Annotated in this window: 57 protein-coding genes and 1 pseudogene (2 of these 58 running past the window's edge); 38 read left to right on the top strand and 20 right to left on the bottom strand. The window is 70.0% G+C overall.

The features are described from left to right. A protein-coding gene (locus KBC94_RS05900) for a LysR family transcriptional regulator (RefSeq protein ID WP_294367384.1) crosses the window boundary here: on the bottom strand, positions 1-593 show its 5' portion. It extends 346 nt beyond the left edge of the window; only the first 593 of its 939 coding nucleotides appear in the window; its start codon is at positions 591-593; its stop codon lies beyond the left edge, outside the window. Positions 594-678: 85 nt separating this feature from the next. On the opposite strand from KBC94_RS05900, the gene KBC94_RS05895 reads away from it, so the two are divergent. Both KBC94_RS05895 and KBC94_RS05890 read left to right on the top strand, forming a co-directional pair. Then, on the top strand, positions 679-1,470 hold the full coding sequence (locus KBC94_RS05895) for a substrate-binding domain-containing protein (RefSeq protein WP_294367382.1): 792 nt from the start codon (positions 679-681) through the stop codon (positions 1,468-1,470). Positions 1,471-1,579: 109 nt separating this feature from the next. Then, the gene (locus tag KBC94_RS05890) at positions 1,580-2,560 is read left to right on the top strand and encodes a tripartite tricarboxylate transporter substrate binding protein (protein WP_294367380.1); all 981 of its coding nucleotides are present in this window, start codon (positions 1,580-1,582) and stop codon (positions 2,558-2,560) included. A gap of 58 nt (positions 2,561-2,618) precedes the next feature. On the opposite strand, the gene KBC94_RS05885 is transcribed toward KBC94_RS05890, so the two are convergent. Continuing rightward, positions 2,619-3,518, bottom strand: a complete 900-nt coding sequence (locus KBC94_RS05885) for a LysR family transcriptional regulator (RefSeq protein ID WP_294367628.1) — start codon at positions 3,516-3,518, stop codon at positions 2,619-2,621. Positions 3,519-3,760: 242 nt separating this feature from the next. On the opposite strand from KBC94_RS05885, the gene KBC94_RS05880 reads away from it, so the two are divergent. Further along, positions 3,761-5,119: an aspartate aminotransferase family protein gene (locus KBC94_RS05880; RefSeq protein ID WP_294367379.1), complete on the top strand. Its 1,359-nt coding sequence runs from the start codon at positions 3,761-3,763 to the stop codon at positions 5,117-5,119. A gap of 29 nt (positions 5,120-5,148) precedes the next feature. After that, positions 5,149-5,493: a hypothetical protein gene (locus tag KBC94_RS05875; RefSeq protein WP_294367377.1), complete on the top strand. Its 345-nt coding sequence runs from the start codon at positions 5,149-5,151 to the stop codon at positions 5,491-5,493. A 46-nt stretch (positions 5,494-5,539) separates the two neighbouring features. Here KBC94_RS05875 and KBC94_RS05870 read toward each other — a convergent pair whose 3' ends face one another. From KBC94_RS05870 to KBC94_RS05860, 3 genes are all read right to left on the bottom strand, one after another. Then, positions 5,540-5,785, bottom strand: coding sequence for a hypothetical protein (locus KBC94_RS05870; RefSeq protein ID WP_294367375.1), 246 nt, complete (start codon positions 5,783-5,785; stop codon positions 5,540-5,542). Positions 5,786-5,911: 126 nt separating this feature from the next. Continuing rightward, a complete protein-coding gene (locus tag KBC94_RS05865) occupies positions 5,912-8,293 on the bottom strand; it encodes a PAS domain S-box protein (RefSeq protein ID WP_294367373.1) in 2,382 nt (793 codons plus the stop codon). Positions 8,294-8,349: 56 nt separating this feature from the next. Beyond that, on the bottom strand, positions 8,350-9,762 hold the full coding sequence (locus tag KBC94_RS05860) for a sigma-54 dependent transcriptional regulator (protein ID WP_294367371.1): 1,413 nt from the start codon (positions 9,760-9,762) through the stop codon (positions 8,350-8,352). Between the two features lie 345 nt (positions 9,763-10,107). On the opposite strand from KBC94_RS05860, the gene KBC94_RS05855 reads away from it, so the two are divergent. Together KBC94_RS05855 and KBC94_RS05850 are read left to right on the top strand one after the other, a co-directional pair. After that, the gene (locus KBC94_RS05855) at positions 10,108-10,743 is read left to right on the top strand and encodes a response regulator transcription factor (protein ID WP_294367369.1); all 636 of its coding nucleotides are present in this window, start codon (positions 10,108-10,110) and stop codon (positions 10,741-10,743) included. Positions 10,744-11,008: 265 nt separating this feature from the next. Then, the gene (locus KBC94_RS05850) at positions 11,009-11,278 is read left to right on the top strand and encodes a hypothetical protein (protein ID WP_294367367.1); all 270 of its coding nucleotides are present in this window, start codon (positions 11,009-11,011) and stop codon (positions 11,276-11,278) included. 51 nt (positions 11,279-11,329) lie between these two features. Here KBC94_RS05850 and KBC94_RS05845 read toward each other — a convergent pair whose 3' ends face one another. Beyond that, positions 11,330-11,965, bottom strand: coding sequence for a response regulator transcription factor (locus tag KBC94_RS05845; protein ID WP_294367366.1), 636 nt, complete (start codon positions 11,963-11,965; stop codon positions 11,330-11,332). Between the two features lie 378 nt (positions 11,966-12,343). Between KBC94_RS05845 and KBC94_RS05840 the strand changes: the two genes are divergently transcribed. Next, positions 12,344-12,523, top strand: coding sequence for a hypothetical protein (locus tag KBC94_RS05840; RefSeq protein ID WP_294367364.1), 180 nt, complete (start codon positions 12,344-12,346; stop codon positions 12,521-12,523). A 425-nt stretch (positions 12,524-12,948) separates the two neighbouring features. On the opposite strand, the gene KBC94_RS05835 is transcribed toward KBC94_RS05840, so the two are convergent. Continuing rightward, positions 12,949-13,212, bottom strand: coding sequence for a hypothetical protein (locus KBC94_RS05835; protein WP_294367362.1), 264 nt, complete (start codon positions 13,210-13,212; stop codon positions 12,949-12,951). A 320-nt stretch (positions 13,213-13,532) separates the two neighbouring features. On the opposite strand from KBC94_RS05835, the gene KBC94_RS05830 reads away from it, so the two are divergent. Next, positions 13,533-13,814 (top strand): hypothetical protein, encoded by a 282-nt coding sequence (locus tag KBC94_RS05830; protein ID WP_294367360.1) that lies wholly within the window; start codon positions 13,533-13,535, stop codon positions 13,812-13,814. A 142-nt stretch (positions 13,815-13,956) separates the two neighbouring features. Here the strand turns inward: KBC94_RS05830 and KBC94_RS28850 are convergent. Continuing rightward, positions 13,957-14,376: pseudogene (locus KBC94_RS28850) on the bottom strand (ferritin-like domain-containing protein); the annotation flags it as partial. 446 nt (positions 14,377-14,822) lie between these two features. On the opposite strand from KBC94_RS28850, the gene KBC94_RS05825 reads away from it, so the two are divergent. The 3 genes from KBC94_RS05825 to KBC94_RS05815 are packed head-to-tail and all read left to right on the top strand — an operon-like array spanning position 14,823 to position 17,204. Continuing rightward, a complete protein-coding gene (locus KBC94_RS05825) occupies positions 14,823-15,722 on the top strand; it encodes a manganese catalase family protein (RefSeq protein ID WP_294367358.1) in 900 nt (299 codons plus the stop codon). Further along, entirely contained in the window at positions 15,719-16,354 is a 636-nt protein-coding gene (locus tag KBC94_RS05820) for an isochorismatase family cysteine hydrolase (protein WP_294367356.1), read from the top strand. Before KBC94_RS05825 ends, KBC94_RS05820 begins: the two co-directional genes overlap by 4 nt. Beyond that, positions 16,347-17,204 carry an SDR family oxidoreductase gene (locus tag KBC94_RS05815; protein WP_294367353.1) on the top strand — a complete coding sequence of 286 codons (858 nt, stop codon included), beginning with the start codon at positions 16,347-16,349 and terminating at the stop codon, positions 17,202-17,204. The genes KBC94_RS05820 and KBC94_RS05815 overlap by 8 nt, the downstream gene beginning before the upstream one ends. Before the next feature lie 24 nt (positions 17,205-17,228). Here the strand turns inward: KBC94_RS05815 and KBC94_RS05810 are convergent, their stop codons facing one another. Further along, positions 17,229-17,648 (bottom strand): BLUF domain-containing protein, encoded by a 420-nt coding sequence (locus tag KBC94_RS05810; RefSeq protein ID WP_294367351.1) that lies wholly within the window; start codon positions 17,646-17,648, stop codon positions 17,229-17,231. Between the two features lie 178 nt (positions 17,649-17,826). Here KBC94_RS05810 and KBC94_RS05805 point away from each other — a divergent pair, with 178 nt between their 5' ends. From KBC94_RS05805 to KBC94_RS05765, 9 genes are read left to right on the top strand one after another with little or no spacing between them, the layout of a single operon-like run. Next, a complete protein-coding gene (locus KBC94_RS05805) occupies positions 17,827-18,498 on the top strand; it encodes an amino acid ABC transporter permease (RefSeq protein WP_017761095.1) in 672 nt (223 codons plus the stop codon). Positions 18,499-18,522: 24 nt separating this feature from the next. Beyond that, the gene (locus KBC94_RS05800) at positions 18,523-19,176 is read left to right on the top strand and encodes an amino acid ABC transporter permease (RefSeq protein ID WP_294367348.1); all 654 of its coding nucleotides are present in this window, start codon (positions 18,523-18,525) and stop codon (positions 19,174-19,176) included. Between the two features lie 49 nt (positions 19,177-19,225). Beyond that, positions 19,226-20,023, top strand: a complete 798-nt coding sequence (locus KBC94_RS05795) for a transporter substrate-binding domain-containing protein (protein WP_294367346.1) — start codon at positions 19,226-19,228, stop codon at positions 20,021-20,023. A 40-nt stretch (positions 20,024-20,063) separates the two neighbouring features. Next, positions 20,064-20,840, top strand: coding sequence for an amino acid ABC transporter ATP-binding protein (locus KBC94_RS05790; RefSeq protein WP_294367343.1), 777 nt, complete (start codon positions 20,064-20,066; stop codon positions 20,838-20,840). Between the two features lie 4 nt (positions 20,841-20,844). Then, positions 20,845-21,594: a TIM barrel protein gene (locus KBC94_RS05785; RefSeq protein ID WP_294367342.1), complete on the top strand. Its 750-nt coding sequence runs from the start codon at positions 20,845-20,847 to the stop codon at positions 21,592-21,594. Positions 21,595-21,629: 35 nt separating this feature from the next. After that, complete coding sequence (locus KBC94_RS05780) at positions 21,630-22,583, top strand: sugar kinase (RefSeq protein ID WP_294367339.1); 954 nt, start codon at positions 21,630-21,632, stop codon at positions 22,581-22,583. After that, positions 22,580-23,566, top strand: coding sequence for a D-glycerate dehydrogenase (locus KBC94_RS05775; RefSeq protein WP_294367337.1), 987 nt, complete (start codon positions 22,580-22,582; stop codon positions 23,564-23,566). Before KBC94_RS05780 ends, KBC94_RS05775 begins: the two co-directional genes overlap by 4 nt. Then, entirely contained in the window at positions 23,563-24,612 is a 1,050-nt protein-coding gene (locus tag KBC94_RS05770) for a LacI family DNA-binding transcriptional regulator (RefSeq protein ID WP_294367334.1), read from the top strand. Before KBC94_RS05775 ends, KBC94_RS05770 begins: the two co-directional genes overlap by 4 nt. A 53-nt stretch (positions 24,613-24,665) precedes the next feature. Next, positions 24,666-25,214, top strand: coding sequence for an isoprenylcysteine carboxylmethyltransferase family protein (locus KBC94_RS05765; RefSeq protein ID WP_294367333.1), 549 nt, complete (start codon positions 24,666-24,668; stop codon positions 25,212-25,214). On the opposite strand, the gene KBC94_RS05760 is transcribed toward KBC94_RS05765, so the two are convergent. Beyond that, positions 25,195-25,884: an XRE family transcriptional regulator gene (locus tag KBC94_RS05760; RefSeq protein ID WP_294367331.1), complete on the bottom strand. Its 690-nt coding sequence runs from the start codon at positions 25,882-25,884 to the stop codon at positions 25,195-25,197. The two genes, KBC94_RS05765 and KBC94_RS05760, sit on opposite strands and share 20 nt — an antisense overlap. A gap of 158 nt (positions 25,885-26,042) precedes the next feature. Between KBC94_RS05760 and KBC94_RS05755 the strand changes: the two genes are divergently transcribed. From KBC94_RS05755 to KBC94_RS05715, 9 genes are all read left to right on the top strand, one after another. Beyond that, positions 26,043-27,215 carry an FAD-dependent oxidoreductase gene (locus KBC94_RS05755; protein WP_294367329.1) on the top strand — a complete coding sequence of 391 codons (1,173 nt, stop codon included), beginning with the start codon at positions 26,043-26,045 and terminating at the stop codon, positions 27,213-27,215. A gap of 21 nt (positions 27,216-27,236) precedes the next feature. Further along, on the top strand, positions 27,237-28,679 hold the full coding sequence (locus KBC94_RS05750; RefSeq protein ID WP_294367626.1) for a M81 family metallopeptidase: 1,443 nt from the start codon (positions 27,237-27,239) through the stop codon (positions 28,677-28,679). Positions 28,680-28,741: 62 nt separating this feature from the next. Continuing rightward, a complete protein-coding gene (locus KBC94_RS05745; RefSeq protein WP_294367327.1) occupies positions 28,742-30,328 on the top strand; it encodes an ABC transporter substrate-binding protein in 1,587 nt (528 codons plus the stop codon). 20 nt (positions 30,329-30,348) lie between these two features. Continuing rightward, on the top strand, positions 30,349-31,284 hold the full coding sequence (locus KBC94_RS05740; protein WP_294367325.1) for an ABC transporter permease: 936 nt from the start codon (positions 30,349-30,351) through the stop codon (positions 31,282-31,284). A 180-nt stretch (positions 31,285-31,464) separates the two neighbouring features. Continuing rightward, a complete protein-coding gene (locus KBC94_RS05735) occupies positions 31,465-32,361 on the top strand; it encodes an ABC transporter permease (protein WP_294367324.1) in 897 nt (298 codons plus the stop codon). Beyond that, positions 32,358-33,395, top strand: a complete 1,038-nt coding sequence (locus tag KBC94_RS05730) for an ABC transporter ATP-binding protein (RefSeq protein ID WP_294367322.1) — start codon at positions 32,358-32,360, stop codon at positions 33,393-33,395. The genes KBC94_RS05735 and KBC94_RS05730 overlap by 4 nt, the downstream gene beginning before the upstream one ends. Further along, positions 33,392-34,393: an oligopeptide/dipeptide ABC transporter ATP-binding protein gene (locus KBC94_RS05725; protein WP_294367320.1), complete on the top strand. Its 1,002-nt coding sequence runs from the start codon at positions 33,392-33,394 to the stop codon at positions 34,391-34,393. Before KBC94_RS05730 ends, KBC94_RS05725 begins: the two co-directional genes overlap by 4 nt. A gap of 25 nt (positions 34,394-34,418) precedes the next feature. Beyond that, positions 34,419-35,882, top strand: a complete 1,464-nt coding sequence (locus KBC94_RS05720) for an amidohydrolase family protein (protein WP_294367318.1) — start codon at positions 34,419-34,421, stop codon at positions 35,880-35,882. A 17-nt stretch (positions 35,883-35,899) separates the two neighbouring features. After that, positions 35,900-36,268 (top strand): RidA family protein, encoded by a 369-nt coding sequence (locus tag KBC94_RS05715; protein WP_294367316.1) that lies wholly within the window; start codon positions 35,900-35,902, stop codon positions 36,266-36,268. A 27-nt stretch (positions 36,269-36,295) separates the two neighbouring features. Here the strand turns inward: KBC94_RS05715 and KBC94_RS05710 are convergent, their stop codons facing one another. Then, a complete protein-coding gene (locus KBC94_RS05710; protein ID WP_294367315.1) occupies positions 36,296-37,267 on the bottom strand; it encodes a tripartite tricarboxylate transporter substrate binding protein in 972 nt (323 codons plus the stop codon). A 36-nt stretch (positions 37,268-37,303) separates the two neighbouring features. Next, complete coding sequence (locus KBC94_RS05705; RefSeq protein ID WP_294367312.1) at positions 37,304-38,638, bottom strand: arylsulfatase; 1,335 nt, start codon at positions 38,636-38,638, stop codon at positions 37,304-37,306. Positions 38,639-38,729: 91 nt separating this feature from the next. On the opposite strand from KBC94_RS05705, the gene KBC94_RS05700 reads away from it, so the two are divergent. Then, positions 38,730-39,635: a LysR family transcriptional regulator gene (locus KBC94_RS05700; protein WP_294367310.1), complete on the top strand. Its 906-nt coding sequence runs from the start codon at positions 38,730-38,732 to the stop codon at positions 39,633-39,635. A gap of 26 nt (positions 39,636-39,661) precedes the next feature. Here the strand turns inward: KBC94_RS05700 and KBC94_RS05695 are convergent, their stop codons facing one another. The 4 genes from KBC94_RS05695 to KBC94_RS05680 form a co-directional block, all read right to left on the bottom strand. Further along, complete coding sequence (locus KBC94_RS05695) at positions 39,662-40,057, bottom strand: type II toxin-antitoxin system HicB family antitoxin (protein ID WP_294367308.1); 396 nt, start codon at positions 40,055-40,057, stop codon at positions 39,662-39,664. 26 nt (positions 40,058-40,083) lie between these two features. Next, entirely contained in the window at positions 40,084-40,263 is a 180-nt protein-coding gene (locus KBC94_RS05690; protein WP_294367307.1) for a type II toxin-antitoxin system HicA family toxin, read from the bottom strand. Between the two features lie 151 nt (positions 40,264-40,414). After that, positions 40,415-41,179 carry a lipoprotein-releasing ABC transporter ATP-binding protein LolD gene (lolD, locus tag KBC94_RS05685; protein ID WP_294367305.1) on the bottom strand — a complete coding sequence of 255 codons (765 nt, stop codon included), beginning with the start codon at positions 41,177-41,179 and terminating at the stop codon, positions 40,415-40,417. Further along, entirely contained in the window at positions 41,172-42,428 is a 1,257-nt protein-coding gene (locus tag KBC94_RS05680; RefSeq protein WP_294367303.1) for a lipoprotein-releasing ABC transporter permease subunit, read from the bottom strand. The genes lolD and KBC94_RS05680 overlap by 8 nt, the downstream gene beginning before the upstream one ends. A 105-nt stretch (positions 42,429-42,533) precedes the next feature. Between KBC94_RS05680 and KBC94_RS05675 the strand changes: the two genes are divergently transcribed. The 8 genes from KBC94_RS05675 (at position 42,534) to KBC94_RS05640 (ending at position 50,254) form a co-directional block, all read left to right on the top strand. Further along, positions 42,534-43,511 carry a hypothetical protein gene (locus KBC94_RS05675; RefSeq protein ID WP_294367301.1) on the top strand — a complete coding sequence of 326 codons (978 nt, stop codon included), beginning with the start codon at positions 42,534-42,536 and terminating at the stop codon, positions 43,509-43,511. Beyond that, positions 43,508-45,259: a single-stranded-DNA-specific exonuclease RecJ gene (recJ, locus tag KBC94_RS05670; protein ID WP_294367299.1), complete on the top strand. Its 1,752-nt coding sequence runs from the start codon at positions 43,508-43,510 to the stop codon at positions 45,257-45,259. The genes KBC94_RS05675 and recJ overlap by 4 nt, the downstream gene beginning before the upstream one ends. Beyond that, positions 45,256-45,972: a response regulator transcription factor gene (locus KBC94_RS05665; RefSeq protein WP_294367297.1), complete on the top strand. Its 717-nt coding sequence runs from the start codon at positions 45,256-45,258 to the stop codon at positions 45,970-45,972. Before recJ ends, KBC94_RS05665 begins: the two co-directional genes overlap by 4 nt. Beyond that, on the top strand, positions 45,972-47,348 hold the full coding sequence (locus KBC94_RS05660) for a HAMP domain-containing sensor histidine kinase (protein ID WP_294367295.1): 1,377 nt from the start codon (positions 45,972-45,974) through the stop codon (positions 47,346-47,348). The genes KBC94_RS05665 and KBC94_RS05660 overlap by 1 nt, the downstream gene beginning before the upstream one ends. A 63-nt stretch (positions 47,349-47,411) precedes the next feature. Then, entirely contained in the window at positions 47,412-47,660 is a 249-nt protein-coding gene (locus KBC94_RS05655; protein ID WP_294367293.1) for a type II toxin-antitoxin system Phd/YefM family antitoxin, read from the top strand. Then, on the top strand, positions 47,657-48,043 hold the full coding sequence (locus KBC94_RS05650) for a type II toxin-antitoxin system VapC family toxin (protein ID WP_294367291.1): 387 nt from the start codon (positions 47,657-47,659) through the stop codon (positions 48,041-48,043). Before KBC94_RS05655 ends, KBC94_RS05650 begins: the two co-directional genes overlap by 4 nt. A gap of 176 nt (positions 48,044-48,219) precedes the next feature. After that, entirely contained in the window at positions 48,220-48,705 is a 486-nt protein-coding gene (locus KBC94_RS05645) for a tripartite tricarboxylate transporter TctB family protein (protein ID WP_017761087.1), read from the top strand. A gap of 37 nt (positions 48,706-48,742) precedes the next feature. Beyond that, positions 48,743-50,254: a tripartite tricarboxylate transporter permease gene (locus tag KBC94_RS05640; protein WP_294367287.1), complete on the top strand. Its 1,512-nt coding sequence runs from the start codon at positions 48,743-48,745 to the stop codon at positions 50,252-50,254. A gap of 100 nt (positions 50,255-50,354) precedes the next feature. Here the strand turns inward: KBC94_RS05640 and KBC94_RS05635 are convergent, their stop codons facing one another. The 4 genes in view from KBC94_RS05635 to KBC94_RS05620 are tightly spaced (at most 41 nt apart) and all read right to left on the bottom strand, a layout consistent with a single transcriptional unit that may run on beyond the window. Next, positions 50,355-51,323, bottom strand: coding sequence for a tripartite tricarboxylate transporter substrate binding protein (locus tag KBC94_RS05635; protein ID WP_294367286.1), 969 nt, complete (start codon positions 51,321-51,323; stop codon positions 50,355-50,357). 41 nt (positions 51,324-51,364) lie between these two features. After that, entirely contained in the window at positions 51,365-52,462 is a 1,098-nt protein-coding gene (locus tag KBC94_RS05630; protein ID WP_294367284.1) for an isocitrate/isopropylmalate dehydrogenase family protein, read from the bottom strand. 22 nt (positions 52,463-52,484) lie between these two features. Further along, the gene (locus KBC94_RS05625) at positions 52,485-53,372 is read right to left on the bottom strand and encodes an NAD(P)-dependent oxidoreductase (protein ID WP_294367282.1); all 888 of its coding nucleotides are present in this window, start codon (positions 53,370-53,372) and stop codon (positions 52,485-52,487) included. 40 nt (positions 53,373-53,412) lie between these two features. Next, positions 53,413-54,270: the 3' portion of an NAD-dependent succinate-semialdehyde dehydrogenase gene (locus tag KBC94_RS05620; protein ID WP_294367280.1), read on the bottom strand. Its footprint extends 612 nt past the window's final position; the window shows 858 of its 1,470 coding nt (coding positions 613-1,470); its start codon lies beyond the right edge, outside the window — the gene reads right to left on this strand; the stop codon is at positions 53,413-53,415.

Below are 54,270 nucleotides of genomic sequence, written 5' to 3'. Positions count from 1 at the left end.
GCCACCCATCGCTCGCCCGAGAACATCGCCAGGTTGGGCGAGCGCTTGCGCGCGAGCGGATGGTCGCGGCGCACGGCCAACACGTAGCGCTCTTCCAGCAGGGGCTCGAAGTTCAGCGCGGGGTCGGTCACGCCGCTGAAGCCCAGGCCGAAATCGGCCTCGCCGGTGCGCACGGCGGCCGCCACTTCGTCCATGCCGCCGTCCATCAGCCGCACCCTCACCTGCGGCAGCCGGCGGCTGAAGCCCTCGATCAGCTGCGGCATGCGCGCCGTCGCCACGGTGGGCACGCAGGCGATGGAGATCCGGCCCGCATGGCGCGCGGCGATCTCGTGCACGCCGAGCACGGCGGCTTCCAGGTCGTCGAGTGCCAGGCGTGCCCGCGACAGGAAGGATTCGCCCACCCGAGTCAAACGCACGTCGCGCGTGGTGCGCTCGAAGAGACGTGCGCCGAGCAGCTGCTCCAGCCGGTCCACGCGGCGGCTGAGCGCGGCGGGCGAGAGGTGAAGGTCTTCTGCTGCTGCCCGAAAGCCGCTTCGGTCGGCGACCGCCACGAAGGCCTGCAGCTGCTGGAGATCGAAATTGATGCGTGGCACGCAACAAGTGTATTGAACGTTGCACTTGTCGTAACAACGCGGGACGCCGACGATGCCGGCCGGTTTCAACCCATCCTCCAAGAACATGACCGAGACAAGCCTGAAGCGAAGCTTCGCCTGCGCCGCCCTCTTCCTCGCCTTCACCGGCACGGCCCTGGCCGAACCCCTGACCGTCGTCTCCTCCGGCGGCTTCGCGGCGGCCTACAAGAAGCTGGTGGCCGAGTGGCAGAAGCAGCCCGACCACGCGGTCGACTCGCAGTGGGGCCCGTCGATGGGCGCCACCAAGAACGCCATTCCCCAGCGCCTGGACCGCAAGGAACCCATCGACGTCGTCATCATGGTCGGCGATGCGCTCGACAAGCTGATGGCCACCGGCCAGCTGGTGCCGGGCTCCAAGGTCGTGCTGGCCGATTCCACCATCGCCTGCGCCGTGCCCCAGGGCGCACCGCGCCCCGACATCGGCACCGTCGACAAGCTGCGCCAGACGTTGCTCAACGCCCGCTCGGTGGCCTGGTCCGACAGTGCCAGCGGCGAATACATCGAGCGCGAGATGCTGCCCAAGCTGGGCATCGCCGAGCAAATGCGCGGCAAGGGCCGCAAGATCCCCGCCACGCCGGTGGGCGAGATCATCGCGTCCAAGGAGGCCGATTTCGGCTGCCAGCAGCGCAGCGAACTGCTGCCGGTGCATGGCATCGACATCGTGGGTGACCTGCCCGCCGACGTGCAGTACGTGACCGAGTTCTCCGCCGCCATCGTCGCCAGCAGCCCGCGCCGCGAGGAGGCCACGCGCTTCCTGCGCTTCCTCGCCACGCCCGAGAACGCCGAGGTCATCCGCTCCACCGGTCTGGTGCCGATGACCAAGGGCGGCGCGCGCTGAGCATCCCCAGGCTCGGCCGCCGCACGCGGTGGCCCGGCCCGCACCGTGCGTGTCTGCGCCGGCGCTTTTCCTTCTCTCTCCCTCTCTCTCCTTTCCGGACCCGCCGACCATGCGATCGATCTCCCGCCGCGCCGTGCTGAGCGCCCTGGCCTTTTCCACCCTGACCGGCGCTGCCGGCATTGCCGCGGCGGCCGACTGGCCCTCCAAGCCGATCACCCTCATCGTGCCCTTCGCGGCCGGCGGTACCAACGACATCCTGGCACGCATCGTGGGCCAGAAACTGTCGACGCAACTGGGCGTGCCGGTGGTGGTGGACAACCGCGGCGGTGCCGGCGGCACCCTGGGCGCCGGCATCGCCGCCCGCGCCACGCCGGACGGCAACACCTTCCTGATGGCCGCCATCGCCCACGCTGTGGCACCGGCGCTGTACAAGAGCCTGCCCTACGACTTCGGCCGCGACTTCGACCCCATCGGCCTGATCGGCACCACGCCGAACGTGCTGATCGTCAACCCGTCGGTGCCGGCCAAGACCGTGCCGGAACTGATCGCCTATGCCAAGGCGAACCCGGGCAAGCTCAACTACGGCTCGGCCGGCCCCGGCAGCACCGAGCACCTGGCCGGCGAACTGTTCCGTGCCATCACCAAGACCGACATCACGCATGTGCCCTACAAGGGCGGCGCGCCCATGATGGCCGACCTGCTGGCCGGCAACATCCAGATGGCGCTGGAGACCAGCCCCTCGGCCTCGCCCCACATCAAGGCCGACAAGGTGCGTGCCCTGGCCGTGACCTCGGCCGCCCGCTCGCCCATCTTCCCCAACCTGCCGCCCCTGGCCGAAGCCGGCGTGCCGGGCTACGAGATGACGACGTGGTTCGCGCTCATGGCCCCGCACAACACGCCAGCCGCCGTGCAGGAACGCATGCAGAAGGAACTGCGCACCGTGCTGGCCAACCCCGAGGTCAAGACCCGCTTTGCAGAACAGGGCGTGACGGCCGGCAACATGACGCCGGCTGAAGTCCGCAGCTTCGTGCAGCGCGAGACCCAGCGCTGGGGCGACAGCCTGCGCAGCGCGGGCGTCAAGCCCGAATAAGGGACGGCGCGGGCCCGTCCCGCACGGCTGAGCAAGCCGGCCCGCGTGGCCGGCTTTTTCATTGGGGCGAGCCCGCCGCCGCGTGCGCCTCCTGCAGGCATTGCGCGAAGAGCGCGGTGGCCCGCGCCGGCTGCGGCGAGCGGCGCCACACGCCGACGAAGCGGCAGTCGTAGACGAGACGCTGCGGCGCCAGGGCCCGCAGCCGGCCCTCGCGCTCGAAGCCGGCCGCATAGTGGTCCGGCAAAAAACCCAGGTAGCGCCCCGACAGCAGCAGCAGCGCGATCGCCTCTTGGTCGTAGCCCGTGGCCCGGCGCGTCAGGCGCGCGCGGTGGCTCAGCTCCATGTTGGGCGAGTGGTAGCCCAGGCCGGCGAAGGCATGGCGGCGCAGGTCGGACCAGTCCAGTGCATCGGTGTCGGCCTCGAAGAGCGGGTGGCCGAGGCCGGCGTAGAGCTGCATCGTCTCGCCGAACAGGTCGGCATAGGCCAGGCTCTGCGAGGCCCGGTGCGCCGGCACCACCCCCACATGGAAGCGGCCGTCGATCACGCCGCGCTCGATGGCGTTGAGCGAAGCCACGTGCACGTTCAGCGACACGCTGGGCGCGCGTTCCGCAAAGAGTGCCATCGCCTCGCCGATGCGAGCCTGCGGGTTGCTGGCCGTCTTGTCGAACAGCGCCACCTCCAGCTCGCCGCCCATGCGGCCGTGGATCTCGTCGATGCCGCCGCGGAAGGTGTCCACCGCCGCCAGCAGGCCCAGCGTCTGCTCGTAGACCTTCTGCCCTTCGGGCGTCAGCGCGAAGCCGGTGCGCCCGCGCCGGCACAGCGTCAGGCCCAGGCGCGTCTCCAGGTCCTTGACGTGGCGGCTGACGGTGGAGGTGCCGATGTTCAGTTCCAGCTCGGCCGCCGTCATGCCGCCGCAGTCGACCACCGCCTTGAACACGCGCAGCAGGCGCAGATCCATGTCGCTGACCTGGCCGAGCACGGCCCGGCCGCGCGGCCGGGCCTCGTCGGCGGCGGCAGCAGCCGGCGCGGCTGTCGGCCTCGGCTTGACCTTGCTCACGGGCGGCGGCGATGCAGCGGGAGCGGCGGCACGCGACTTTCTTGCTTGCATGGATCGTCAAGTGAACAGTGATGAATGTCCATTTTCGCCAGTATCGGCATCGCCACAATCACGCCCATCCCCGAACTTTTCCCACCGCCACCATGAGCTCCACCCTCGCCTCTCCCGCCCCGGCCCCCGCCGTACGCACCGACGCCGCCTGGCTCGAAGCCCACTGGATGCCCTTCACCGGCAACCGCCAGTTCAAGGCCGACCCGCGCATCATCGTGAGCGGCAAGGGCGCGTACTTCACCGACGCCGACGGCCGCAGGATCTTCGACGGCCTGTCGGGCCTGTGGTGCACGGGCCTGGGCCACTGCCGCAACGAGATCAGCGAGGCCGTGGCCCGCCAGGTGGCCACGCTGGACTACTCGCCGGCCTTCCAGTTCGGGCATCCGCTGTCCTTCGAGCTGGCCAACAAGGTCAAGGACCTGATGCCGAAGGGCCTGGACTACGTCTTCTTCACCGATTCGGGCTCCGAGTCGGCCGACACCTCGCTCAAGCTGGCCCGGGCCTACTGGCGCGCCAAGGGCCAGGGCACCAAGACCCGCCTGATCGGCCGCGAGAAGGGCTACCACGGCGTCAACTTCGGCGGCATTTCCGTCGGCGGCATCGGCGGCAACCGCAAGACCTTCGGCCAGGGCGTCGAGGCCGACCACCTGCCCCACACCCAGCCCGCCATGGGCACCTTCGCCAAGGGCATGCCCGAGGTGGGCGGCGTGGAGCTGGCCAACCGCCTGCTGGACGTGATCGCCCTGCACGACGCGTCGAACATCGCTGCCGTGATCGTCGAGCCCTTCTCCGGCTCGGCCGGCGTCGTGATCCCGCCGGTGGGCTACCTTCAGCGCCTGCGCGAGATCTGCACGCAGAACAACATCCTGCTGATCTTCGACGAGGTCATCACCGGCTTCGGCCGTGCCGGCGCCATGACCGGTGCCGAGGCCTTCGGCGTGACGCCCGACATCCTGAACTTCGCCAAGCAGGTGACCAACGGCGTGCAGCCGCTGGGCGGCGTGGTGGCCACCAAGGAGATCTACGACACCTTCATGGCGGCCGGCGGCCCCGACTACCTGGTGGAGTTCCCGCATGGCTACACCTACTCGGCCCACCCGGTGGCCTGCGCCGCCGGCATCGCCGCGCTGGACCTGCTGATCGCCGAGGACGGCCCCGGCCGCGTGAAGGCACTGGCACCCTATTTCGAGACCGCGGTGCACAGCCTTAAGGGCGCAAAGCATGTGGCCGATATCCGCAACTTCGGTCTGGCCGCGGGCATCACCATCGCGCCGGTGCCCGGTGAGCCGGCCAAGCGGCCCTATGAAATCGCCATGGCCTGCTGGAAGAAGGGCTTCTACGTGCGCTACGGCGCCGACACCATCCAGCTGGCGCCGCCCTTCATCACCGAGCGTGCAGAGATCGACCGCCTGATCAACGCCGTGGGCGAGGCGCTACAGGAAGTCGCCTGACGTTCAGCCGCTCGTGCTTCAATACGGGGATGGACGCCCGAAGCACCGCCGCCACCACCCGCCCCGCCGTGATGATGCAGGTCCTCGTGCCCGACGGCACGCTGGCCCAGCACAGCACGGCGTTGGAGGCCGCACATGACGTCTTTCGTGTGACACGGGTGGCGCCGCAGTTCGCCTGGCAGGCCATGGAAAAGCTGGCCGACTGGGAGCAGTCGGGCGCCACCGGCGACTGCCCGCTCAGCGAGGCCGAGGACCTGGCCATCGACGTCCTGCTCTGCGCGCAGGAGGCCGCCAACCAGTCGCTGGGCGTGCGGCCCGGCGAGCCGGCTGTCGAACTGCAGTTCATCGAGGCCTCCGCCGCGCCTTCGCGCTGAACGGGCCGGACGGGCCGGGCCACCACCGCCCTCGCCGCCCGGCCGCTCAATCGTCCTTGCCGCCCGTCTCGGTCTTGCGCAGGCCGCGCACGTTCATCACGGCCAGGCACAGCTGGAGCGCGATGAGGGCCCAGGCCTGCGTGTGCAGGCCCCAGGCTGCCCACATCACGTTGCTGGCCAGGAAGATCCAGAAGCCGGTGTTGCGCCGACGCTTGTCGTTCGAAGCCACGAGCCAGGCCGAGATCACCGAGGCCGCGAACGCGGGCCATTGAAGCAGACCGATCCAATCCATCCGAGTGTTTCCTTGCGGTCCGCAGCAAAGGCGGCCAGGACACCCATACTGCGTGCGCAGGCACGCGCACCGCGTCGGCGCGCAACAGCCGCCCTTGTCGGCCGCGCGCCGCAGGTGCCGCGCGGCTCAGGTGCCGGGGCACAGCCGCCGCAGCGCCGCCACGAGTTCGTCCAGGTCCAGCGGCTTGACCAGGTGGGCATCGAAGCCCGCGCGGCGCGTGCGCTCCACATCGTCGGGCTGCCCCCATCCCGTAGCGGCGATCAGCCGCACGTCCTGCGCGTCGGGCATGGCCTTGACCGCCCGCGCCACCTCGTAGCCGTCGGGCGAGGGCATGCCGATGTCCAGCACCAGCACGTCCGGCGGCGCATGGACCACCTGGGTCAGCGCCTCGCCGCCCGACAGCGCGACGTGCGCGTCGAAGCCCCGCAGCCCCAGCAGCCGCGCGATGGGCCAGACCGCGTCGGCGTTGTCGTCCACCAGCAGGACCCGCGGCAGGCGCGCCGCGGCGGCGGCGTCCGCGAGACTCGCGGGCGGTTGCGGATCGGGCCGCACCTCGCCGGGCAGCCCGTCGATGGGCACGGCCACGGTGAAGCGCGAGCCCTGGCCCGGGCCCGTGCTGTCGCCGTTGACGCGGCCGCCGTGCAGCTCCACGATGCTGCGCACCAGCGCAAGGCCGATGCCCAGCCCGCCGGCGCCGGGCCGCAGCTCCGAGGGCCGCTGCGCGAACATCTCGAACATCGACTCGACCACGCCGGCCTCCATGCCGATGCCGTTGTCGCTGACGCAGAAGACGAGCTCCCCACCGTGCCGCGCGACGTCGAGCGCGATGCGTCCGCCGTCGGGCGTGTACTTGACGGCATTGGTCAGCAGGTTCGACAGCACCTGGCTCATGCGCACGGGGTCGACGAAGAGCTGCAGCTCCGGCTCGGGAACCGACACCGCCAGCGCATGGGCCGCATCGTCCAGCCCGTGGCGCGTCGACTCCACCGCGGCCTCCACCAGCACGCGCACCGGCACCCAGCGCTTGCGCAGGTTCATACGGCCCAGGCGCAGGCTGGAGACATCCAGCAGGTCGTCGAGCAGCACCTTCATGGTCTGTGCCTGGCGCCGCACGATGTCGGTGGCACGGCCGCGCTCCGGAGCGGGCAGGTCCGGCTCGGCCAGTGCCGTGCCCGCCGCATGGATGGAGGCGAGCGGATTGCGCAGCTCGTGCGACAGCACCGCCAGGAAGCGGTCCTTGCTGCGGTTGGCCGCCTCCAGGGCCTGCTGCGCGGCGCGCTGCTGGCTCTGGTCGCGCAGGATCTTGACGAAACCCACCAGGCCATCGGGCCCGCGCATGGGCATGAGCGCGCCGCTGGCCCAGAAGCGCGAGCCGTCCTTGCGCACATGCCAGCGGTCGTCCATGGCATGGCCCTCGCGCACCGCGGCCTGCAGCTCCAGCCGCGGTGCGCCCGAGGCGCGGTCCTCCTCGGTGAAGACCAGGTCGGCGAAGCGACCCGCGACCTCGGGCTCCGAATAGCCCAGCAGACGCTCGGCGCCGGTGTTCCAGCCGGTGATGCGGCCCTGCAGGTCGGTGGAGAAGATGGCGTATTCGACCGCGTTCTCCACGATCAGGCGCAGCCGTTCCTCGCTGGCGCGCAAGGCGTCCTCGGCACGGCGGCGCTCGCCGATGTCGGTGCTGACGACCACCAGCGAGGGCGTGGCGTCGCCCTGGGCGTCAAGCAGGCCCACGCTGTTGTGCATCCACAGCACCGAGCCGTCCTTGCGCAGGCAGCGCTTCTCGATCTGGAAGGGCTGGTGGTCGCGCAGCAGCCGCTCGGTGCGCTCCATGCTGGCGGCACGGTCCTCGGGGTGGATCAGCTCCATCAGCAGGGTGCCGACGAGTTCGCCCTCGTCGTAGCCCAGCATGCGCGCGTAGTGGCGGTTGACGAAGAAGATGCGGCCCGCCTCGTCGGCCTGCAGCACGCCCACCGAGGCCTGGTTGACGATGGCGCCGAAACGCGCCTCGGACTCGCGCAGGGCCCGCTGCGCCAGCCGCAGCTCGCTGATGTCCACGAAGGTCAGCACCACGCCGGCCACCTGGCCCTCGCCGGTGCGGTGCGGCAGCACACGGGCCAGGTACCAGATGCCGGCGCCGGCCTCCACCTCGCGCTCCACGGGCGTCAGGTGCCGCAGCACGCGGCCGGCGTCGGCCATCAGGCCGGCATAGCGCAGCGGCGTGGCCAGGTCGGACAGCGGCCGGCCCAGGTCGCCGGGAATGAAGCGGAACAGGGCGCAGGCCGCCGGGGTGTAGCGCACCACGCGCAGCTCGCGGTCGAGGAAGACGGTCGCGATGGCGGTGGCGTCGAGCAGGTTGAGCAGTTCGCCATGGCTCTGCTGCAGGGCCTCGATCTCGCGCTCCAGCTCGCGCACGCGCTGGCCGGCCGCGGCCGCATCGGCTGAACCGGTGGCAGCGGGCGGGCCAGGAGGGCCGGGCGGAGGGGCGTGGGAGCGGGCAGGTTCGTCCATGCTGTTCCTCTCGGTGGATGGTGGGGCGGGCCCGCCAAGCCTGCCGCCATGCCGGCTCAGAGGCTGTAAGCCTTGAGGCGGTTGTAGAGCGTCTTCAGGCTGATCCCGAGGACCGCCGCCGCGCGCTCCTTGTGGCGGTCGCAATGCAGGTAGGTGGCCACGATGGCCTGGCGCTCGATCTCGGCCAGCGATGTGCCCACGGGCACGGATATCCAGCCCGGTGCAGCTGCCACCTGCACCTGCGCCTGGGCCTGCAGCGGCTCCAGCGGCATGGGCGCCGAGGCCGCCGCCAGCTCGGCCGACGAGTCGGCCGCGCCGGGTGGCATCCATTCGTCGGACAGCCAGCCGTCCACGCTCATCACCCAGGCGCGCTGCACGGCATTTCGCAGCTGGCGCACGTTGCCGGGCCAGTGGTAGGCGCGCAGCTTGCGCAGGGCCTCGGGGGTGAAGCGACGGCCCAGGCCCTCCTGCACGCGCAGTTGCTGCGCAAAGTGCAGGGCCAGCAGTTCCACATCGTCGCCGCGGGCACGCAGTGGCGGCAGGATGATGGGAAAGACATTGAGGCGGTAGAGCAGGTCCTCGCGCAGCACGCCGGCGCGCACGGCCGCATGCGGGTCGCGGTTGGTGGCCGCGATGATGCGCACGTCGGTCTGCTGCAGCTCGGTGGAGCCCACGCGCATGAAGGTGCCCGACTCCAGCACGCGCAGCAGCTTGACCTGCAGCTCGGCCGGCATCTCGGTCACTTCGTCGAGGAAGAGCGTGCCGCCGTGCGCCCGCTCGAAGAAGCCGCGGTGCTGGCGCTCGGCCCCGGTGAAGGCGCCGCGCTCGTGGCCGAAGATCTCGCTCTCGATCAGGTGGGGCGACAGCGCGCCGCAATTGACGGCCAGAAAGGGCTGCTCGCGGCGGCGGCTCAGGTCATGCACCGCGCGGGCCACCAGTTCCTTGCCGGTGCCGCTTTCGCCCTGGATGAACACCGTCGCCGCCGAGCCCGCGACACGCGCGATCTGCAGGTAGACGCTCTGCATGGGCTCGGAACGTCCGATCAGGGCGCCGAAGCGGCCGGTCTCTCGCCAGGTCTCGGTCAGTTCTGCCACCTCGGCCCGCAGCCGCGAGGGCCGCATCAGGCGCGACAGCAGGTGCCGCAGCTGCTGCGCCTGAACAGGCTTGACCAGGTAGTCGGCCGCACCCAGGCGCAGCGCCCGGATCGAGGTCTCCAGGCTGGCCTGCCCGGTGATCAGCACCACCTCGATGTCGTGCGTGCTGGCCTGGGCCGCTTCGAGCAACTCGAAGCCGCTGCCGTCGGGCAGGTGCACGTCCAGCAGCATGAGGTCGGGCGGCGAGACCACCAGCGCACGCCGCGCATCGGCGAGGGTGCCGCAGGTGGAGACGCGATGACCCTCGCGCGCCACCAGGGCGGCCAGCATGCGTGCCACGTCCTCATCGTCCTCGACGATCAGTGCTCGTCCCATTCCACTCCTCGGATGTGCTTTTCTGGCGGCGGCCCGCGGTCGGGCGCGGGCGATGCGACGCGGACTCCTGCGTGCAGGCCCGGACGCTATCGCAGCCCGCGTCCTCCCGCTGTCGGACGGATGCAGAAATTGCGGCAAGGACTGCCGATTCACCCCAAGAATCCCGCAGAAATTAACACTTATTTATTAAATAAGCGCCATTCAAGCGTGGCACATCCGTTGCGCTGTCTTGGGGGTGAGACTTTCCAGAACCACCGATTTCGGCACACCCCTTCCACCCTCTGCCTTTTCGCCCGGCACCCCCTGCGCACCTGCGCGGTGGCCGCGCCGCGCGGGAGCACCCACGTGATCCGGGTCGGCATCGCCGACGACCATCCGGTGGTGCGCTCGGGGTTGCGGGCCCTGCTCTCGTCCTGCGACGACATGAGCGTGGTGGGCGAGGCGAGCGATGGCCGCGAGACGCGCGCGCTGGCGCTGGACGTGCGCCCCCACGTGCTGATCATGGACCTGATGATGCCGGGCTACAGTGCGCTGGACCTCATGACCATCCTGCGCGAACGCGCCTCGGGGGTGGCCGTGATGGTCTACACCGGCTACCCGGCCGAGCACTACGGCCCCGCGCTGCTGCGCGACGGCGCCCGGGCCTACCTGGGCAAGGACTGCGACCCCTCCGAGGTGCTGGCCGCCATCCGCGCGCTATACGCCGGCCGGCGCTACATCACCTCGGACATGGCGGGCGTGCTGGCCCAGCGCTCCAGCATCCAGACCAGCGAGGCGGCGCCCCACCACGCGCTCACGCCGCGCGAGTTCCAGATCTTCCTGAAGCTCGCGCAGGGCGACAGCCCGGCCCACATCGCCGACGCCCTGTGCGTGTCGGCCAAGACGATCAGCACCCACAAGGCCCGCATCATGGCCAAGATGGACCTCCATTCGAACAGCGAGTTGACCTACTACGCGACCAAGCGTCGGCTGCTCAGGTGAGGACACCCGCCATGCCGCTTCAATGCTCGGGGCGGCCGCCGGAGGCGGCTGCTCTTCGGGCACCGTCCAAGCCTGCACTGGCAGGCTTGGAGCCGCGGCCCTCAGCCCCTCTCTGGTGCCTTCGGCTTGGAGGGGGCGCACCCAGAGGCCTGGCGAAGCCAGTTCCTCGGATGCCCTGGCTTGGCCCGCTCCGCGGCCGTCCAATTTGTGTCGCCGCGCCAATTTCATGCGAGGCGGGTGGCGCACAGCGCCATGGAAGACTGACATGACCACTCGCTCCCCGCCGTCCACCCCACCTGCACCGCCGGAGTCGCCGCAGCAGGCGCTGCTGCGCGAGTTCGACCACGACGCGCGTTCACCGCTGAGCGCCATGGCCGCCGCCACCGAACTGCTCGGGGCCACCGACGACCCGGTGCTGCAGGAAGAGGCCCGAGGCGTGATCGCGCGGCAGGTGCGCAAGCTCAACGAGCTGTTCGCGGCCTTCCGGGCCCGGCTGGCCGCCCTGGCCTCGGGACGCAACGATCCGCCCATCTGACTCGCCAGCGGCGCGCACGGCCCGGTGAAGCACGGCCGAGCGGCGCCGTTCTCACTCCATCAGCTGGTGGCGGATGGCATAGAGCGTCATCTCGCCGTTGGAGCGCAGGCCCAGCTTCTCCAGGACGCGGGTCCGGTAGCCGCCCACCGTCTTGACCGACAGGCACAGCGACGAAGCAGCCTGCTGCAGGTCGCAGCCCTGAGCCAGCTTGAGCAGCACCTGCAGCTCGCGGCGGGTGAGCGGCTCCTCGTGGCGGCCCTCGGCGGGCACACAGTGCTCCAGCAGCAGGTTGGCCATGGTGGGCGACATGTGGCGCTCGCCGCGCGCGACGGCACGCACGGCCCGCAGCAGTTCGTGCGGATCGCTTTCCTTGTCGACCAGGGCCCGCACGCCCTCGCGCACCAGCGTGCAGGCGTACTGCTCCGCCGCAAACCCGGTATACACCACCAGGCCCACATCGGGCGCCTGCATGCGCAAGCGGACGACCTCGTCGAGCACGTTCGAACCCGGGATCACCAGGTCGAGCACCAGCACATCGAGCTGCTGCGCGATCAGCTCGCGGGCCAGCCCGCGGGCCCGGTCACATTCCCACACCATCTGCAGGTCGTCCTCGGCGCCGAACAGCGCCTTGAGGCCGGTGCGCACGACCGGGTGGTCGTCGACCACGCCGACACGAATCGGCTGCAAGGCGCGCGGGAGGCGGGAAGACAGCGAAAAGGCGGAAGTGGGCGCGGAGGCCGCATGAAGGGTGCTCTGCATGACGGTGTACTGGCAACTCCCATGCCGCGCCATCCGCTTGAGGATGAAAGAAGAAGCTGCGTGTTGGCGACATGTAGGCCGGCTGGCTGGGCCCGCAGCCGACCGGGCCTCATCGCTTGCAGCAAGTGTTGCCGCAAGCCTTGCAGCCGCAAGGCGAAGCTCGCCCCGGCCCGCTGACGATGGGCCCGTCCTTGTCCGACATGGGGCCGTTGGCAGCTCCATAAGCTGAACGGACCCGCCCCCAGCCGCCGAGGTCGGCGGCGCCCGAGCCCCGGACGGCGGGCCCACGACCCAAGGAGCATTTCCATGTCGAATTCACAGAACGGACGTCCCGGCCACACCGAGCACAACGCCACTGGCAAGCAGCGCCCCACGCCGCGCAACGAAGGCCGGCGTACGCCCGAGAGCCGCCATGACCGCGAGGACCATGCAGGCAGTGGCAACCAGAAACAGCAGCGCCAGGGCGGTGGTCATGGCGTGCATTGAACGCTGGGCCGCAGCGGCAGTTGCGATGGGGGCGCTGGCGGCCGGCCTGCCAGCGGCGGCGCAGAGCTCCGGCAACCCGCGCGGCAATCCCCAGGGCAGCGCCACGCCGGGTTCGACGGGCCGCGCCGTGCCTCCGCCGGCCAGTCGCCCCCCGCAAAGCGCAGCGCCGACGAGCGGGACTGAAGGCCGGCGGACCAACCCGGATCAACCCGAGGCGAGCAGCGGCCATGGCCGTGAGATCGGGGTGGGACAGCCGGGTGGACTCGGCGGCCAGCGTGCGGCCGAATCGCGCAATCGCACCACCGAGACGAATCAGGCGCCGAAGCCGGCCCAGACGCGATGAAGCCCGCGTGACGGGAAGGCCTTTTGGGATGCTCACCGCCGCGACTTCGACAAGCTCAGCCCGAACGGAAGAGGTGTGACGCTCAGGCGTCCGGTACCCCGCTGACCTGACGCAGATCCTCGGCATGGCGATGTGCCCCGTCGCCGCGGTCGCCAGCGGGCGATGTGTCCTGGTCCAGCTGCGTGGTGGGCGGGTGCCGTGCGTCGCCAACGACCGGCGCAACCGGCATGGGGATCTGCTCTGGCGGCGTCTGTTCGTCGGGGCGCTTATGGCCGTCCAGCGTGCGGACGGGATCCTCACCCACACCCTGGGGCGGAGCACGGCGGCGGTCTTCGTTGGGATTCATGGCGTTGTCCTTGAACGGTGCGGGCCCGCTCCAGCGTCTGCCCGGCGTGAAGACGGGATGACGAGCGAAGCGGAGAGCCATGCAGGTTGTGCCACCCGGTCGACCCAGGCGGTAGGAATCGCCGCAAAGCGGTGTGCGCTCCAGGGTTGTGGTGTCCAGGCGCACGGCAGGCTCCTCCCGCGCCTACACGCCCGGAGGAGGCTGCGGGCCAACCTGAAGCTTCCTCAGGGCGCCGGATCTCCGAACGGTCAGGCGCTGCACATGCGCAGCGCTTCGCCTTCGCTGAGTCCTGCGCGCATTCACACCAGGAGCCTGCGACCATGAGTACCACACGCATCACCGACAACGGCGAGGGCACCCGACCGACCACCGACGGCGCCGCGGGCAATCTGGGCCCCGCCAAAGGCTATCCGGATGGAGACACCGTCAAGCCGGGACCGCATGAGCGCATGATGGACAAGCGTCAGGACGCCGAGGCCGCGGAACAAGACGGCTCAGCACCCTGGGGCGTGCGCGAATCCATGCGGCCCAATCCCAACACCGAACCACCGCCGTGGCCTGGCAAGACACGCAAGGGTCGCCAGGCGCCACCCGCGCGCTGAGCTGCTCCTCACACGGTGCGCTCCCGTGAACGCGCGCTGCGGCTGTGGACCTGGCCCACGCCACGACTGCCGGATTCACCGCTTGTCGTCGCCGCCGGCATTCTTCGACAGCGCAAGGAACTCCTGCGTGAGTACGCCCGAGGTGCTCGGCCAGCCATCCGGAAGTCGCTTCCTCCTGGCGCAGAATTTCCTCGCACACGTGACGGGTCTGGGGGTCCTGCGCCATCTCGGCCACGGCCACCATCACACGGTACGTGGCCACCTCGTAGTGCTCGAAGGCATAGCAGGTCATCGCCACGTTGATCACCTCGTCGCTGGCCGGCCGGGCACTCAGGCTCTGCACCATTGCACTCATCCTGCCTGCCACCTCCTTGCCCCCGGAAGTGCTGCCGCCGCGACGGTGGATGCACTCGCTCAGCATTCGCGCCTGCTCCCGGGTCTGCTGATGATGGGCCTGCAACCTGGCCTTGAGCACGGGGTGACTGCCCAGGCGGTCGCACGCCGTCTGGAGCAGCAGCTCTGCCTGCTCCTCCATGGCATGGGCATCTCGCAACCAGTCCATCAGGTGCTCGGCGGCATAGGTCATGGACAGGTTCATGGGTGCAGGCGAAGAAGGTGCGTGCGTCGCACTGCCGTCCGCAGCGAAGCCGTCGAGGGAGGCACCCGGGTCCTCCTCGCCGGCCGCTGATTCGCGTGACAAGTCCACGCCAGGAGCCTTGCCAGATTCGGGGTTCATAAGAGCGCGTCCTTGCGGGATGTTGATGCCACCACTCTGGGCGCCAGGGGCCCTGGCGATGTAGGAAGAGTTCGGGCTGCCCCCGCGCCGAACTCGCGAGATGCCCCGCAAGCCCGCCCCGACGCGTACGCCTTCCAGGCCCGGCTGTGCGCTCCCACCCCGAGCTGAGCCTCCACCTACACGGTCCTGGAGGCAGCACGCGAACGCTGTGCGCTGGAGCCCCTGCATCAGCGGGCCCCTTTCAAACCCATCCCCCCACAGGAGTCCTCTTCATGTTCTCGCACAACAAACGTCTGCAATACACCGTGCACGTCAGCATGCCCAACCCCGGCCTCGCCAACCTCATGCTGGAGCAGTTTGGCGGCCCACAGGGCGAGCTGGCTGCGGCCTGCCGCTACTTCACCCAGGCCGTGGCCGAAGACGATCCCGGACGCAAGGACATGCTGTTCGACATCGCCACCGAAGAGCTGAGCCACCTGGAGGTGATCGGCAACATCGTGTGCATGCTCAACAAGGGCGCCAAGGGCCGACTGGCCGAGGGCATCGACGAGCAGGGCGAGATGTATCGCTCGATCACCGGCGCCGGCAATGACAGCCATCTCACGCAGGTGCTCTATGGTGGCGGCGCGCCGCTGGTCAACTCCGCGGGCGTGCCCTGGACGGCGGCCTATGTCGACACCATCGGCGAGCCCACGGCCGATCTGCGCTCCAACATCGCGGCCGAGGCCCGCGCCAAGATCGTCTACGAGCGGCTCATCAACCTCACCGACGACCCCGGCGTGAAGGACGCCCTCACCTTCCTGATGACGCGCGAGGTGGCGCACCAGAAGTCCTTCGAGAAGGCGCTCTACAGCATCGAGCCCAACTTCCCGCCGGGCAAGCTGCCGGGCGACCCGCGCTTCACCAGCGTGTACTTCCGCATGTCCAAGGGCGAGGCCGATGTCAGGGGTCCGTGGAACGAAGGGCCGGACTGGGACTTCGTGCCGATGACGCAGGACTCGGGACCGGTCGACGGCCGCACCGGCTGGGCCTCGGTCGAACTGCCCGAGGGCGATGCGGAGCTGGTGCGTGCCATGGCCACGCGCACGCAGTCGCGCACCGACATCGATCCCACCACCGGTGCCGAGTTGGGCGCCGGCGTCACCCCGCCACCGGCGGCCAAGAAGAAGTGAGCAAGGGCCGCGACGCGGATGCGCCGGCGCCGGGCGGCCTGGCGCTGGTCATCATCGACATGATCAGTGGCTGGGACTTTCCGGACGCCGAGCACCTGTTGCCGCATGCCCAGCGCGTGGCCACCGAGATCGCGGCGCTGGCCCAGGCCTGCCGCGACCGCGGTGTGCCCGTCATCTATGCCAACGACAACCGCGGGCGCTGGCGGTCGGACTTCCGCTCGCTGATCGATGCGGCCCTGGCCCAGGACGGGCCGGGCGCGGAGATCACGCGACTGATGCGCCCGCACGAGCACGACTACTTCGTGCTCAAGCCCAAGCATTCGATCTTCCATGGCACGCCCATGCCGTTCCTGCTGCAGCACCTGAAGGTTCAACGGCTGGTGCTCGCCGGTGTCTCCAGCGACCAGTGCGTGCTCATGTCCGTGTCGGACGCGCGCATGCGCGAGCTGGACCCGATCGTGCCCGCGGACTGCTCGGCCTCGCAGGGCGAGGAACGGCACAAGGTGCTGCTGCAGCAGCTGCGCGAGACGTGGAAGGTCGAGGCGCCGGACACCTGGCGCGTGCTCTTCGAGGGCGCGCCGCCTTCTCCTTCCCCTTCCCCACCGCCCCGCCAGGACCCTTCCAATGACTGAACCCACGCCCCAGGCCTCCACGCCGCCCCAGCAGCCGCCCGGCCTCGAATCGCGCATGACGCCGCAGCCCGACTTCGGCGCCGACAGCTACCGCGGCAGCGCCAAGCTGCAGGGCAAGGTGGCGCTGATCACCGGCGGCGACAGCGGCATCGGCCGTGCCGTCGCCCTGGCCTTCGCGCGCGAAGGCGCGGACGTGCTGATCTCCTTCCTGGAGGAAGAGGAAAGCGATGCCCGCGTCACCCGCGAGTGGGTGCAGAAAGAAGGCCGTCAATGCCTGGCCATCGCCGGCGACATCCGCAGCGAGGCGCATTGCCGCTCGCTGGTGGATGCGGCCGTGCAGCAGTTCGGGCGGTTGGACGTGCTGGTCAACAACGCCGCCTTCCAGATGAGCCACAAGTCGCTCGACGAGTTGACCGAAGAGGAGATCGACCGCACCTTCCGCACCAACGTCTTCGCCATGTTCTTCCTGGCCAAGGCCGCGGTGCCGCACATGAAGCCGGGCGCGTCGATCATCAACACCGCGTCGATCAATGCCGACAAGCCCAATGCCACGCTGGTGGCCTATGCCGCGACCAAGGGCGCGATCCAGAACCTCACCGGCGGGCTGGCCCAGTTGCTGGCCGAGAAGGGCATCCGCGTGAACTGCGTGGCGCCGGGCCCGGTGTGGACGCCGCTCATTTCTTCGACGATGTCGCCCGAGCAGGTGGCCAAATTCGGGCAACAGACGCCGATGAAGCGCCCCGCGCAGCCCAAGGAACTGCAAGCGGCCTACGTGATGCTGGCCTCGGACGAGGCCAGCTACATCTCGGGCGCCACGATTGCCGTCACTGGCGGCGTGCCGATGATCTAGCGATGACGCGGCAAGGAAGTTTGCCTACAGCGCCACCCAGCCCGGCGTGCGCGCGAGTGCGCCAAACAGCGCCGCCGCGTGATCGGAAGGCGTGGCGTAGAGGTCCAGCGGATGGGGCATGCCGTGCAGCAGGAACACCGCGCGGATGCGCTCGTCCCAATCCAGCAGGGCCATCGACCAGTCGGCGAACACCCGCGCCGGGGCCGGGCCGCGATCGAGCAACTTGACCTGCTGGTGCCGGTCGTCGGCCAGGATGATGCTGTAGAGGCGCTCCACCGCGGCCTGCGGGCCTTCCAGGTACTGCATGTACACGCCATCCAGCAGGCACAGCGCACCGGTGATCGAGGCCGCGGCATTGTTGTCGCGCGACTGCCGCAGGATGCCCGCCACATCGTCCGAGCGGAAGGCCCGGGCGCGGCTGGCATAGATGAGTCGGTAGATCACGCGGCCATCCTAGCCGCCGTGCCGGGACCGGAGAAGTCGGCTCAACTGCAGACGGCGGCCGGCGCATGGTCACTTGGACTCGGGCTGCCTCAGGGCAAACCCTGAACACAATCTCTGAAACCGGTTTCATAATTTCCGTCATCGGAGACACACCGGCGCACCCACGCGCCCCACGCCCGTGAATTACCAGTTCCAGTTCGATGCCGTGCTCGCCGCCTGGCCCCTGCTGCTCAAGGGCACATGGATCACGGTGCAGCTCTCCCTCACCGCCACCCTGCTGGGTCTTGCCGTGGCCGTGGTGTGCGCCTGGGGCAAGACCAGCGGCCCGGCGCCGCTGCGCTTCCTGATCAACGCCTACATCGAGGTGATCCGGAACACGCCCTTCCTGGTGCAGCTGTTCTTCTTTTTCTTCGCGTTGCCGGTCATCGGCGTGCGCTGGTCGCCGTACATGGCGGCGCTGACGGCCATGGTGGTCAACCTGGGCGCCTACGCCACCGAGATCATCCGCGCCGGCATCGAGTCCATTCCCAAGGGGCAGATCGAGGCGGGCCGCGCCCTCAACCTCAAGGGCTGGGAGATCTTCCGCTTCATCATCATCAAGCCCGCGCTCAAGGCCATCTATCCGGCGCTGACCAGCCAGTTCATCCTGCTGATGCTGAGCTCTGCCGTGGTGTCGGTGATCTCGGCCGACGACCTCACCTCGGTGGCCGCCACGCTGCAGTCGCAGACCTTCCGCAGCTTCGAGATCTACATCGTCGTGGCCGCCATCTACCTGGGCCTGGCCCTGCTCTTCTCGCTGCTGTTCAAGCTGATCTACCAGCGCGTGCTGCACTACCCCGACCGCCGCTGAAGGCAGCACCAGGAGACGACCACCATGCGTACCTTCGGCTTTCCCGAATTCCTCTTCATCCTCGAAGCGGCCCAATGGACGCTGGCCCTGTCGGCCATCGCCTTCGTGGGCGGCGCCATCCTGGGGCTCATCGTCGCGCTGGCCCGCACCAGCGAGAACCGCGCGGCGCTCTTCGCCTCGGGCGTGTTCATCCAGGTCTTCCAGGGCACGCCGCTGCTGCTGCAGTTGTTTTTGATCTTCTTCGGCGCGCCGGTGCTGGGGCTGGACATCAACCCGTGGATCGCCGCGGGCGCGGCGCTCATCCTCAACAGTGCCGCCTTCCTGGGCGAGATCTGGCGCGGCTGCATCCAGGCCATTCCGCGCGGCCAGTGGGAAGCGGCCATGGCACTCAACCTGTCGTACACCGCCCGGCTGCGCGACGTGGTGCTGCCCCAGGCCTTCAAGATCGCGCTGCCTCCCACGGTGGGCTACGTGGTGCAGATCATCAAGGGCACGTCGCTCGCGGCCATCATCGGCTTCACCGAGATCACCCGCGCCGGCCAGATCATCAACAACGCCACCTTCCAGCCGCTGGAGGTGTTCAGCACCGTGGCCGCGCTGTACTTCGTCATCTGCTGGCCGCTGTCGCTGCTGGCCGCGCACATGGAGCGCCGCCGCGCGCGGGCGCTCGCCCGCTGACTGCGCCCCCTCTCTTCACCCCCGTCACGCTCAACCCAAGGAGACCTCCATGAACCTCAGCCTGCACCGCCGCGCCGCCCTGGCACTGGGCCTGGCCGCCTGCGCCACCGCCTTCGCTCCCCTGGCCTCGGCCCAGTCCGTGGCCGACATCAAGAAGAAGGGCGAGATCACCATCGGCATGCTGGTGGACTTTCCACCCTACGGCACCACCGACGCCAAGAACCAGCCCGACGGCTACGACGCCGACGTGGCCAAGCTGCTGGCCAAGGACCTGGGCGTGAAGGCCAACATCGTGCCCGTCACCGGTCCCAACCGCATTCCCTTCCTGCTGACCAACAAGGTCGACCTGCTGATCGCATCGCTGGCCGTCACGCCCGAGCGCGCCAAGCAGGTGGACTTCTCGGTGCCCTACGCCGCCGCCACCATCGTGCTGTACGGCAGCAGCAAGGTCGAGATGAAGTCGCCCGCCGACCTCAAGGGCAAGCGCGTGGGCGTGGCCCGCGCCAGCACGCAGGACGTGTCGCTGACGGCCGTGGCGCCCGAGGGCACCGAGATCCGCCGCTTCGACGATGACGCCTCGGCCATGCAGGCACTGATGTCGGGCCAGGTCGATGCCATCGGCTGCTCCACCACCGTGGCGGCGCAGATCGCCAAGCGCGCCGGCAGCAACTTCGAGAACAAGTTCAACCTGCGCCAGCAGGTCATGGGCATCGCCATGCGCCCGGGCCAGCCCGAGCTGAAGAAGACGCTGGACGAGTTCGTCGAGCGCAACAGGAAGAACGGCGAGCTGAACAAGCTCTACCAGAAGTGGCTGGGCACCGACTTCCCGGCCCTGCCCAACTCCTGATTGGTTTTTCCCTCTTCCGAACGCACAAGGCAGCCGAACGATGAACAGCAGCGTGGCCGCGCCCCATGAACTGGGCGACCCCATCATCCGCATGGAAGGGGTGAGCAAGTGGTATGGCGAGTTCCAGGTGCTCACCGATGTGGACCTGTCGGTGCGCACCGGCGAGCGCATCGTCATCTGCGGGCCCTCGGGCTCGGGCAAGTCCACGCTGATCCGCTGCATCAACCGGCTGGAGACGGTGCAGAAGGGCCGCATCACGGTCGACGGCATCGAGCTGACGGCCGGCGGCAAGAACGTGGATGCCGTGCGCGCGGAAGTGGGCATGGTGTTCCAGCAGTTCAACCTGTTCCCGCACCTCACGATCCTGCAGAACTGCACACTGGCACCGATGCGCTCGCGCGGCATGTCGCGCGAAGAGGCCGAGGCCGTGGCCATGAAGTACCTGACGCGGGTGCGCATTCCCGAGCAGGCCAACAAGTACCCCAGCCAGCTCTCCGGCGGCCAGCAGCAGCGCGTGGCCATCGCCCGGGCGCTGTGCATGGCGCCCAAGATCATGCTGTTCGACGAGCCGACCTCGGCGCTCGATCCGGAGATGGTCAAGGAAGTGCTGGACACCATGATCGGCCTGGCCGACGACGGCATGACCATGCTGTGCGTCACCCACGAGATGGGCTTTGCCCGCAGCGTGGCCGACCGCGTGATCTTCATGGCCAGCGGCCAGATCCTCGAACAGGGTACGCCAGAGGCCTTCTTCGGCAATCCGCAGCACGAGAAAACGCGGCAGTTCCTGGGCCAGATCCTGACGTCCGGTCACTGACACGATGCTCTCCGTCCTGATCTCTCTTTCCTCCTTCGGCGCGGCCGAGGTGGGCCGCCATGGCCAGGCCTGGGCCACGGGCCTGGCCTACGAAGCCGGCGTGGACAGCGTCGAGGTGCGCGGCGAGCTGCTGCGCAATCCCGCGTCGGAACTGGCGGCGCTCAAGGGCCATGCCGCGGTCTACTCCAGCCCCGAAGGCCTCTGGACCGCCGACGGGCAGCTCGACACGACCGCGCTCCAGACCGGTCTGGCCCGCGCGGTGGCCCTGGACGCGCCACGCCTCAAGATGGCCATCGGCGGCTTCCACGCCACGCGCAGCCGCGACTCCCTCGACGCACTGCGCGAGGCCCTGGCCCGCACGCCGGTGGAGCTGGTGATCGAGAACGACCAGACGCCCACCGCCGGCACACTCGACGCGCTGCTCGCCTTCTTCGACGCCCAGCAGGCCGCCGGCCTGGACCTGGGCATGACCTTCGACATGGGCAACTGGCACTGGCTGGGCGAATGCCCGCTGGAGGCCGCCCGCGCCCTGGCCCACCGCGTGTGCTACGTGCATGCCAAGGGCGTGCAGCGCCGGCCCGACAAGTGGGTCGCGGTGCCGCTGGCCGAATCGGCCGCACCCTGGCGCGCCGTGCTGCGCGCCCTGCCGGCCGATGTGCCGCATGCCATCGAATACCCGCTGATCGGCGACGACCTGACGGCCGTCACCCGCGCCGAGATCGCTGCCCTGCGCCAGCTGCGCACCGCCGCTTGAACACCCCAGCCCGAGCCTTCGCTGAACCGTCCCGCATGACCACCGCCCCCACCTTCGACGTCGCCACCTTCGGCGAGGCCATGCTGCTGCTGGTGGCCGACGAGCCCGGCCCCATCGAGCAGGCCACGCTCTTCCACAAGCGCAGCGCCGGCGCCGAGACCAACGTGGCCATCGGCCTGGCGCGCCTGGGCCTGAAGGTGGGCTGGGCCAGCCGGCTGGGCACCGACTCCATGGGCCGCGCGCTGCTGGCCACTATGCAGGCCGAAGGCATCGACTGCTCGCATGTGGTGTGCGACGCCACGCAGCGCACCGGCTTCCAGTTCAAGGGCCGCGTCACCGACGGCAGCGATCCGCCCATCGAATACCACCGCAAGGGCTCGGCCGCCAGCCAGATGCGGCCCGAGGACATCGACGAGGCCTGGCTCTGCGCCGCGCGGCACCTGCATGCCACCGGCGTGTTCGCCGCCGTCTCCGAGACCACGCTGCCCACCGCCCACCGCACGCTGGACCTGATGCGCGCCGCCGGCCGCAGCATCTCCTTCGACCCCAATCTGCGGCCCACGCTGTGGGGCAGCACCGAGCGCATGCGCACGTGCATCAATGCGCTGGCCGCCAAGGCCGACTGGGTGCTGCCCGGCCTGGAGGAAGGCCGGCTGCTCACCGGCGAGGCCACGCCCGAGGGCATCGCGCGCTCCTACCGTGAGGCTGGCGCCTCGCTGGTCGTTGTCAAGCTCGGCCCCGACGGTGCCTACTACGACAGTGCCACGGCGGGCAGCGCGTATGTGCCGGGCTTTCCGGTCGACCAAGTGATCGACACCGTGGGCGCCGGCGACGGCTTCGCGGCCGGCGTGGTCAGCGCCCTGCTCGAAGGCCGCAGCGTGCCCGAGGCGGTGCGCCGCGGCGCCTGGATCGGCGCCCGCGCGGTGCAGGTGCTGGGCGACACCGAAGGCCTGCCCACGCGGGCCCAATTGCAGGAGGCCGGCCTGTGAGCGACGCACGCAAGAAGGTCCTGGTCTTCCGCGCGCTGCCGCCCGACCAGATGGCGCGCCTGCAGGCGGCGCACGACGTCAGCTTCGCCGACCCCAAGAAGGACCGTGCCGCCTTCGATGCCGCCCTGCCCGAGGCGCAAGGCCTGATCGGCTCCAGCTTTCCCATCGACGCCGCCGTGATCGCTGCCGCGCCGAAATTGGAGGTGGTCTCCAGCGTGTCGGTGGGCGTGGACAACTACGACCTGGCCGCCCTTCACGCCCGCAACATCGTGCTGGCCCACACGCCCGGCGTGCTGGACGAGACCGTGGCCGACACCGTGTTCGCCCTGCTGATGGCCACCAGCCGCCGCGTGGTCGAACTCGCCACGCTGGTGCGCGAAGGCCGCTGGGACAGGAACATCGGCGAAGACCTCTTCGGCTTCGACGTGCATGGCAAGACGCTGGGTCTGCTGGGCTTCGGCCGCATCGGGCAGGCCATCGCACGCCGTGCCGCGCTGGGCTTCGGCATGCCGGTGCTCTATCACGCCCGCCGCCCGATCGACCTGGCCACGCAGGCGCCCGAGCTGCAGGGCCGCGCGCATCACACGCCGCTGCCCCAGCTGCTGGACCGCGCCGACTTCGTGGTCGCCATGCTGCCGCTCACGCCCCAGACCCGCGGCATGGTCGATGCCGCCCTGCTCGCACAGATGAAGCCCGGCGCCATCTTCATCAATGGCGGCCGCGGCGCCACCGTGGACGAGCCGGCCCTGCTGGCGGCGCTGGACAGCGGCCACCTGCGCGCCGCCGGCCTGGACGTGTTCGCGCGCGAGCCGCTGCCGCTCGATTCGCCGCTGCGCACCCACCCCAAGGTGACACCGCTGCCGCACATCGGCTCGGCCACCCACGAGACGCGCCATGGCATGGCCGAACTCGCGGTGAGCAACCTGCTCGATGCGCTGGCGGGTCGCCGCCCCGCCGCGGTGTACGACACTGCGGCTTCATGAACACACCGCCGCCGGCCGTGCGGCCGGGCCGCCCCACCATCTCGGACGTCGCGCGCGTGGCGGGCGTGTCCAAGGCCACGGTGTCGCGCTTCTTCAACCACCGCGAACGCCTGCTCAGCCCCGACATCGCGGCCCGCGTCGAGGCCGCCATCGCCGAACTGGGCTATGTGCCCAGCCCGATGGCGCAGGCGCTCAGCCATGGCCGCTCGCGGCTCATCGGGCTGATCGTGGCCGACATCACCAACCCCTTCTCGGTGGCCGTGCTGCGCGGCGCCGAGAAGGCCTGCAAGGACGCGGGCTACCTGGTGATGCTGTTCAACATCGGCAACGAGGCGGGCCGCGAGCGCGAAGCCATCGACGCCCTGGCCGGCTACCAGGTGGATGGCTTCATCCTCAACACCCTGGGCCGCGGCGCGGGCGTGGTCGAGGCCATCGCCGCCCACGGCAAGCCGGCCGTCCTGGTGGACCGCCGGCACGACGGGCTGGAGGCCGACTTCGTCTCCATCGACAACCGCGCCGCCATGGCCGAGGCCTGCGCCCACCTGGTCGGCAGCGGCTGGCGCGAACTGCTGTACGTGACCGAGCCGCAGCAGGGCGTGAGCACCCGGCGCGAGCGCACGGCCGCCTTCCGAGACTGCCTCGAGGCGCATGCGCAGGCCTCGCCGCGGGTGCATGGGGAGGTGTTCGAGATGGCCGAGGGTGGCGACGAAGCCCTGCGCGATGCGCTGCGTGCCCTGCGCAAGCGGGCCCGCACGCCGCGCCGCGCCGCCGTGGTGGCGGGCAATTCGGTGGTCACGTTGCGCGTGGCGCAGGCCGTTCGGCAACTGGGATGGGAGTTCGGCGCCGAATTGGGCTTCGTCGGCTTCGACGAGCCGGAGTGGGCCTCGCTGGTGGGCCCGGGCCTCAGCACGCTGGCGCAGCCCACCGACGAACTCGGCCGCGCCGCGGCCGCCTGCCTGATCGAGCGCATGCAGGGCCTGGAAGGCCCGGCGCGCGAACTGCTGCTGCCGGGCACGCTCGTGGTGCGGGGCTCCTCGGCACCCTGAACGGCCGAGCACCGGCCGCCCAACGCGCGCGGCCGGCGTGTAGATTCGAGTCGATGCGCGACCTCACCGTCTTCGTCCTCGGCAGCGCCGCCATCGCCTGGGTGTCGCGCGGCGCGCTGCGGCATCCGCACTCGCACGGCTTCTACCGGTTTTTCGCCTGGGAATGCACGCTGGTCGTGGCGCTGCTCAACCGCGCGGTGTTGGCCGTGGACCCGTTCTCGCCGCGGCAGCTGCTGTCGTGGGTGCTGCTGTTCGGCTCCATCGTCCTGCCGCTGGCCGCCTGGCGGCAGCTGCGCCGCGAGGGTGCGCCCACCGAGGCACGGCGAGACGAGCACCTGCTGGGCTTCGAGAAGACCTCGCGCCTGGTGACCACCGGCCTGTTCCGCCACATCCGGCACCCCATGTACACCGCGCTGATCATGCTGGCCTGGGGCGCGACGCTGAAGCACCTCACGCCGCTGACCGTGGGCCTGGGCCTGGCGGCCACCGCGTTGCTGATCGTCACTGCGCTGCGCGACGAGCAGGAATGTCTGGCCTATTTCGGCGAGCCCTACCGCGCGTACATGAAGCGCACCCGGCGCTTCATTCCCGGGCTGCTGTAGCGCCGCCGCCGTCGTCCGGCAGCACGGTCAGGCTGCGTGCGCGCTGCATCGAATCGCTCTCCGCCGTCATCGCACCCACCGTGCGCGCCAGCTGGCGGCTGGTGCTGACATAGGCATGCCCGATGCGGCTGTCGAAGTAGAGCGAGTCGCCCTTGACCAGGCTCACCGTCTGTCCGGTCTCGAAGTACACGTCTACCGAGCCGCTGAGCACATAGACGAACTCCTCTCCCGGATGCCGCGCGAAGTCCTCCGGTCCGTTGAAGCGGCGCGCGCACACGGTGCCGAGCACGGGGATCATCTTCTTGCCGACGGCGCTGGAGTTGAGGAATTCGTAGACGAAGCTCTCGCCCCGATAGGCCACCCCCTCCCCGGCCCGCGTGACCAGAGGTCCGCTGAACTGCGCCGCCTTGGTGTGGGCGCTGGAGAACATCTCGCCCATGTCCATCTGCAGCGCTTCGCTCAGCGCGGCGAAATTCTCGTAGCCCAGCGCGAGCTGCCCCCGCTCTGCACGCGAGATGGTGGGGATCGATACCCCCGAGCGCTCGGCCAGCTGGGCCAGCGTCCAGCCGAGCTGCTTGCGCGCGGCGCGCAGGCGGCGGCCGAAGGTTTCGCGATCGAGGGTGTTGGCGGCAGGACGTGGTGCCGGGGTGCGAGGGCGCGGCTCTTTCATGGGCAAGGCGGGTTGCCGCGGATTGTGACAGCAAGCCGGCTCACCCTTGGCCCGCAATTTGCGTAAGCGCAAATCAGAGATCAGGGTCTGCACCAATTTCTTGGGAACGGCGCCAGAATCTTTTTGCGTATACGCAAATTTGTTCCTAGACTTCAGCGATGCCGTCCGACACCTCACCCTCCACCGCCGCCTGCTCGACGGCCGACTTCATCGTGGTCGGGGCCGGCATTGCAGGCGCGTCGGTGGCCTACTGGCTCGCGCCGCATGGCCGGGTGCTGTTGCTGGAGGCCGAGTCGCAGCCCGGCTACCACGCGACCGGGCGGTCGGCTGCGCTTTTCATGGAGAGCTACGGCACTCATCAGGTGCGCACGCTCACGCGGGCCAGCCGTCCCTTCTTCGATGCGCCGCCCGCCGGTTTCGCCGAGCACCCCTTGCTCACGCCGCGCGGCGCCATGGTGCTGGGCACCCATGGCGACGAAGCCGCGCTGGAGGAATGGTGGGACGTGCTGCGCGCCACCAACCCGCATGCACGCAGGCTCGATGCCAGCGAGGCCTGTGCGCTGGTGCCCGTGCTGCGGCCGGAGCAAGTCATCGGCGCCGTCCTCGAACCCGACGCCGCCGACATGGACGTGCATGCCATCCACCAGGGCTATCTGCGCGGCGCGCGGCGCCAGGGCGCGCAGCTGCTCTGCGATGCCCCGGTGCGGCACATCGAGCGCACGGGCGACGGCTGGCATGTCCAGGCGGGCAGCCACCGGTGCAGCGCGCCCGTGCTGGTCAATGCGGCCGGTGCCTGGGCCGACGAGGTGGCGGCGCTTGCCGGGCTGCCGGGCCTGGGCCTGCAGCCGCGGCGCCGGACCGCCTTCACCTTCGCACCGCCCGAGGGCGTGACCGTGCACGACTGGCCCATGACCATCGCCGCATCGGAGACCTGGTACATCAAGCCCGATGCGGGCGTGCTGCTGGGCTCGCCCGCCAATGCCGATCCGGTGCTTCCGCACGACGTGCAGCCCGAAGAGCTGGACGTGGCCCTGGCCATCGACGCCATCGAGCGCATGACCACGCTGCACATCCGGCGGCCCAGCCGAACCTGGGCCGGGCTGCGCTCCTTCGTGCCCGATGGCGACCTCGTGGGTGGCTTCGACGCCGAGGCGCCGGACTTCTTCTGGCTTGCAGCCCAGGGCGGCTACGGCATCCAGACCTCGGCCGCCATGGGCGAGGCCTGTGCCGCCCTCCTGCGCGGCCTGCCCATTCCGGCCCACCTGGCGGCCTTCGGCCTGACGGCCGACATGCTCTCTCCCCGGCGCCTGCGCCTCGCGTCCACTGCCTGAAAGCCCACTGCCATGACCCCTCTGCGCGTCTTCAGCGCCTGCCTGGCGACCGAGACCAACACCTTCGCCCCCATGCCCACGGGCATGGCGTCGTTCCGTGACCGCGGCTACTTCAAGGCCGGCGAGCACCCGGACACCATGGTGTTCTTCGCCGGCCCGCTGTGGGCCGCGCGGCTGCGCGGCAAGGAGGCCGGCTGGATCCTGAAGGAAGGCATGGTGGCCGCAGCCCAGCCCAGCGGCACCACCACGCGCCAGGCCTACGAAAGCCTCCGCGATGAGCTGCTGGCCGATCTCCAGGCGGCGCTCCCGGTGGACATGGTCGTGCTGGGCCTGCACGGCGCCATGGTCGCCGACGGCTACGACGACTGCGAGGGCGACCTGCTGGCGCGCGTTCGGGCCATCGTCGGCCCCGGCGTGGTGGTCGGCGCGGAGCTGGACCCGCACAACCATCTCACCGCAGCCATGGTCGACAACGCCGACCTGCTGATCGCCTACAAGGAATATCCCCACACCGACGTGCTCGATCGCGCCTTCGAGCTGGTGGACCTGTGCGCCGCCCAGGTGCAGGGCCGCGTCCGGCCCGTGGCCGCGGTGGTGGACTGCGACATGATCGTCACCATGCACACCTCGCGGCAGCCGGCGCGCGGCTTCGTGGACCGCATCCAGGCGCTGGAGGGCAGGGACGGCATCCTGTCCATCTCGGTGTCGCACGGCTTTGCCTGGGGCGACGTGCCGGACATGGGCACCAAGCTGCTGGTCTATGCCGATGGGGACGCCGCCAAGGCCCAGGCATTGGCACGCCAGCTGGCGGACGAGTTGATCGGCCTGCGCGAGGCGCTCGCCGTGTCCTATCCGGCCATCGACGCCGCGCTGGACGAGGCCCTGGCCTTCGACGGCGGGCCGGTGATCATTGCCGATGGCGCCGACAACCCGGGCGGCGGCGCGGCCGGCGATTCCACCTTCATCCTGCGGCGGATGCTCGAACGCGGCATCGGCAACGCGGCCATCGGCCCGATGTGGGACCCCATCGCCGCGCGCATCGCCTTCGAGGCGGGCGCCGGCGCGCGGCTGGCCCTTCGCATCGGCGGCAAGATCGGCCCGCTGTCCGGCGACCCGCTGGACCTCGACTGCACGGTCAAGGCCGTGATGCCCGAGATGGTGATGACCGGCCTGGGCGGCGCGCCCTTTCCGGTCGGAGACAGCGCGCTGGTCGAGACCGCGGGCATCGAGATCCTGCTGATCACGCTGCGCAACCAGGCCATGGGCACCGATGCCTTCACCCAGCTCGGCTGCGACCTGGCCGCCAAGAAGATCGTGGTGGTCAAGTCGTCGCAGCACTTCCAGGCCTCCTTCTCGAAGGTGGGCCGGCATGTGATCTACGCGGCCGCGCCCGGCGCCGTGACGCTCGATCTGCGCACCCTGCCCTACCGCAAGGTGCGCCGGCCCAAGTGGCCACTCGACTGACGCGCCCGTCCCTCCTTCCTGTCCGCATTCCCCCGTCCTCCCCGCCTTCCGGAGTCCCCACGATGAAACGACGACTGCTTGCCTCTCTCGCCGCCCTGAGCCTGGGTGCCGCCGCCAGCCTGTGCAGCCTGCCCGCACTGGCCCAGACCAAGACGCTGAAGGTCGTGGCCCATGCCGACGTGAAGATCCTGGACCCGACCTTCACCACGGCCTACATCACCCGCAACTTCGGCTACATGGTCTACGACATGCTCTTCGGCCTGGACGACAAGGGCGTGCCGAAGCCGCAGATGGTGGACAAGTACAGCACCTCGAAGGATGGCCGGCTCTGGACCTTCACCCTGCGGCCCGGCCTCAAGTTCTCGGACGGCAGCCCCGTGACCGCCGCCGACGCGGTGGCCTCCATGCAGCGCTGGACCGGGCGCGACAGCATCGGCCGCGCGATGACGGCGATCTCCTCGCCCGAGTGGAAGGCGGTGGACGCCACGACCTTCACGCTCACGCTCAAGGAACCCTTCGGCCTGGTGCTGGAAGGGCTCTCCAAGCCTTCGGGCTTCCCGCCGGTCGTCATGCCGGAGCGGCTGGCCAAGCTGCCCACCACCTCGCCGATCTCCGAGGTGCTGGGCTCGGGCCCGTATGTGTTCAAGCGCGATGAATGGGTACCGGGCAACAAGGCGGTGTTCGTGCGCAACCCGCACTACGTGCCACGCACCGAGGCCGCCAGCAACCTCGCGGGCAGCAAGAAGTCGGCCTTCGACCGCGTCGAGTGGCTGTACCTGCCCGACGCCAACAGCGCCATCTCGGCACTGCAGAAGGGCGAGGTCGACCTCATCGAGCAGGTGCCGCCCGACTACATCCTGCCGCTGCGTGCGGACGCCAACGTCAAGGTGCAGGCCTCGGGCTCCTGGCAGGGCTGGATGGTCATGAACCAGCTGCATCCGCCCTTCAACAATCCCAAGGTGCGCCAGGCGGTGGCCAAGGCGGTGAACCAGGAACGCTTCATGGCGGCGATGGGCTACCCGCGCGACATGCGCCTGACCAGCTGCGTGAGCTTCTTCCTCTGCGGCGGGCCCAACGAGAGCTTCGCCGGTGCCGAGCCCTTCCGCACGCCCGACCTGGCCCAGGCCAAGAAGATGCTCGCCGACGCAGGCTACAAGGGCGAGAAGGTGGTGCTGCTGCTGCCCAGCGACGTCACCTACCTCAATGCCGAAGGCCTGATGGCCGTCCAGACGCTGCGCAGCCTGGGCATGAACGTCGACGTGCAGACCTCCGACTGGGCCACCATCGGCGCCCGGCGTGCCAAGCGCGAGGCACCGGACGCCGGCGGCTGGAGCATGTACGTGACCGTGGCCGGCGGCTTCGACGCCGATTCGCCGATCACCAACGCCTACCTCAGTGCCGCCTGCGGCAACAGCCTGCCCGGCTGGCCCTGCGATCAGAAGCTGGACGAACTGCGCATGGCCTGGTTGAAGGCCACCGACCCGGCCCGGCGCAAGGAGGCGCTCGACGCCTTCCACGCCCGCGCCTGGGAGGCCCTGCCCTACGTGAACGTGGGCCAGTACTCGCCCGCCATCGCGGCCCGCAAGGAGCTCAAGGGTGTCGAGAAGCTCAGCGGCGGTCTGCCGCTGGTCTGGCAGCTCGACAAGTGACGCACGGGGACTGATACGGCATGGGCTACATCCTGCGGCGCCTGGCGGCCACCGTGCCCGTGATGGCGGTGGTGGCGGTGGTCGTCTTCCTGCTAATCCACCTGTCGCCGGGCGATCCTGCGGCCCTGATCGCCGGCGACCTGGCCACGGCGGACGACATCGCCCGCCTGCGCGCCGCGCTCGGCCTGGACCAGCCGCTGTGGCGGCAGTTCGCGCTGTGGCTGGGCCGCCTGGCCACGGGCGACCTGGGCACCTCCATCTTCACGCAGGTGCCGGTCACGCAGCTGCTGGCCCAGCGGCTGGAGCCCACGCTGTCGATCGCGCTGCTCACGATCACCCTCACGCTGCTGCTGGCCGTGCCGCTGGGCACGCTGGCCGCCTGGAAGGCGGGTGCCTTCATCGACCGGCTGGTGATGGTGTTCGCGGTGCTGTCCTTCTCCGTTCCGGCCTTCCTCGTCGGCTACCTGCTCATCTATGGCCTGGCGGTGCGGCTGGACTGGTTTCCGGTGCAGGGCTATGTGCCCCTCTCCGAGGGCGTCCTTCCCTGGCTGCGCTCGCTCGCGCTGCCCTGCCTGAACCTGGCGCTGGTGTACATCGCCCTCATCACGCGCATGACCCGGGCCACCGTGCTCGAAGTGCTGCAGGAGGACTACATCCGCACCGCCCGCGCCAAGGGCCTGGGCGTGCTGCCGGTGCTGGGGCATGCGCTGCGCAATGCGGCCGTGCCCATCGCGACCACGGTCGGCATGGGCATCGCGCTGCTCATCGGCGGCGTGGTGGTCACCGAGACCGTGTTCGCACTGCCCGGCGTGGGCCGGCTCGTGGTCGATTCGGTGCAGCGGCACGACTACCCGGTCATCCAGAGCGTGTTGCTGCTGTCGGCCGGGGTGTATGTGCTGATCAACCTGCTGATCGATCTGAGCTATCGGCTCTTCGATCCTCGCATCAGGTATTGAGATGAGACACCCCCCATGCCGCTTCGCGGCTCCCCCCTCTCTTGCGCCTTCGGCTTGGAGGGGGGCGCGCCCAGAGGCCTGGCAAAGCCAGTTCCTCGGGCGCCCTGGCTTGGCCTGCTCCGCGGCCATTCGAGGGATGTTCGCGTGCCGGCTTCATGCGAAGCACTCAGGAGAAATGAAATGAGCTCCACGGCTTCCGCCGCGGGCGTGTCGCCACCGAACGCAGGTGCCGACGTTCCCTTCAAGGTGCCGCGCTTTCGCTGGGCGCGCAAGCACCCGACGCTGATCCTGGGGGCGCTGTTGCTGGTGGCCATGGTGATGCTCGCGTTCGCGGCGCCATGGCTCGCCACCTACGACCCACAGGACATCGATCCGCTGGCGCGGCTGCAGGCGCCGTCGGCCGAGCACTGGTTCGGCACCGATGCCCTGGGCCGGGATGTCTACAGCCGGGCGGTGTGGGGCGCGCGCGTCTCCCTGCTCGTCGGGCTGTCGGTGGCCGTGCTGGCGACGGTGGCCGGCGTGTTCCTGGGCCTGGTGGCGGGCTTCGTGCGCTGGGCCGAGGGGCCGGTGATGCGCGTCATGGACGGGCTGATGGCGATCCCGGGCATCCTGCTGGCCATTGCGCTCATGGCCATCACGCGCGCCAGCCTGACGACGGTGATCGTCGCCATCACCGTTCCGGAGATTCCGCGCGTGGTCCGGCTGGTGCGATCGCTGGCACTCACGCTGCGCGAGCAGCTGTTCGTCGAGGCCGCCCATGCCGTGGGCACACGGCTGCCCACCATCCTGGTGCGGCATGTGCTGCCCAACATGATCGCGCCCGTGGTCGTCCAGGCCACCTTCGTCGCAGCCTCGGCCGTGCTCATCGAGGCCTCACTGTCCTTCCTGGGCGTGGGCGTGCCCTCTACCACGCCGAGCTGGGGCAACATGATGGCCGAGGGCCGCAACTTCGTGGCCGTCGCCTTCCACATCATCCTGTATCCCGGGCTGCTGCTGGCGGCCACGGTCCTGGCCATCAACCTGCTGGGCGACGGCCTGCGCGACGCGCTGGACCCCCGCCTGGCCCGCCAGCTATGACAGCCGCTTCCCCCCAGCCCCGCCTGCCGGTGGGCGAGACCCTGCTGGAAGTGCAGGACCTGCACACCCATTTCGACACACTCACCGGCCCCGCACGGTCCGTCGACGGCGTGAGCTACACCGTGCGCGCCGGCCAGACCCTGGGCGTGGTGGGCGAGTCGGGCTGCGGCAAGAGCGTGACGGCCCTGTCCATCATGCGGCTGCTGGCCACGCCGCCTGCCCGCATCCGCGGCCAGGTGCGTCTGCGCGGCACCGACCTGCTGACCCTGAGCGAGAAGCAGATGCGCGCCATCCGCGGCAACCGCATCTCGATGATCTTCCAGGAGCCGATGACCTCGCTCAACCCGGTGCTCACGGTGGGCCGGCAGATCGCCGAGACGGTGCAGCTGCACCAGGGCGCAGGCCGCGCGCAGGCCCTGGCGCGCGCCGTGGAGATGCTGCGGCTGGTCCAGATTCCCGAGCCCGAACGCCGCGTGCACGAATACCCGCACCAGCTGTCGGGCGGCATGCGCCAGCGGGTGATGATCGCGCTGGCCCTGGCCTGCAACCCCGAGGTGCTGATCGCCGACGAGCCCACCACGGCGCTGGACGTGACGATCCAGGCCCAGATCCTCGACCTCATCCGCCGCTTGCAACAGGAGCTCGGCATGGGCGTGGTGATGATCACGCACGACCTGGGCGTCGTGGCCGAGAGCTGCCACCGCGTGGTCGTGATGTATGCCGGCCGCACCGTCGAAGAGGCCGACGTGGTCGATCTCTTCGACCGGCCGCTGCATCCCTACACGCGTGCGCTCATGGCATCGATGCCCGCGATGAACACGCACAGCGCACGTCTGACCGAGATCCCCGGGCTGGTTCCTTCGCCGCAGGCGCCCAGGCGCGGCTGCGCCTTCGCGGAGCGCTGTCCGTGGGCCGCCGACCGCTGCCGCAACGAGGTGCCGCCCCTGATGCGCGAAGGCGGCGATCACGCCGTCGCCTGCTTTGCCGTGCAGGAGGCACGCCTGCCGACCCATGCCCTGGAGCCCGCCGCATGACTGCCACCGCCACGAGCGCGATTCCGAACGCCGGCGCAGCGCCTCTTCTGTCGGTGCATGCCCTGCGCAAGCACTATGTGTCGCCGCGGCGCTGGCTGGCGCGCCCCAGACCGCCCGTGCAGGCGGTGGACGAGGTCTCGTTCGACATCGCACGCGGCGAGACGCTGTCGCTGGTGGGTGAATCGGGCTGCGGCAAGACCACCACCGCCAAGTCGGTGATGCGCCTGATCGAGCCCACCTCGGGGTCGGTGCGGCTGGACGGCGAGGATCTGCTCGCCCTGTCGCCCGAGCAGATGCGCCTGCGGCGGCGGGACGTGCAGATCATCTTCCAGGACCCCTATGCCTCGCTGAGCCCGCGCCTGCGCGCCGGCGAGATCGTGGCCGAACCGCTGCGCAACTTCGGCATGTCCTCCGCGGCCGCACGCCAGGAGCGGGTGCGCTGGCTGTTCGAGAAGGTGGGCCTGCGTCCGGAGGCCACGTCCAAGTACCCGCACGAGTTCTCCGGCGGGCAGCGCCAGCGGTTGGGCATCGCCCGCGCGCTGGCCCTCAACCCCAAGCTCATCGTCTGCGACGAGCCCGTCTCGGCACTGGACGTGTCGGTGCAGGCGCAGGTGGTCAACCTGCTGATGGACCTGCAGGCGGAATTCGGCATCGCCTACCTGTTCGTCGCGCACGACCTGGCCGTGGTGCGCCACATCAGCCACCGCGTGGCGGTGATGTACCTCGGCCGCATCGTCGAGATCGGCCCGCGCGATGCCGTCTTCTCCCAGCCGCGACATCCCTACACCGAGATCCTGCTGTCAGCCGTGCCCGTGCCCAACCCGCGCACGCCGGCACGGCGCATCCTGCTGCAGGGCGATCCACCGAGCCCGGCCCATCCACCGCCGGGCTGTCGCTTCCACACGCGCTGTCCACTGGCCCAGCCGCTGTGTGCCGAGCAGGCGCCCGCCCTCACGTCCCGTGGCGACGGCCATCAGGCGGCCTGCCACTTCCGCTGACCCTCCGCCATCACTGCCCCACACCATGACCGACAGCACCCGTGACCACGACCTGATCATCCGCGGCGGCACCGTCATCGACGGCCGCCGGACGCCCCGCTTTCGCGCGGACGTGGCGGTGCGCGACGGCCGCCTGCGCGCCATCGGCGATCTGGCCGGCCATCGGGCCGCCCAGGAGATCGATGCGACGGGGCGCATCGTGGCGCCCGGCTTCATCGACTCGCACACGCACGACGACCAGGCGGTGCTGTCGCAGCCGCAGATCCCGTTTAAGGTGTCGCAAGGCGTCACCACCGTGATCGCCGGCAACTGCGGCATCAGCGCCGCGCCGCTGCGGCGGGACATGGACCTGCCCATGCCGCTCAACCTGATCGACGTGCCCGCCGGGGAGCGCTTCACCCGCTTCGCCGATTACCTGGATGCGCTGCGCGCCCGCCCCTCGTCGGTCAACGTGGCCGCGATGGTCGGCCACTCCACCCTGCGCGCCGTCACCATGCCGGCACTGGACCGCGAAGCGAACGGCGAGGAGATCGCACGCATGCGCGCGCTGGTGCAGGAAGCGATGGACGCAGGCGCCATCGGCGTCTCCACCGGCACCTTCTATCCGCCCGCGGTGAAGGCCACCACGGAGGAGATCATCGAAGTCTGCCGGCCGCTCACCGCCGCCGGGGGCCTGTACGTCACCCACATGCGCGACGAGTCCGACCAGGTGATGAGCTCGCTGGAAGAGACCTTCCGCATCGGCCGCGAACTCGACGTGCCGGTGGTCGTCTCCCACCACAAGGTGCAGAACACGCCCAACTTCGGCAAGTCGCAGGTCACGCTGCCCTTCATCCGCGAGGCCATGCAGCGCCAGCGCGTGTGCCTCGACTGCTATCCCTACACGGCGGGCTCGACCATGATCCGCGCGGACCGAGGCATGCTCGAAGGCCGCGTGCTGATCGCCGAGAGCCTGCCGCATCCGGAATGCGCCGGCCGCGACCTGGACGACATCGCCCGCGACTGGGGCGTGGACCGCGTGGAGGCCGCGCGCCGGCTGCAGCCGGGCAGCGCCATCTACTTCCTGATGGACGAGGGCGATGTGCAGCGCATCCTGGCCTTCGACGACACCATGATCGGCTCGGACGGCATCCCCGTCGGCAGCAAGCCGCATCCGCGGCTGTGGGGCACCTTCCCACGCGTGCTGGGCCATTACAGCCGCGACGTCGGCCTGTTTCCGCTGGAGACCGCCGTCTGGAAGATGACCGGGCTCACGGCCCGCAACTTCGGGCTTCACGGCCGGGGCACGCTGGAAGCCGGCCAGGCCGCCGATATCGTGGTCTTCGATGCCGGCACCGTGCGCGACGCGGCTGACTATGCCGAGCCCACGCGGCCCGCGGAAGGCATCGAGGCGGTCATCGTCAATGGCGCCATCACCTGGCAGGGCGGCCGGCACACGGGCGCGCGCCAGGGTCAGGTCATCCGCCGCCAGGCGGCCCCGTCCCACTGAGGCACTGCGCAACCACGATGCCCATCGAACGCTTTCCCACCCCGCTGCCGGTGCCCTTCTCGAAGGCGGTGCGCGCCGGCGGCTTCCTGTTCGTCTCGGGCGTGCTGCCCATGGATGCCCAGGGCCGCATCATCGAAGGCGACATCCAGGCGCAGACGCGCGCCGTGCTCGAGCGCGTGGCCCAGAACCTGGCCGACTGCGGTGCCCGCATGGCCGATGTGGTGCGCGCCACCATCTGGCTGGCCGACCTCGGCGACTTCGCCGCGTTCAACCAGGAATACGCCCGGCACTTCACACAAGGGCTGCCTGCGCGCTCGTGCGTGCAGGCAGCCCTCTACCAGGGCGCGCGGGTCGAGATCGAGGTCCAGGCCTGGGTCGGCGGCTGAGGCGCGACCCAGAGCGACCCGACCCACTCAGTTCAACACGATGTGGGCCTTGGTGGCCACGTCACCGAACTTGCGCAGGCTGTCCTGCACGAACTTCTCCGCCTCGGCGGGCGACATGTGGCCCGGCAACTGGCCGCCGGCTTCCAGGGCCGCCTTCACCTGGGGGTTCTCGGCCGCCTTGGCGATGGCGGCATTGAGCCGCGCCACCACCGGCTCGGGCACACCCTTGGCTGCAGCGACGGCGAAGTACTGCGTGGCCTCATAGCCCTTGAGCCCGGCCTCGCTCATGGTCGGCACGCTGGGCAGGCTGGGGATGCGGTAGGGCGTGGTCACCGCATAGGCACGCAGTTGGCCGGCCTTGATCTGGGCCAGCACGGGTGTGACGCCCAGCATGCCCAGCTTGACCTGGCCGCCGACGATGTCCACCACCGCCTGGCCGCCGCCCTTGTACGGCACATGCAGCATCTGCGTGCCGGCCATCTGGTTGAACAGCTCGCCGGCCAGGTGCTGGCCGGTGCCGATGCCCGAGCTGGCGTAGTCCCACTGCTGCGGGTTCTTCTTCATCGCGGCGATCAGCGACGTCAGGTCCGTCGGCGCCAGCCCCGCACCGCCCACCAGCACGATGGGGCCCTGCGACAGCAGGCCCACCGCCTGCAGCTCGCGGCCCACCTCGGGCTGCTTCTGGCCGAAGAGCACGGGCCCCGGCACGGTCACCAGCGTGTAGCCGTCGCCCTTGGCGCGCGCCGCCTGCTTGAGCGCCAGCGCGCCCGAGGCACCCGGCACGTTGTCGACCACGATGGACTGGCCGATCTGGTCGGACACGGCCTTGGCGAAGGCGCGCGTGAGCACGTCCACCGAGCCGCCGGGCACGAAGCCCACGATCCAGGTGATGGGCTTCGCTTCGGGCCAGGGCGCTTCGGCATGGGCGCCGAGGGCCATGGCGGAGAGTGCGAGCGCCGAAAGGCGCAGCAGATGGCGGCGGGTGGTGGTGGAGTTCATGGGGCTTGATTCCGGGAGTTGTTCGAGGGGCGGCGCTCAGCGGTCGAGCTGGCCGGGCGGCGTGTGCGGATGCGCGGCCGCACTGGCGTTGAAGTCGCGGATCATGCGCAGCACCGGGCCCATGACCCAGGTGTTGAAGACCAGCACATCGGTCTCTTCCTTGGGGTCGCGCGTGATGTTGAACAGGTAGGGCGACTCCAGCTTGCCCTGGCCCTGGTTGACCTCGGGCTCCCAGTAGAAGTGCAGCTTCCAGTCGCGCCACTTGGCCGCGCGCAACTCCTGCTTGATGTAGAAGAGAAAGCCCTCGCGCGCCGACTTCGGCTGTTCGCCGAAGAGGAAGGCCCGCTGGTCCACGCCGTCGATGGGCCGGTCCTGCGGCAATGGGGCACCGGCCACGGCGGCCAGGGTGGTGAAGAGGTCGGTCACGTGCACGATCTCGTTGCTCACGCGGCCCGGCTCGATGCGACCCGGCCAGCGCGCGATGAAGGGCACGCGCAGGCTGCCTTCCATGGCCGTGTGATACGTGCCGCGCCAGGGGCCGGCCGTTCCGCGGTAGGGCGCGCGGAACTCCGGGCCGTTGTCGCTGCAGAAGATGAACAGCGTGTTGTCGGCAATGCCCAGGCGCTCCACCTCGTCGACGATCTGGCCCACGCGGTGGTCCATCTCCGCCATCGAGTCGGCGAAGTCGCCGTTGCCGGTGCGCCCGGCAAAGTCCGGATGCGGCAGCGTCGGAAAGTGCAGGTGCACCAGCGGCAGGTACAGAAAGAACGGCCGCTTCGCCGCCACATGCCGCTGCATGAAGGCGCAGGAGCGGTCCACCAGGTCGGCGTCGATGCCGCGGCGTGCCTCCAGGTCGTAGACCTTCACCTCGCGCGAGGGCTCGCCGGCACGGCCTTCCATGATGTAGGGCAGGTCGACCACGCTGGGGTCGAAGCCCACGGAGGACGTGAACTGGCTCTCGTCCGTGGTGCGCGGAATGCCATACCACTCGTCGAAGCCGCGGTCCGACGGAAAGCGACCCGCCACATCGCCCAGGTGCCACTTTCCGAAATGGGCGGTGGCATAGCCGACCTGCGACAGCAGCTGCGGCAGCGTCACCTCCCAGCGCGTGAGGCCCTGCGGCAGGCCCGGCGGCACGGACTGCAGGCAGCCGGTGCGGATCGGATGCCGGCCGGACATGAGCGCCGAGCGCGTGGGCACGCAGTCGCTCTCGACGTTGAAGTTCTGCAGCAGCAGGCCCTGGCGGGCCAGCGCGTCGATGCGCGGCGTGGGTGCGCCACGCAGGGCGCCGCCGCCGTAGCAGCCGAGTTCGCCCCAGCCAAGGTTGTCGGCCACGATGAGGACGATGTGGGGAGAAGCGTGGGAGGCCATCGAAAGCAAAAGGGATTGGATGGCCTGCAATCTATGACAGCGCGGCGTCTTCTAGCATTCCCGTTCCACCGCCTTGCCATGAATGCCAGGAATGAATCTCTCGATCCAGGACATCCGCTACTTCCTCGCCGTGGCCCGTGACGGCCAGCTCTCGGCCGCCGCGGACGAACAGGGCGTGACCCAGTCGGCGCTGACCAAGGCGATGCAGCGGGTGGAGCGCGAGTTCGGGCTGCAGCTCTTCGAGCGCAGCGTGCGCGGCGTGCGGCTGACCTCGGCCGGCCTGCGGGTGGCCGAGCAGATGCGCCGCCTACAGGCCGAATATGCCGACACGGTGCTGCTGGCCGACGAGATGCGCGCCCGTCAGGCCGGCCTGCTGCGCCTGGGCGTGACCGACACCACCGGCGGCAACCGCATGGCCGCGGTGCTCGGACCCATGCTGGCCATGCGGCCCGGCCTGCGCGTGAAGATGCGGGTGGACCGCTCCGACGCCCTCGCCGCCCAGGTGCAGGACGGCACGCTGGACCTGGCCCTGGTGCCGGCGTACGAGGGCCTGCCGCTGCCGGCCGAGCGCACCAAGGTCGACAGCGATCCGCTGCTGCCGCTGGTGCGCGTGGGTCATCCGCTCACGCGGCTCGCGCGGCCGATGCTGAAGGACGTCGCGGCCTACGGCTGGATGCTCGGGCCCGAGCATTCCTTCGCCTACCGCACCGTGGAGGCCGTCTACGCGCGGCAGGGGCTGCCCGCGCCGCAGATCGTGGTCGAGGTGCCCTTCTCGTCGGAGATGAACCTGACGGTGCTGGCCGCCACCGACCTGGTGACGCTGCTGCCGCGCTCGCTGATGCAGCTGGCGCCGGCCGAGCGCTTCACGCAGTTGCCGGTGGCGGCTCTGCGCATCCCGCGGGCGGTGGTGCTGCTGTCGCGGCCGGGGTCGGCGTGGTCGCCGTTGATGGAGACGCTGCGGGGTTTACTGCTGGAACGGAGCAAGGCCAGGGACTGAGTGCCTCACAGCGTCCGACTCCACCGTCAGTTCTCGCGCTCGGCCATCTCATGCTCTGCGGCCGCAGCCAGGAACGCCGAGCGCGAGATGCGGCGCTGGCTCGCGTACTGGTCGATGCGCTGCAGCAGCGCTTCGGACATGCTCACGTTCACACGCACGGCCTTGTCGCGCACCTTGGTGAGGTCGATGTCCACCAGCATCCAGAAGCCGCCCTTGAAGGCCTTGCTGCCTGCCCACTGATCGACGCCCGTGGGCGCGGGAATGGGGTCAGCGTCGCTGCCGTAGTGGGCCTCCACGGCCTCCTGCGCTGCACTGGGAATGTCGGCGGACTCGTCTGCGGCGGCGAAGCAGCCTGGAAGATCGGGGAAGGTCAGGCCAAAGGCACTGTCCTTGTCCTTGTGGACGTAGACGGGATAAAGCATCGTCGTTCCTTCGATAGTCCCAGGACTCAAAGTCCAGCCTGTTTCAATATGCTTTTGACGGTACCGATCGGCAGGTCCTTCTTAGGGTGCGGGACCGTGACCTTGCCCGGCTTCGTCGGATGCTTGTATTGGCGATGCGATCCGACCGTGTTAACCAGATACCAACCATCGGCCGTGAGCTGTTTGATGACCGCGTCGCTTGACATCGCGCAACTCTACACAACATTGCGCAAGTTTGCGCAAATGCGCACACAGCGGCGGCCTTCCCATCGGTTTCGCATTCACCTGGAAGCCGCATTCGAACCGGCGACCAACGGATTAAAAGTCCGCTGAGCCGCGCGCATACCGGAGCGCCCGTCAGTCCGCCAACCGCCCCTGCACCAGCCGCAGCACGCGATCGCAGCGTGCGGCCAGCGTCTCGTCGTGCGTCACCATCACGAACGCCGTGCCGCGCTCGCGGGCCAGCTGCAGCATCAGCGCGAACACGGTGTCGGCCGTGCTGCGGTCCAGGTTGCCGGTGGGCTCGTCGGCCAGCACGCAGGCGGGCTGGGTGACCAGCGCACGGGCGATGGCCACGCGCTGGCGCTCGCCGCCGGACAGTTCCGCCGGCCGGTGCGACAGGCGCTGACCCAGGCCCACGGCGGCCAGCGTGGCGCGGGCGGCCTCGGCGGCCTTCTCGGGCGCTTCGCGGCGGATCTTCAGCGGCATGGCCACGTTGTCCAGCGCGCTGAACTCGGGCAGCAGGTGGTGGAACTGGTAGACGAAGCCCAGGTACTGGTTGCGAAGCCGGCCCTGGGCCGCAGCGTCCAGCCGGCCCATGGGCTGGCCCTTGAGCTCCACCGTGCCGCTGCTGGGCGAATCGAGCCCGCCCAGCAGGTGCAGCAGCGTGCTCTTGCCGGAGCCGGAGGCGCCGACGATGGCCATGGTCTCGCCGGCGCGCACGTCCAGGTCCACGCCATGCAGCACGGTGAGGTCGATGCGGCCTTCGTGGAAGCGCTTGGTCAGGCCGCGGGCCTTGAGCACGACGGCGGGGTGCCCGTCGCCGGGCCGCCCCAAGGCGGGCAGCGCCCCCTCGGGGGGCAGCGCACCATGCGAAGCAGGAAGCGTGGGGGCCTTATTCATAGCGCAGGGCCTCCGCCGGGTTCACGCGGCTGGCGCGCCAGCTGGGGTAGAGCGTGGCCACGAAGGCCAGCACCAGGGAGATGATGGCGATGGGCATGATGTCGCTGCGCTGCGGGTCGCTGGGCATGCGGCTGATGAGGTAGATGTCCTGCGGCAAAAAGTGCGTGTGCAGCAGCCGCTCGATGGCCGGCACGATGATGTCGATGTTGTAGGCCACCAGCAGGCCCAGCCCCAGGCCGGCGAAGGTGCCGATCACGCCCACCATGGCGCCCTGCACCACGAAGATGCCCATGATGCTCTTCGGGCTCGCGCCCAGCGTGCGCAGGATGGCGATGTCGGCGCGCTTGTCGGTCACCGTCATCACCAGCGTGCTCACCAGGTTGAAGGCGGCCACGGCCACGATCAGCGTGAGGATGATGAACATCATGCGTTTCTCGACCTGCACGGCCGAGAACCAGGTCTTGTTCTGGCGCGTCCAGTCACGGATGAGGAACTGCCCCGGCAGCGTCTTGGCCAGCTCGTCGGCCACCTCGCGGGCCTGGTTCAGGTCCTTGAGCTTCAGGCGGATGCCGGTGGGCCCTTCGAGGCGGAAGACCTTGGCCGCGTCCTGCTCGTGGATCATGGCCAGGGCCGAGTCGTACTCGTAGTGGCCCGAATCGAAGGTGCCGACCACGGTGAACTGCTTGAGGCGCGGCACCACGCCGGCCGGCGTGACCTGACCTCCCGGCGCGATCAGCGTCACCTGGTCGCCGTCGCGCACATAGAGCTGGCGCGCCAGCTCGGCGCCCAGCACGATGCCGAACTGGCCCGGCACCAACCGGTCGAGCGCGCCCTTCTGCGCGGTGCTCGAAAAGTCGGTGACCTCGGGTTCGAGCCTGGGCTCGATGCCGCGCACCAGCGCGCCCTTCATGTCTTCGCCGCGGGCGACCAGCGCCTGGCTGGCGATGAAGGGCGCAGCGCCGATGACCTGCGGATTCTTGCGGGCCGCGTCCATGATGGGCTGCAGATCCTGCAGCGCCTGGCCGTCGCGCGAGAAGATCTCGATGTGCGAAACCACGCCCAGCATGCGGTCGCGCACCTCCTTCTGAAAGCCGTTCATCACCGACAGCACGATGATGAGCGCGGCCACGCCCAGCGCGATGCCCGCCATCGAAACGCCCGAGATGAAGGAGATGAAGCCGTTGCGGCGGGTGGCCCGGCCAGCGCGTGTGTAGCGCCAGCCCAGCTGCAGTTCGTAGGGAAGAGCCATGGATGCGAAGACAGCGCCGCATGGCGCCGGAAGCCCCCGGGAAGCCGGGCCGGGCATTGTGGCATTGGCCCGCGAGCCCCCGCGTCGGACGCGACAATACGGCGCATGTCGCCTTCCGCCGACGCGCATCCCGCTTCCTCCTCCCCCTTGCACCTGATCGTCCCCTTCGCCGGGCGCAGCACGCCTGCCTGCCAGGCCGCCCTGCCCGGCCTGAAGCTGCCCAACCTGGCCGCCCTGCTCGCCCGCCTGCCCGAGGCCGCGGCCGATGTGCAGGAAGAGCAGAGCCTCACCCCGCCGCACGAGCGCGCCCGCGCCGCCGCGCTGGGCCTGCCGCCCGCCGCCGACGGCACCCTGCCCTGGGCCGCGCAGGCGGCCCGCCGCGCCGGCCTGCCCGGCGCCACCGACCAGGCCTGGGCCTGGGTCACGCTGTGCCACTGGCAGGCCGGCATGAGCGAGGTGGTGCTGATCGATCCCTCGCACCTGGGCGTGCAGCCGACCGAATCGCAGGCCCTGCTGGCCGCCGTGCGGCCTTTCTTCGAAGAGGACGACATCCATCTCTTCGCCACCGACGCGCCCGGCACCTGGCTGGCCAGCGGACCGGTGTTCGACCAGCTGCCCACGGCCTCGCTCGACCGCGCCATCGGCCAGCCGCTGGAGGCCTGGCTGCCCATGGCCGACGGCGCCCGCACGCTGCGGCGGCTGCAGAACGAGATGCAGATGCTGCTCTACAACCACCCGGTCAACGACGCGCGTGGCGAACGCCGCCAGTTGCTGGTCAATTCGCTGTGGTTCAGCGGCACCGGCCGCGCGGCGGTCGTGCATCCGCCGGCCGCCGAGCCCGCCGTGGACGAGCGCCTGCGGCCCGCTGCGCTGGACGACCATGGCGAGGCCTGGGCCGCCGCCTGGGCCGCGCTCGACGCCGGCCCCATCGCGCAATGGCTGGCCCGCAGCCGGGCCGGCGAGCCCGTGACGCTGACCCTGTGCGGCGACCGCACGGCCCGCCGCTACCAGGGCCAGCGCGGCCTGCTGCAGCGCTGGCTGCAGCGCACGCCCGACGTCGCCACCGTGCTGGAGTCGCTGTGAAGATCATTCCCCGCGATGTGCCGCCGCGCACCGCCTGGGCGCTGGAACAGGCCGGCCTGCATCCGCTGCTGGCCCGCCTGTATGCCGCGCGCGGCGTGGCCTCGGCCGACGAGCTGGACGACGGCCTGGCCCGCCTGCTGCCACCCGCCGGCCTGCGCGGCGCCGATGCCGCTGCCCGCCTGCTGGCCGACGCCATCGCCGCCGACCGCCGCATCTGCGTGGTGGCCGATTACGACTGCGACGGCGCCACCGCCTGCGCCGTGGCCATGCGCGGCCTGCGCCTGCTGGGCGCGCGCCATGTGCAGTACCTGGTGCCCGACCGTGTGACCGACGGCTATGGCCTGACGCCACCCATCGCCGAGCGCGTGGCGGCCACCGGCGCCGAGCTGCTGCTGACCGTGGACAACGGCATCGCCAGCGTGGAGGGCGTGGCCCGTGCGCGCGCGCTGGGCCTCGCGGTGCTGGTGACCGACCACCATCTGCCCGGCGCCGAGCTGCCGGCGGCGGACGTGCTGGTCAATCCCAACCAGCCGGGCTGCGACTTCGCCAGCAAGAGCATCGCCGGCGTGGGCGTCATGTTCTATGTGCTGCTGGCGCTGCGCGCCGAGTTGCGTGCGCGCGGCGCCTGGAACGTTCCGGGTGTCCAACAGCCGAAGCTGGATGCTCTGCTGCCGCTGGTGGCCCTGGGCACCGTCGCCGACGTCGTGCGGCTCGACGCCAACAACCGCCGCCTGGTGGCCCAGGGCCTGCGCCGCATCCGCGCCGGTGCCATGCCGCCGGGTGTGGCCGCCCTCTTCCGCGCCGCCGGCCGGCGGCCCGAGGTGGCCACGACCTTCGACTTCGGCTTTGCCCTGGGCCCGCGCATCAACGCCGCCGGCCGGCTGGCCGACATGACGCTGGGCATCGAATGCCTGCTGACCGACGACCCCGGCCGCGCCGAAGAACTGGCCAGGCTGCTCGACGGCATCAACCGCGAGCGCCGCGACATCGAGGGCGGCATGCGCGAGCAGGCCATCCGGCTGGCCGAGTCGCTGTTCGGCATGCAGCAGGCCGTGGAGGGCCAGGACAAGGCCCAGGCCGGCATGCCCGCCGCCATCAGCGTGTTCGACCCCGAGTTCCATGAAGGCGTGGTGGGCATCGTGGCCTCGCGCCTGAAGGACCGGCACCACCGGCCGGTGTTCGTCTTCGCGGCCAGCGGCGCCGAGGGCAAGTCGCACGAACTCAAGGGCTCGGGCCGCTCGATTCCCGGCTTTCACCTGCGCGATGCGCTGGACCTGGTGGCCAAGCGCCACCCCGGCGTGCTGCTGCGCTTCGGCGGCCATGCCATGGCGGCCGGCTGCACCATCGCGCGCGAGCAGTTCCCGGTGTTCGAGCGGGCGCTGGCCCAGGTCGCGGCCGAATGGCTGGATGCCGCCACGCTCACGCGCCGGCTGGAGACCGATGGCCCCATCGACCGCGAGTACCTGCGCGTGGAACTGGTCGACACGCTGCACCGCGAGGTCTGGGGCCAGGGCTTTGCGCCGCCCACCTTCAGCGACGAGGTCGAGGTCGTCTCGCAGCGGCTGGTGGGCGAGAAGCACCTGTCGCTCAAGCTGCGCCTGGCCGGCCAGCCCGTGGACGGCATCTGGTTCGGCCAGACCGAGCCACTGCCGCCCCGCGTGCGCCTGGCCTTCCGGCTCGACGCCGACGAATGGCAGGGCGTGCGCCGGCTGCGGTTGATGGTCGAAGGCGCCGAGCTGCCACGATGAGCGAGACCCTGCCCTGGCGCTGCCTGCTCGTCGAGGACGACGAGGCCAACGCCCGCTACATCGCCGACGGCCTGCGCCGCATGGGCCACACCGTCGCCATCAGCCGCGACGGCGCCGATGCGCTGGCGCGCGCCACGGGCGAGGCCTGGGACCTGGTCATCCTCGACCGCATGCTGCCCAACAACATCGACGGGCTGGCCATCCTGGGCACGCTGCGCAACCTGGGCTTGCGCACGCCGGTGCTGGTGCTCAGTGCCCTGAGCGCGCTCGACGAGCGGGTGCGCGGCCTCAAGGCCGGCGGCGACGACTACCTGGCCAAGCCCTTCGCCTTCTCCGAGCTGGCGGCGCGCGCCGAGGCGCTGGTGCGCCGCGCCCGGCCAGGCCCGGAGCAGCGCGTGCTGCAGGTGGCCGACCTGCGGCTGGACCTGGGCACGCGCAAGGCCGAGCGCGGCGGCAAGCCGGTGGCACTGCAGCCGCGCGAGTTCCGCCTGCTCGCCTGCCTGATGCTCAACGCGGGCCAGGTCATGACCCGCACCATGCTGCTCGAAGCCGTGTGGGACTACCAGTTCGATCCGCAGACCAATGTGATCGACGTGCAGATCAGCCGTCTGCGCACCAAGCTCGACGGCGCCGGCGGCCCGCCGTTGATCCATACCGAGCGCGGCGTGGGCTATCGGCTGGCTGCGCCAGAGCCCGGGGAGTCTTCCGCCTGATGGGCGCCTGGCGCCGCCTGTGGGCTTCGGTGGGCTTCCGGCTCGCCTTCCAGTACGCCGTGCTCGTGGCCATCACCATGATGGCGGCGCTGGCCATCGTGTACCTGCAGACGGTGGGCGTGCTGCACCAGCGCATTGCGCGACAGGTGGGCACCACCACCACGCAGATGCTGGCACGCGCCGAGCAGGAGGGCCTGGACGCCGTCGTTGCCGCCATCGGCCGCGCGCTGGCCGATGGCCGGCAGTCCGACACCGAGCTCTACGGCCTGTGGCAGCCCGACGGCACGCGCCTGGCCGGCAACCTGGATGCGCCGCCCGCCGATGCCGCCAGCAACCGCGACGGCCAGCAGCGCGCCCTGCGCGGCGGCAGCGCCATCACGGGCTATCTGGCGGTCCGTCGCCTGCCGGGCGATGCGCTGCTGGTGGTCGGCCACGACCTGGGCGACCAGGAGGCGCTTGAATCGCTGGTGGTCAGCGCCAGTGCCGCCGCGGGCCTGATCGCGCTGCTGCTGCTGGTGGGCGGCGTGTTCGTGTTCCGCCAGGAACTGGAGCAGGCCGTGGGCCGGGTACGCCTCACGGCCGGGCGCATCGCCGAGGAAGGCCGGCTGGCCGAGCGAGTGGACATGGCATCGGGCGACGACGAGTTCGCGCGCCTGGGCCAGGACATCAACGCCATGCTCGACCGCATCGAGTCACTGATGGAGGGCGTGCGCCATGTCTCCAACACCATCGCGCACGAGTTGCGCACGCCGCTCACGCGCGCCCTGCTGGGTCTGCAGGCGGCGCAGGCGCCAGGCACCGGCGACGACGCGCGGCGCGAGGCCATCGACCGCGCCGTGCACGAATTGCAGGAGCTGGGCACCGTCTTCCAGAAGCTGCTGCAGATCGCCGAGGCCGAGGCCGGCGCCCGCCGCCGCGCCTTCGCGCCCGTGGCCCTGCACACCATCGCCGACGACGTCGCGGAGCTGTACGAGGCCGTCGCCGACAGCCAGGGCGCACGGCTGCTGCGCCAACCGGCGCAGGAGGTGTGGGTGGACGGCGACCGCGACCTGCTGGCCGGTGCCATCGCCAACCTGGTCGACAACGCGCTGAAGTACGGCGGCCCCGGCTGCACCGTGCGCCTCGGCACATCGATGGCCGCCGGCCAGGCCGTGGTCGAGGTGCAGGACGACGGCCCCGGCGTGCCCGAGGCCGACCTGGCCCGCATCGGCGAGCGCTTCACCCGCCTGCAACCCGAGCTGCCCGGCCACGGCCTGGGCCTGGCCAACGTGCGCGCCGTCGCCGCGCTGCACGGCGGGCGTCTGGTGGCCGAGGGCGCGCAGCCGGGGTTGCGGATGCGGCTGGTGTTGCCGGTCCAGCCGCTGCACCACGAATGATCGGCGCTTGTAGAGCGCCAAACGGCAATTTAGACTAAGGTTAGCTAACCAGGAACCCACCCTATGCAGCCCGTCAACATGTTCGAAGCCAAATCGTCGCTGTCGCGGCTGGTCGAGGCCATCGAGGCCGGCGCGGAAAGCGAGATCGTCATCGCTCGCCATGGGCGGCCGGTCGCCAAGCTCGTTCCCGTGGACCAGCCCATCGTGCAAAAGCGCATCGGTGTCGCGAAGGGCAAGTTCGAGGTGCCGGACTCGATCGATGCGCACAACGCCGAAGTGGCCGCTTTGTTCGCTGGCGAGACCAAGCTTTGAACCTGCTGTTGGACACCCACATTGCGTTGTGGGCCATCGCCGACAGCCCGCGCCTTTCTCCCGCTGCGCGCGAGCGAATCGTGTCACCCCGCGCCACCGTCTGGGTGAGCGTTGCATCGCTGTGGGAGATCGCAATCAAGCATTCGCTCGGCCGAGGCGACATGCCGGTCAGCAGCGAGGAGGCATGGGCCTACTTCCGTGACGCGGGCTATCAGCTCCTGCCGATCAAGCCCGAGCACATCATCGAGGTGGAGACGCTGCCCTCTCACCACAAAGACCCGTTCGACCGACTGCTGGTGGCTCAGGCCCTGGTCGAACCCATGCACCTGCTGACGCACGACCCGCTCGTGGCGCTCTACAGCGACCGCATCCTGCACGTCTGAAGCCCAGACGGCTCAGCCAGCGGCCCTTCCCCCGCGCCCACATTGCCAAATGGCAATGTGTCGGTAACCCACGGCGCACGCCCCCTTTCCTACGATCGCCCGCGCTTTCCCGCCCGGCTGTGGCGGGCCCTCCGCCGTGCGCGGATTGCTCATCAACGATCAAGGAGACCTGCAGGGTGAAGATCAAGAGTCAGAGAGATTTCTTTTCGGGCGCGCTGTTCTGCGCCTTCGGCGTGGCGTTCGCCTGGGGCGCCACCTCGTACACGGTGGGCGACGGCGCCCGCATGGGCCCGGGCTACTTTCCGCTCATCGTCGGCGTGCTCATCGCCATCATGGGCACGCTGATCACGCTCAAGGCGATGACGGTGGACACCGAGGACGGCGAGCCCATCGGCCGCATCGCCTGGCGGCCGCTCGTCTTCATCATCGGCGCCAACCTGGCCTTCGGCGTGCTGCTGGGCGGCCTGCCCAGCATCGGCCTGCCGCCCATGGGGCTGATCGTGGCCATCTATGCGCTCACCTTCATCGCCAACCTGGCGGGGGACCATTTCAGCGTGAAGTCCTCGCTGGTGCTGGCCACCATCCTGGCGGTGGGCAGCTACCTCGCCTTCGTCGTCGCGCTCAAGCTGCAGTTCCCGGTCTGGCCCACGTTCATCGCCTGATCCCCTTTCTCCAGAGACATACAAGAACACGGGCCTCATGGACCTCTTCAACAACCTGGCGATCGGCTTCGGCGTCGCCTTCACCTTCCAGAACCTCGTCTACGCCTTCGTCGGCTGCCTGCTGGGCACGCTGATCGGGGTTCTGCCGGGCATCGGCCCCGTCGCCACCATCGCCATGCTGCTGCCGGCCACCTATGCGCTGCCACCGGTGTCGGCGCTGATCATGCTGGCGGGCATCTACTACGGGGCGCAGTACGGCGGCTCGACCACGGCCATCCTGGTCAACCTGCCGGGCGAATCGTCGTCCGTGGTCACGGTGATCGACGGCTACCAGATGGCCAGGCAGGGACGGGCCGGGCCGGCACTGGCGGCCGCGGGCCTGGGCTCCTTCTTCGCGGGCTGCGTGGGCACCATCATCCTGGCCGCCTTCGCGCCGCCGCTGACCGAGCTGGCCTTCAAGTTTGGCCCGGCCGAATACTTCAGCCTGATGATCCTGGGCCTGATCGGTGCCGTGGTGCTGGCCTCCGGTTCCCTGCTCAAGGCCATCACCATGATCCTGCTGGGCCTGGCCCTGGGCCTGGTGGGTACCGACGTCAACTCGGGCGTGGCCCGCTACAGCTTCGACATTCCGGAATTGACCGACGGCATCGGCTTCATCGCCATCGCCATGGGCGTGTTCGGCTATGGCGAGATCATCGGCAACCTGTCGCAGCCGGCCGAGCAGCGCGAGGTGTTCACGGCCAAGGTCAAGGGCCTGTGGCCCACGGCGGCCGACTTCAAGCGCATGACGCCCGCCGTGCTGCGCGGCACCGCGCTGGGCTCGGCGCTGGGCATCCTGCCGGGCGGCGGCGCGCTGCTGTCCTCCTTCGCGTCGTACACGCTGGAGAAGAAGATGCGCCGCGCCCCGGGCGAGGTGGCCTTCGGCAAGGGCAACATCCGCGGCGTGGCCGGCCCTGAGTCGGCCAACAACGCCGGTGCGCAGACCTCCTTCATCCCACTGCTGACGCTGGGCATCCCGCCCAACCCGGTGATGGCGCTGATGGTGGGCGCCATGACCATCCACAACATCCAGCCCGGCCCGCAGGTGATGACCAGCAACCCGGAACTGTTCTGGGGCCTGATCGCCTCGATGTGGATCGGCAACCTGATGCTGATCATCCTGAACCTGCCGCTGATCGGCGTGTGGATCAAGCTGCTGACCATTCCCTACAAGTGGCTCTTCCCGGCCATCGTGCTGTTCTGCGCGGTGGGCGTGTACTCGGAGAACAACAACACCTTCGACGTCTGGATGGTGGCGGTGTTCGGCGTGGTGGGCTATGCCTTCCTCAAGCTCAAGTGCGAGCCGGCGCCACTGCTGCTGGGCTTCATCCTGGGGCCGATGATGGAAGAGAACCTGCGCCGCGCCCTGCTGCTGTCGCGCGGTGATTGGGGCGTGCTGGTGAGCCGGCCCATCTCGGCCGGGCTGCTGATCGCTGCGGCCCTGCTGCTGGTGATCGTGCTGCTGCCGGCGGTGAAGGCCAAGCGCGAAGAGGCCTTCGTCGAGGAATAGACCTCCCCGACAGGCATCCGCTGCCCTTGCGGCAGCGGACCCACGGCCCCGCGGTCAGACGCCGCGGGGCTTTTTCGTTTCGAGCGCCGGGTGGAAGCCCTCAGTTGGCCACGAAGACGCCGGTCTTCGCCAGGGCCTCCACGCGGCCCGCATCCTGCTCGATCAACTGGCGCAGGTGCTGCGGCCCGCGCTCCTGGGCCGTGGGGGCCTGCGCACCCAGGCTTTCCAGGCGGGCACGCAGTTCGGGCTCGGCCACCGCGTCGGACAGTGCCTGCTCGATGCGCCGCAGCGTCGGGGCCGGCGTGCCCTTGGGCGCCACCACGCCGTTCCAGATCGCCAGATCGAAGGCGGGCAGGCCCGCCTCGGCAAAGGTGGGCACGTCGGGCGCCTGCGGTACCCGCGCCGCGGCCGAGACCGCCAGGGCGCGCACGCGACCGTCCTTGTGCAGCGGCAGCATCGTCACGGTCTGGTCGATCACGGCATGGATGGTGCCGGCCATCAGGTCGGTCAGCGCAGGCCCGGTGCCGCGGTACTGCACCAGTTGGCCCTGCACGCCCGCCTGCTGCAGGAACAACGCCTCCGCGAAGTGCGCCGTGGTGCCCGGCCCGCCCGACCCGAAGTTGAGCGTGCCGGGCGCACTCTTCATCTTGCCGATCAGGCTGGGCAGATCCTGGATGCCGCTGGCATTGCTGACCGACAGCACCATCGGCACCTTGGCCACGATGCCGACCGGCGCCACGTCGGCGACGGCCGAGTAGCCGGCCTGCTTGTACAGGTGCGGCAGGATGGTGAGCGACTGGTTGATGAACAGCAGCGTGCTGCCGTCGGGCCTGGCCTTGAGGAAGCGCTGCATGCCGACCAGTCCGCCCGCGCCCGTGACGTTCTCGACGACCACGGACTGCTTGAGCCGGTTGCCCAGCGCGGTCGCGGCCAGCCGCGCCAACGCGTCGGACGAGCCGCCGGGCGGCACGGTCACGATCATGGTGATGGGCGCGCCCTCCGCGCGCGCCGGTGCGCTCGCCAGGCAGGTCAGGGCCGCGGCCAGGAAAAGGATGGGGGTCTTGCGCATGAAAGGTCTCCGTTCTTGTTCTGACAGTGAAAGGCGATGGCTCAGTCGAGCGCCCGCGCCATGCGGCGCAGCACGGCCTCGGTCACCTCGGTACAGCTTGCGGTGCCGCCCAGGTCGCGCGGCACCGCGTCGCCATGGGCCAGCACCTCGCCGACGGCCGTCTCGATGCGGCGAGCTGCGACGGCCAGCCGCTCGTCGCCATGGCGCTCCGAGAGCCAGTGCAGCATCAGCGTGCCCGAGAGGATGGTGGCCAGCGGACTGGCCAGGTTCTGCCCCGCGATGTCGGGTGCCGAGCCGTGGGCACCCTGGAATAGGCCATGGTGCTCGCCCAGCTCGGCGGAGGGCGACAGCCCCATGCCGCCGATGGTGGCGGCCCCCAGATCCGAGATGATGTCGCCGAACATGTTCTCGGCCACGATCACGTCGTAGAAGTCGGGCCGCTTGACCAGGTGGACCGTCATCGCGTCGGCATAGGCGTAATCGATCTCGACGTCCTCATGCTCGCGAGCCACCTCCTCGCACACCGCGCGGAAGAAGGCATAGCTGCGCAGGATGTTGGCCTTGTCGCAGACCGTCACCCGCCGCTTGCCGTCGCGCGGCGCGCCCTGGCGCTTGCGGCTCAGGCCGAAGCTGAAGCGGGCCACGCGCTCCACGCCCTTGCGGGTGACCACGATGGTGTCGGTGGCCACCTCCCCGCGCAGGTTGATGCCGCCGCCGCGGCTGGCGTACAGGCCCTCGGTGTTCTCGCGCACGATCACGTAGTCGATCTGCCCGGCCTGCCAGCCGGCCAGCGGCGACTTCACGCCCTGCCAGAGCCGAACGGGCCGCACGTTGGCATACAGGTCGAGCCGGAAGCGCAGCTGCAGGTGCAGGTCGTTGCCGACCTCGGTGCCGTCGGGATAGGTCACACCGGGCAGCCCTGCAGCGCCATGCAGGATGGCCGCGGAATCGCGGCACAGCGCGAAGGTGTCGTCGGGCAGCACCTGGCCGGTGCGTGCGTAATGAGCCGCGCCACCGTCGCAGCGCACGAAGTCCAGCAGTGCACTGCCGCAGGCTTCCGAAAGAATGCGGGTGGCCGACTGGCACACCTCGGGGCCGATGCCGTCGCCGTCGATGGTGGCGATCCGATAGGGGGACATGGGTTCTCGTTCTCCTTTGAAGTCAGGTCGATTCGCGCTTGGCCAGCACGGCCACCAGTTCGGGCAGCAGCCGCTCACCGCCGGCATGCGCCACGGCCGCCTCCAGCGTCTGCCGCACGCCTTCGGCAATCGTTCCGGCAGCGCCGCTGTCGCGGGCCATGGTGGCGTAGTAGCCCAGGTCCTTGAAGGCGTTGGCCATGCTGAAGCGCAGCCCGCTCGGGTCTTGCGACAACAGAAAGGGGCGCAGCCGCTCCAGCGCCGTGCCGCCACCGCCGCCTTTGGCCAGCACGTCGATGAACACCTCGGCCGCCACACCCGCGCGTTGCGCGCAGGCCGCTGCCTCGGCGATCAGCGCCACCGAGCCCAGCGAGACATAGTTGTGCAGCAGCTTCATGCGGTGGCCGGACCCGACCGGCCCGCAGTGCGTGATGTTCTCGGCGAAGCAGGCCAGCAGCGGGCGGCATTCGTCGAACAGTGCGGTCTCCGCGCCCACCAGCAGGTTGAGCCGGCCTTCCGCAGCCTCCTTGGGCGTGCGGGTCATGGCGGCGTCCATGAAGCGCCCGCCGGCTTCGGCCACCACGCCGGCCAGACGCTCGGTGGACGACGGGATGGCGGTGGAGCAGTCGATGACGATGCCGCCGGGCCGCAGCCCCTGCAGCACGCCGCCATCGCCGAGCAGCACGGCCTCCACCTGCGGTGAACCGGTCACGCACAGCAGCAGCACGTCGACCTCGGCAGCGAGTGCCCGTGCGCTGCCGAAGGTGCGCACACCCGCCGCCTTCAGGGCATCCAGCGGCTGGTTGCCCGCGTGCTCCAGCACGGCCAGCGAATGGCCATGACGCACGATGTTGGTGGCGATGCCGTGGCCCATCAGGCCCACGCCGATCAGGCCGATCTTCCTGTCGCTCATTGGATGTCTCCTTGGTTGTCGATGCGATGTGGAGCCATGCTCAGCGCGGCAGCGGCCGGCCCAAGCCGCCGGCGCACACGTACTTGATCTCGACGTAGTCGTCCACGCCGTACTTGGAGCCTTCGCGGCCCACGCCCGACTCCTTGATGCCGCCGAAGGGCGCCAGCTCGGTGGAGATCAGGCCTTCGTTGAGGCCCACGATGCCCACCTCCAGCGCCTCGGCCACGCGCCAGGCGCGGGCGTAGTCCCGCGTGTAGAAGTAGGCCGCGAGGCCGAAGGGCGTGTCGTTGGCCATGGCCACGGCTTCTTCGTCGGTCTCGAAGCGGATCAGCGGTGCCACCGGGCCGAAGGTCTCTTCCTGCATCAGCCGGGATTTCGGCGACACCTCGGCCAGGATGGTGGGCGTGAAGAAGCGCCCACCGAGCGGGTGCGCCGTGCCGCCCGTCACGATGCTCGCGCCCAGGGCCACGGCATCGTCGATGTGCTCGCGCACCTTGGCCACGGCCGCGTCGTCGATCAGCGGGCCCAGCTGAACGCCGGGCGTCAGGCCGTTGCCGACCACCTGCGCTTCCACCGTCTTGCGCAGCAGGGCGGTGAAGCGCTCGTAGATGCCCGACTGCACGAAGATGCGGTTGGCACACACGCAGGTCTGGCCCGCATTGCGGAACTTGGAGGCCATGACGCCAGCGACCGCGGCGTCCAGGTCGGCGTCGTCGAAGACGATGAAGGGCGCATTGCCGCCCAGCTCCATCGACACCTTCTTGACCGTGCCCGCGCACTGCGCCATCAGGGTCTTGCCGACTTCGGTGGAGCCAGTGAAGGAGAGCTTGCGCACCACCGGGTTGGCCGTCAGCTCGCCGCCCACGGTCGAGGCCGAGCCGGTCACCACGTTGAGCAC

It is taken from the genome of Pseudacidovorax sp., assembly GCF_017991995.1.
GTDB lineage: Bacteria > Pseudomonadota > Gammaproteobacteria > Burkholderiales > Burkholderiaceae_C > Xenophilus.
Note: the sequence above shows the minus strand (reverse complement) of the source record. Positions and strands in the feature narration are given on the sequence as shown.

Excerpts from the sequence above, each read along its gene's own strand:
- KBC94_RS05635 (WP_294367286.1), bottom strand. The coding sequence starts at position 51,323 with ATGCGCAAGACCCCCATCCTTTTCCTGGCCGCGGCCCTGACCTGCCTG.
- KBC94_RS05765 (WP_294367333.1), top strand. The coding sequence starts at position 24,666 with ATGCGCGACCTCACCGTCTTCGTCCTCGGCAGCGCCGCCATCGCCTGG.
- KBC94_RS05885 (WP_294367628.1), bottom strand. The coding sequence starts at position 3,518 with ATGGATCTGCGCCTGCTGCGCGTGTTCAAGGCGGTGGTCGACTGCGGC.
- KBC94_RS05715 (WP_294367316.1), top strand. The coding sequence starts at position 35,900 with ATGCCCATCGAACGCTTTCCCACCCCGCTGCCGGTGCCCTTCTCGAAG.
- KBC94_RS05760 (WP_294367331.1), bottom strand. The coding sequence starts at position 25,884 with ATGAAAGAGCCGCGCCCTCGCACCCCGGCACCACGTCCTGCCGCCAAC.
- KBC94_RS05890 (WP_294367380.1), top strand. The coding sequence starts at position 1,580 with ATGCGATCGATCTCCCGCCGCGCCGTGCTGAGCGCCCTGGCCTTTTCC.
- KBC94_RS05630 (WP_294367284.1), bottom strand. The coding sequence starts at position 52,462 with ATGTCCCCCTATCGGATCGCCACCATCGACGGCGACGGCATCGGCCCC.
- KBC94_RS05710 (WP_294367315.1), bottom strand. The coding sequence starts at position 37,267 with ATGAACTCCACCACCACCCGCCGCCATCTGCTGCGCCTTTCGGCGCTC.
- KBC94_RS05815 (WP_294367353.1), top strand. The coding sequence starts at position 16,347 with ATGACTGAACCCACGCCCCAGGCCTCCACGCCGCCCCAGCAGCCGCCC.
- KBC94_RS05740 (WP_294367325.1), top strand. The coding sequence starts at position 30,349 with ATGGGCTACATCCTGCGGCGCCTGGCGGCCACCGTGCCCGTGATGGCG.
- KBC94_RS05680 (WP_294367303.1), bottom strand. The coding sequence starts at position 42,428 with ATGGCTCTTCCCTACGAACTGCAGCTGGGCTGGCGCTACACACGCGCT.
- KBC94_RS05875 (WP_294367377.1), top strand. The coding sequence starts at position 5,149 with ATGGACGCCCGAAGCACCGCCGCCACCACCCGCCCCGCCGTGATGATG.
- KBC94_RS05880 (WP_294367379.1), top strand. The coding sequence starts at position 3,761 with ATGAGCTCCACCCTCGCCTCTCCCGCCCCGGCCCCCGCCGTACGCACC.
- KBC94_RS05835 (WP_294367362.1), bottom strand. The coding sequence starts at position 13,212 with ATGAATCCCAACGAAGACCGCCGCCGTGCTCCGCCCCAGGGTGTGGGT.
- KBC94_RS05840 (WP_294367364.1), top strand. The coding sequence starts at position 12,344 with ATGTCGAATTCACAGAACGGACGTCCCGGCCACACCGAGCACAACGCC.
- KBC94_RS05700 (WP_294367310.1), top strand. The coding sequence starts at position 38,730 with ATGAATCTCTCGATCCAGGACATCCGCTACTTCCTCGCCGTGGCCCGT.
- KBC94_RS05695 (WP_294367308.1), bottom strand. The coding sequence starts at position 40,057 with ATGCTTTATCCCGTCTACGTCCACAAGGACAAGGACAGTGCCTTTGGC.
- KBC94_RS05800 (WP_294367348.1), top strand. The coding sequence starts at position 18,523 with ATGCGTACCTTCGGCTTTCCCGAATTCCTCTTCATCCTCGAAGCGGCC.
- KBC94_RS05830 (WP_294367360.1), top strand. The coding sequence starts at position 13,533 with ATGAGTACCACACGCATCACCGACAACGGCGAGGGCACCCGACCGACC.
- KBC94_RS05655 (WP_294367293.1), top strand. The coding sequence starts at position 47,412 with ATGCAGCCCGTCAACATGTTCGAAGCCAAATCGTCGCTGTCGCGGCTG.
- KBC94_RS05780 (WP_294367339.1), top strand. The coding sequence starts at position 21,630 with ATGACCACCGCCCCCACCTTCGACGTCGCCACCTTCGGCGAGGCCATG.
- KBC94_RS05825 (WP_294367358.1), top strand. The coding sequence starts at position 14,823 with ATGTTCTCGCACAACAAACGTCTGCAATACACCGTGCACGTCAGCATG.
- KBC94_RS05895 (WP_294367382.1), top strand. The coding sequence starts at position 679 with ATGACCGAGACAAGCCTGAAGCGAAGCTTCGCCTGCGCCGCCCTCTTC.
- KBC94_RS05755 (WP_294367329.1), top strand. The coding sequence starts at position 26,043 with ATGCCGTCCGACACCTCACCCTCCACCGCCGCCTGCTCGACGGCCGAC.
- KBC94_RS05665 (WP_294367297.1), top strand. The coding sequence starts at position 45,256 with ATGAGCGAGACCCTGCCCTGGCGCTGCCTGCTCGTCGAGGACGACGAG.
- KBC94_RS05870 (WP_294367375.1), bottom strand. The coding sequence starts at position 5,785 with ATGGATTGGATCGGTCTGCTTCAATGGCCCGCGTTCGCGGCCTCGGTG.
- KBC94_RS05720 (WP_294367318.1), top strand. The coding sequence starts at position 34,419 with ATGACCGACAGCACCCGTGACCACGACCTGATCATCCGCGGCGGCACC.
- KBC94_RS05675 (WP_294367301.1), top strand. The coding sequence starts at position 42,534 with ATGTCGCCTTCCGCCGACGCGCATCCCGCTTCCTCCTCCCCCTTGCAC.
- KBC94_RS05850 (WP_294367367.1), top strand. The coding sequence starts at position 11,009 with ATGACCACTCGCTCCCCGCCGTCCACCCCACCTGCACCGCCGGAGTCG.
- KBC94_RS05790 (WP_294367343.1), top strand. The coding sequence starts at position 20,064 with ATGAACAGCAGCGTGGCCGCGCCCCATGAACTGGGCGACCCCATCATC.
- KBC94_RS05690 (WP_294367307.1), bottom strand. The coding sequence starts at position 40,263 with ATGTCAAGCGACGCGGTCATCAAACAGCTCACGGCCGATGGTTGGTAT.
- KBC94_RS05640 (WP_294367287.1), top strand. The coding sequence starts at position 48,743 with ATGGACCTCTTCAACAACCTGGCGATCGGCTTCGGCGTCGCCTTCACC.
- KBC94_RS05730 (WP_294367322.1), top strand. The coding sequence starts at position 32,358 with ATGACAGCCGCTTCCCCCCAGCCCCGCCTGCCGGTGGGCGAGACCCTG.
- lolD (WP_294367305.1), bottom strand. The coding sequence starts at position 41,179 with ATGAATAAGGCCCCCACGCTTCCTGCTTCGCATGGTGCGCTGCCCCCC.
- KBC94_RS05860 (WP_294367371.1), bottom strand. The coding sequence starts at position 9,762 with ATGGGACGAGCACTGATCGTCGAGGACGATGAGGACGTGGCACGCATG.
- KBC94_RS05785 (WP_294367342.1), top strand. The coding sequence starts at position 20,845 with ATGCTCTCCGTCCTGATCTCTCTTTCCTCCTTCGGCGCGGCCGAGGTG.
- KBC94_RS05660 (WP_294367295.1), top strand. The coding sequence starts at position 45,972 with ATGGGCGCCTGGCGCCGCCTGTGGGCTTCGGTGGGCTTCCGGCTCGCC.
- KBC94_RS05705 (WP_294367312.1), bottom strand. The coding sequence starts at position 38,638 with ATGGCCTCCCACGCTTCTCCCCACATCGTCCTCATCGTGGCCGACAAC.
- KBC94_RS05865 (WP_294367373.1), bottom strand. The coding sequence starts at position 8,293 with ATGGACGAACCTGCCCGCTCCCACGCCCCTCCGCCCGGCCCTCCTGGC.
- KBC94_RS05745 (WP_294367327.1), top strand. The coding sequence starts at position 28,742 with ATGAAACGACGACTGCTTGCCTCTCTCGCCGCCCTGAGCCTGGGTGCC.
- KBC94_RS05725 (WP_294367320.1), top strand. The coding sequence starts at position 33,392 with ATGACTGCCACCGCCACGAGCGCGATTCCGAACGCCGGCGCAGCGCCT.
- KBC94_RS05735 (WP_294367324.1), top strand. The coding sequence starts at position 31,465 with ATGAGCTCCACGGCTTCCGCCGCGGGCGTGTCGCCACCGAACGCAGGT.
- KBC94_RS05625 (WP_294367282.1), bottom strand. The coding sequence starts at position 53,372 with ATGAGCGACAGGAAGATCGGCCTGATCGGCGTGGGCCTGATGGGCCAC.
- KBC94_RS05795 (WP_294367346.1), top strand. The coding sequence starts at position 19,226 with ATGAACCTCAGCCTGCACCGCCGCGCCGCCCTGGCACTGGGCCTGGCC.
- KBC94_RS05770 (WP_294367334.1), top strand. The coding sequence starts at position 23,563 with ATGAACACACCGCCGCCGGCCGTGCGGCCGGGCCGCCCCACCATCTCG.